Annotated in this window: 54 protein-coding genes and 1 tRNA gene (2 of these 55 cut by a window edge); 29 read left to right on the forward strand and 26 right to left on the reverse strand. The window is 66.8% G+C overall.

Going from position 1 to position 55955, the window contains the following annotated elements; genetic code table 11:
• On the forward strand, positions 1-380 hold the final stretch of the coding sequence (locus FM069_RS08240; RefSeq protein ID WP_143487822.1) for a SpoVR family protein. The gene continues 1201 nt to the left of window position 1, outside the view; only the last 380 of its 1581 coding nucleotides appear in the window; the start codon falls outside the window, past its left edge; the stop codon is at positions 378-380.
• A gap of 83 nt (positions 381-463) precedes the next feature.
• Positions 464-1627: a multifunctional CCA addition/repair protein gene (locus tag FM069_RS08245; protein ID WP_143488056.1), complete on the forward strand. Its 1164-nt coding sequence runs from the start codon at positions 464-466 to the stop codon at positions 1625-1627.
• Here the strand turns inward: FM069_RS08245 and folK are convergent.
• Together folK and folB are read right to left on the reverse strand one after the other, a co-directional pair.
• Entirely contained in the window at positions 1611-2156 is a 546-nt protein-coding gene (gene folK, locus FM069_RS08250; protein ID WP_143487823.1) for a 2-amino-4-hydroxy-6-hydroxymethyldihydropteridine diphosphokinase, read from the reverse strand. The genes FM069_RS08245 and folK overlap by 17 nt on opposite strands.
• Positions 2147-2500, reverse strand: coding sequence for a dihydroneopterin aldolase (folB, locus tag FM069_RS08255; protein WP_143487824.1), 354 nt, complete (start codon positions 2498-2500; stop codon positions 2147-2149). The genes folK and folB overlap by 10 nt, the downstream gene beginning before the upstream one ends.
• 110 nt (positions 2501-2610) lie before the next feature.
• On the opposite strand from folB, the gene plsY reads away from it, so the two are divergent.
• Positions 2611-3180, forward strand: coding sequence for a glycerol-3-phosphate 1-O-acyltransferase PlsY (gene plsY, locus FM069_RS08260; protein ID WP_143487825.1), 570 nt, complete (start codon positions 2611-2613; stop codon positions 3178-3180).
• Between the two features lie 29 nt (positions 3181-3209).
• Here the strand turns inward: plsY and tsaD are convergent, their stop codons facing one another.
• The gene (gene tsaD, locus FM069_RS08265) at positions 3210-4235 is read right to left on the reverse strand and encodes a tRNA (adenosine(37)-N6)-threonylcarbamoyltransferase complex transferase subunit TsaD (protein ID WP_143487826.1); all 1026 of its coding nucleotides are present in this window, start codon (positions 4233-4235) and stop codon (positions 3210-3212) included.
• A gap of 198 nt (positions 4236-4433) precedes the next feature.
• Between tsaD and rpsU the strand changes: the two genes are divergently transcribed.
• The 5 genes from rpsU to FM069_RS08290 all read left to right on the forward strand — a co-directional run bounded on the left by rpsU (position 4434) and on the right by FM069_RS08290 (position 12558).
• The gene (rpsU, locus tag FM069_RS08270) at positions 4434-4649 is read left to right on the forward strand and encodes a 30S ribosomal protein S21 (RefSeq protein ID WP_021702507.1); all 216 of its coding nucleotides are present in this window, start codon (positions 4434-4436) and stop codon (positions 4647-4649) included.
• 132 nt (positions 4650-4781) lie between these two features.
• A complete protein-coding gene (gene dnaG / locus FM069_RS08275; RefSeq protein WP_143487827.1) occupies positions 4782-6710 on the forward strand; it encodes a DNA primase in 1929 nt (642 codons plus the stop codon).
• 79 nt (positions 6711-6789) lie between these two features.
• Positions 6790-8634 carry an RNA polymerase sigma factor RpoD gene (rpoD, locus tag FM069_RS08280; RefSeq protein WP_143487828.1) on the forward strand — a complete coding sequence of 615 codons (1845 nt, stop codon included), beginning with the start codon at positions 6790-6792 and terminating at the stop codon, positions 8632-8634.
• Positions 8635-8742: 108 nt separating this feature from the next.
• On the forward strand, positions 8743-12465 hold the full coding sequence (locus FM069_RS08285; protein WP_143487829.1) for a bifunctional diguanylate cyclase/phosphodiesterase: 3723 nt from the start codon (positions 8743-8745) through the stop codon (positions 12463-12465).
• Positions 12466-12481: 16 nt separating this feature from the next.
• Positions 12482-12558 (forward strand) — tRNA-Ile (locus FM069_RS08290).
• 50 nt (positions 12559-12608) lie between these two features.
• Here FM069_RS08290 and FM069_RS22270 read toward each other — a convergent pair.
• Positions 12609-12926 (reverse strand): IS3 family transposase, encoded by a 318-nt coding sequence (locus tag FM069_RS22270; RefSeq protein WP_407681567.1) that lies wholly within the window; start codon positions 12924-12926, stop codon positions 12609-12611.
• 110 nt (positions 12927-13036) lie between these two features.
• The gene (locus FM069_RS08300) at positions 13037-13267 is read right to left on the reverse strand and encodes a transposase (RefSeq protein WP_143487831.1); all 231 of its coding nucleotides are present in this window, start codon (positions 13265-13267) and stop codon (positions 13037-13039) included.
• 393 nt (positions 13268-13660) lie between these two features.
• Here FM069_RS08300 and FM069_RS08305 point away from each other — a divergent pair, with 393 nt between their 5' ends.
• From FM069_RS08305 to FM069_RS08315, 3 genes are read left to right on the forward strand one after another with little or no spacing between them, the layout of a single operon-like run.
• The gene (locus FM069_RS08305; protein ID WP_233282006.1) at positions 13661-14416 is read left to right on the forward strand and encodes a sce7726 family protein; all 756 of its coding nucleotides are present in this window, start codon (positions 13661-13663) and stop codon (positions 14414-14416) included.
• A gap of 5 nt (positions 14417-14421) precedes the next feature.
• Positions 14422-15354: a sce7725 family protein gene (locus FM069_RS08310; RefSeq protein ID WP_143487832.1), complete on the forward strand. Its 933-nt coding sequence runs from the start codon at positions 14422-14424 to the stop codon at positions 15352-15354.
• A gap of 7 nt (positions 15355-15361) precedes the next feature.
• Positions 15362-16387: an RES family NAD+ phosphorylase gene (locus FM069_RS08315; RefSeq protein ID WP_143487833.1), complete on the forward strand. Its 1026-nt coding sequence runs from the start codon at positions 15362-15364 to the stop codon at positions 16385-16387.
• A 20-nt stretch (positions 16388-16407) separates the two neighbouring features.
• Here the strand turns inward: FM069_RS08315 and FM069_RS08320 are convergent, their stop codons facing one another.
• Both FM069_RS08320 and FM069_RS08325 read right to left on the reverse strand, forming a co-directional pair.
• The gene (locus tag FM069_RS08320) at positions 16408-17034 is read right to left on the reverse strand and encodes a hypothetical protein (protein WP_143487834.1); all 627 of its coding nucleotides are present in this window, start codon (positions 17032-17034) and stop codon (positions 16408-16410) included.
• A gap of 30 nt (positions 17035-17064) precedes the next feature.
• Positions 17065-18894 carry a retron Ec67 family RNA-directed DNA polymerase/endonuclease gene (locus FM069_RS08325; RefSeq protein ID WP_143487835.1) on the reverse strand — a complete coding sequence of 610 codons (1830 nt, stop codon included), beginning with the start codon at positions 18892-18894 and terminating at the stop codon, positions 17065-17067.
• Between the two features lie 617 nt (positions 18895-19511).
• Here FM069_RS08325 and FM069_RS08330 point away from each other — a divergent pair.
• Positions 19512-19889 (forward strand): restriction endonuclease, encoded by a 378-nt coding sequence (locus FM069_RS08330; RefSeq protein WP_407681568.1) that lies wholly within the window; start codon positions 19512-19514, stop codon positions 19887-19889.
• A 198-nt stretch (positions 19890-20087) separates the two neighbouring features.
• Positions 20088-21176, forward strand: a complete 1089-nt coding sequence (locus FM069_RS08335; protein WP_178106693.1) for an acyltransferase family protein — start codon at positions 20088-20090, stop codon at positions 21174-21176.
• 140 nt (positions 21177-21316) lie between these two features.
• On the opposite strand, the gene FM069_RS08340 is transcribed toward FM069_RS08335, so the two are convergent.
• The 5 genes from FM069_RS08340 to FM069_RS08360 all read right to left on the reverse strand — a co-directional run bounded on the left by FM069_RS08340 (position 21317) and on the right by FM069_RS08360 (position 24573).
• On the reverse strand, positions 21317-21514 hold the full coding sequence (locus FM069_RS08340; protein WP_143487837.1) for a hypothetical protein: 198 nt from the start codon (positions 21512-21514) through the stop codon (positions 21317-21319).
• Positions 21515-21797: 283 nt separating this feature from the next.
• Positions 21798-22505 (reverse strand): type 1 glutamine amidotransferase, encoded by a 708-nt coding sequence (locus tag FM069_RS08345; protein WP_143487838.1) that lies wholly within the window; start codon positions 22503-22505, stop codon positions 21798-21800.
• Position 22506: 1 nt separating this feature from the next.
• A complete protein-coding gene (locus FM069_RS08350) occupies positions 22507-23646 on the reverse strand; it encodes an aspartate aminotransferase family protein (protein ID WP_143487839.1) in 1140 nt (379 codons plus the stop codon).
• Entirely contained in the window at positions 23639-23878 is a 240-nt protein-coding gene (locus tag FM069_RS08355; protein WP_143487840.1) for a hypothetical protein, read from the reverse strand. The genes FM069_RS08350 and FM069_RS08355 overlap by 8 nt, the downstream gene beginning before the upstream one ends.
• Entirely contained in the window at positions 23875-24573 is a 699-nt protein-coding gene (locus FM069_RS08360) for an MOSC domain-containing protein (protein WP_143487841.1), read from the reverse strand. The genes FM069_RS08355 and FM069_RS08360 overlap by 4 nt, the downstream gene beginning before the upstream one ends.
• A gap of 138 nt (positions 24574-24711) precedes the next feature.
• On the opposite strand from FM069_RS08360, the gene FM069_RS08365 reads away from it, so the two are divergent.
• Positions 24712-25623 (forward strand): LysR family transcriptional regulator, encoded by a 912-nt coding sequence (locus FM069_RS08365; protein ID WP_143487842.1) that lies wholly within the window; start codon positions 24712-24714, stop codon positions 25621-25623.
• 422 nt (positions 25624-26045) lie between these two features.
• On the opposite strand, the gene FM069_RS08370 is transcribed toward FM069_RS08365, so the two are convergent.
• The 10 genes from FM069_RS08370 to bioB all read right to left on the reverse strand — a co-directional run bounded on the left by FM069_RS08370 (position 26046) and on the right by bioB (position 37015).
• Positions 26046-27824, reverse strand: coding sequence for an acyl-CoA dehydrogenase C-terminal domain-containing protein (locus FM069_RS08370; protein ID WP_143487843.1), 1779 nt, complete (start codon positions 27822-27824; stop codon positions 26046-26048).
• A 212-nt stretch (positions 27825-28036) separates the two neighbouring features.
• Positions 28037-29320, reverse strand: a complete 1284-nt coding sequence (locus FM069_RS08375; RefSeq protein ID WP_143487844.1) for a GGDEF domain-containing protein — start codon at positions 29318-29320, stop codon at positions 28037-28039.
• A gap of 139 nt (positions 29321-29459) precedes the next feature.
• Entirely contained in the window at positions 29460-31265 is a 1806-nt protein-coding gene (locus FM069_RS08380) for a phenylacyl-CoA dehydrogenase (protein WP_143487845.1), read from the reverse strand.
• 163 nt (positions 31266-31428) lie between these two features.
• A complete protein-coding gene (locus FM069_RS08385; protein ID WP_143487846.1) occupies positions 31429-32055 on the reverse strand; it encodes a putative metalloprotease CJM1_0395 family protein in 627 nt (208 codons plus the stop codon).
• Positions 32056-32110: 55 nt separating this feature from the next.
• Entirely contained in the window at positions 32111-32371 is a 261-nt protein-coding gene (locus FM069_RS08390; protein WP_143487847.1) for a flagellar basal body rod C-terminal domain-containing protein, read from the reverse strand.
• 101 nt (positions 32372-32472) lie between these two features.
• A complete protein-coding gene (gene bioD, locus FM069_RS08395; protein WP_143487848.1) occupies positions 32473-33141 on the reverse strand; it encodes a dethiobiotin synthase in 669 nt (222 codons plus the stop codon).
• A complete protein-coding gene (gene bioC / locus FM069_RS08400) occupies positions 33141-33938 on the reverse strand; it encodes a malonyl-ACP O-methyltransferase BioC (RefSeq protein ID WP_143487849.1) in 798 nt (265 codons plus the stop codon). Before bioC ends, bioD begins: the two co-directional genes overlap by 1 nt.
• Positions 33931-34671 carry an alpha/beta fold hydrolase gene (locus tag FM069_RS08405; RefSeq protein WP_143487850.1) on the reverse strand — a complete coding sequence of 247 codons (741 nt, stop codon included), beginning with the start codon at positions 34669-34671 and terminating at the stop codon, positions 33931-33933. The genes bioC and FM069_RS08405 overlap by 8 nt, the downstream gene beginning before the upstream one ends.
• Positions 34664-35851: an 8-amino-7-oxononanoate synthase gene (bioF, locus tag FM069_RS08410; RefSeq protein ID WP_143487851.1), complete on the reverse strand. Its 1188-nt coding sequence runs from the start codon at positions 35849-35851 to the stop codon at positions 34664-34666. Before bioF ends, FM069_RS08405 begins: the two co-directional genes overlap by 8 nt.
• Before the next feature lie 105 nt (positions 35852-35956).
• Positions 35957-37015, reverse strand: a complete 1059-nt coding sequence (gene bioB, locus FM069_RS08415; RefSeq protein WP_143487852.1) for a biotin synthase BioB — start codon at positions 37013-37015, stop codon at positions 35957-35959.
• A gap of 219 nt (positions 37016-37234) precedes the next feature.
• Between bioB and FM069_RS08420 the strand changes: the two genes are divergently transcribed.
• From FM069_RS08420 to rarD, 5 genes are all read left to right on the forward strand, one after another.
• Positions 37235-37528, forward strand: a complete 294-nt coding sequence (locus FM069_RS08420; RefSeq protein ID WP_143487853.1) for a hypothetical protein — start codon at positions 37235-37237, stop codon at positions 37526-37528.
• A gap of 91 nt (positions 37529-37619) precedes the next feature.
• Positions 37620-38375 carry a ComF family protein gene (locus FM069_RS08425; protein ID WP_143487854.1) on the forward strand — a complete coding sequence of 252 codons (756 nt, stop codon included), beginning with the start codon at positions 37620-37622 and terminating at the stop codon, positions 38373-38375.
• Between the two features lie 63 nt (positions 38376-38438).
• A complete protein-coding gene (locus FM069_RS08430; RefSeq protein ID WP_143487855.1) occupies positions 38439-39194 on the forward strand; it encodes a TOBE domain-containing protein in 756 nt (251 codons plus the stop codon).
• A gap of 182 nt (positions 39195-39376) precedes the next feature.
• Positions 39377-40351, forward strand: a complete 975-nt coding sequence (locus FM069_RS08435; RefSeq protein WP_143487856.1) for a serine/threonine protein kinase — start codon at positions 39377-39379, stop codon at positions 40349-40351.
• A 202-nt stretch (positions 40352-40553) separates the two neighbouring features.
• On the forward strand, positions 40554-41438 hold the full coding sequence (gene rarD, locus FM069_RS08440) for an EamA family transporter RarD (RefSeq protein ID WP_143487857.1): 885 nt from the start codon (positions 40554-40556) through the stop codon (positions 41436-41438).
• A gap of 213 nt (positions 41439-41651) precedes the next feature.
• On the opposite strand, the gene FM069_RS08445 is transcribed toward rarD, so the two are convergent.
• Positions 41652-42176 (reverse strand): glycine cleavage system protein R, encoded by a 525-nt coding sequence (locus tag FM069_RS08445; RefSeq protein WP_143487858.1) that lies wholly within the window; start codon positions 42174-42176, stop codon positions 41652-41654.
• A 111-nt stretch (positions 42177-42287) separates the two neighbouring features.
• Positions 42288-42788, reverse strand: a complete 501-nt coding sequence (locus FM069_RS08450; protein WP_143487859.1) for a GNAT family N-acetyltransferase — start codon at positions 42786-42788, stop codon at positions 42288-42290.
• Between the two features lie 321 nt (positions 42789-43109).
• Here FM069_RS08450 and FM069_RS08455 point away from each other — a divergent pair, with 321 nt between their 5' ends.
• A complete protein-coding gene (locus FM069_RS08455; protein ID WP_143487860.1) occupies positions 43110-45287 on the forward strand; it encodes a malate synthase G in 2178 nt (725 codons plus the stop codon).
• Positions 45288-45341: 54 nt separating this feature from the next.
• Here FM069_RS08455 and FM069_RS08460 read toward each other — a convergent pair whose 3' ends face one another.
• Positions 45342-45851 (reverse strand): response regulator, encoded by a 510-nt coding sequence (locus tag FM069_RS08460; protein WP_143487861.1) that lies wholly within the window; start codon positions 45849-45851, stop codon positions 45342-45344.
• A gap of 213 nt (positions 45852-46064) precedes the next feature.
• On the opposite strand from FM069_RS08460, the gene FM069_RS08465 reads away from it, so the two are divergent.
• The 9 genes from FM069_RS08465 (at position 46065) to FM069_RS08505 (ending at position 55852) form a co-directional block, all read left to right on the forward strand.
• Complete coding sequence (locus FM069_RS08465) at positions 46065-48011, forward strand: putative nucleotidyltransferase substrate binding domain-containing protein (RefSeq protein ID WP_143488058.1); 1947 nt, start codon at positions 46065-46067, stop codon at positions 48009-48011.
• Positions 48008-48724: a 3'-5' exonuclease gene (locus FM069_RS08470; RefSeq protein ID WP_143487862.1), complete on the forward strand. Its 717-nt coding sequence runs from the start codon at positions 48008-48010 to the stop codon at positions 48722-48724. Before FM069_RS08465 ends, FM069_RS08470 begins: the two co-directional genes overlap by 4 nt.
• A gap of 135 nt (positions 48725-48859) precedes the next feature.
• Entirely contained in the window at positions 48860-49378 is a 519-nt protein-coding gene (locus FM069_RS08475; RefSeq protein WP_233282007.1) for an RNA polymerase sigma factor, read from the forward strand.
• Positions 49375-50334, forward strand: coding sequence for a FecR domain-containing protein (locus FM069_RS08480; protein WP_233282008.1), 960 nt, complete (start codon positions 49375-49377; stop codon positions 50332-50334). Before FM069_RS08475 ends, FM069_RS08480 begins: the two co-directional genes overlap by 4 nt.
• 113 nt (positions 50335-50447) lie before the next feature.
• Positions 50448-52856, forward strand: coding sequence for a TonB-dependent receptor (locus FM069_RS08485; protein ID WP_143487864.1), 2409 nt, complete (start codon positions 50448-50450; stop codon positions 52854-52856).
• A gap of 40 nt (positions 52857-52896) precedes the next feature.
• Positions 52897-54000, forward strand: coding sequence for a PepSY-associated TM helix domain-containing protein (locus tag FM069_RS08490; RefSeq protein ID WP_143487865.1), 1104 nt, complete (start codon positions 52897-52899; stop codon positions 53998-54000).
• A complete protein-coding gene (locus FM069_RS08495) occupies positions 53997-54185 on the forward strand; it encodes a hypothetical protein (protein ID WP_143487866.1) in 189 nt (62 codons plus the stop codon). Before FM069_RS08490 ends, FM069_RS08495 begins: the two co-directional genes overlap by 4 nt.
• A gap of 62 nt (positions 54186-54247) precedes the next feature.
• Positions 54248-55201, forward strand: coding sequence for a Vgb family protein (locus FM069_RS08500; protein ID WP_143487867.1), 954 nt, complete (start codon positions 54248-54250; stop codon positions 55199-55201).
• A 27-nt stretch (positions 55202-55228) separates the two neighbouring features.
• Positions 55229-55852, forward strand: a complete 624-nt coding sequence (locus FM069_RS08505) for a glutathione S-transferase (protein ID WP_143487868.1) — start codon at positions 55229-55231, stop codon at positions 55850-55852.
• 4 nt (positions 55853-55856) lie between these two features.
• Here FM069_RS08505 and FM069_RS22040 read toward each other — a convergent pair whose 3' ends face one another.
• Positions 55857-55955, reverse strand: the 3' portion of a protein-coding gene (locus FM069_RS22040; protein ID WP_267904179.1) for a hypothetical protein. Its footprint extends 27 nt past the window's final position; only the last 99 of its 126 coding nucleotides appear in the window; its start codon lies beyond the right edge, outside the window; its stop codon occupies positions 55857-55859.

A 55955-nucleotide genomic window follows, 5' to 3' on the forward strand; every position in this document is an offset into this window, starting at 1 on the left:
TGTTCAGCATCCTCGACGACGACCAGAAGGACGAGCTGCTGGTGCCGGCGATCCACGACGAGGACGGCTACCGCACCATCCGCGAATTGCTGGCCGCCCAGTACAACCTCGGTAACCGCGAGCCCAACGTGCAGATCTGGAACGTGGACCGGCGCGGCGACCGGTCCCTGACCCTGCGTCACCAGCAGCACGACCGCAAACCCCTGGGGGAATCCACCGAGGAAGTGCTCAAGCACCTGCACCGGCTGTGGGGCTTCGACATCCACCTGGAGGTGGCTCAGGGCGACCAGGTGATCGGCGCCCACCACGTACCGCCACGGGGCGAACGCACCGAGGACGGCGAGTACCCGCGGCTCGACCTGGTGATGCCGCCCATCTGAGCCGTGCCCGGCCCCACACACCGGTACGCCTCGCGCGTACCGGTGTGCAGCCGGTATCCTTCCCGCCCATGGAAGAGAATCGACTGAACGTCTACAAGGTGGGCGGCGCCGTGCGCGACCGCCTGCTCGGCCGCCCCGTCACCGAGGTGGACTGGGTGGTGGTGGGAAGCACCGCGGAGCAGATGCTGGCCCTGGGCTTCCGCCCGGTGGGCGCGGACTTTCCGGTATTCCTCCACCCGCGCACGGGCGAGGAATACGCCCTGGCCCGCACCGAGCGCAAGAGCGGCCGCGGCTACGGCGGCTTCGTCTTCCACGCGTCCCCCGACGTGACCCTAGAAGAGGACCTGACCCGCCGCGACCTCACCATCAACGCCATTGCCGAGGACGCCGAGGGTCGCCTCATCGACCCCCACGGGGGCCAGGACGACCTGCGCGGACGCTGGCTGCGCCACGTCTCCCCCGCCTTCGCCGAGGACCCATTGCGGGTGCTGCGGGTGGCGCGCTTCGCCGCCCGCTACGCGCCCCTGGGCTTCCGCATCGCCGACGAAACCCTGGCGCTGATGCGACGGATCGCCGACTCCGGCGAACTGGAGGCCCTGACTCCGGAGCGGACCTGGAAGGAGGTGTCCCGGGCCCTGCTGGAACCGCGCCCCGACGTGTTCATCGAGACCCTGCGGCGCTGCGGCGCGCTGGCGGCCTGGTTGCCCGAGGTGGATACACTGTTCGACACAGCGCGCGGCGAGCGCCTGCTGGCGGTGTTGCGCCGCTGCGCCGAGGGCGAGCAGCCCTTGACGGTGCGTTGGGCCTGCCTCCTGCAGGCCCTGGGCGAGGACGACCCGGTCGAGGGCCTGCGCCAGGTGCAGGCCATCAACCTGCGCGGCAAGGTGCCGAGGGACTGTCAGGAACTGGCGCTGCTGACGGTGGAATTCCACTCCGCCGGGCGCCGGGCTCAGGCCTTGGAACCCACGGCGCTGCTGGACCTGCTGCAGCGCTTCGACATCTACCGACGCCCGCAGCGCTTCGCGGAATTCCTCGCCGCCTGCGCGCTGATCGCCGATGAAACCCAGGATGTGCCGGCCGCCATCGCCTACCTGCGGAGCGCCGCCGACGCCGCGCGGGCGGTGCAGGCGCAGCCGCTGGTGGCGCGTGGGTTTACCGGGGCAGCGCTGGGAGAGGCTCTGCGGGAGGCACGGCTGGCGGCGCTGACGCGCCACCGGGACGAGGCCGCCCCTAGGCCGTCGGCGTGACGGTAGCGGCGCGCAGCAGCGGTTCAGGGGTCAGCGCGGTTCCGCGCCAGTGGAACGGCACCGGCCACAGGCGCTGGTCGATCCGCGCTTCATGCCAGAGGTCGGCGAACGGCCGCTTCGCCCCCGGGTGCTCCTGGGCCGGCGCCAGCAGCGCCAGGGGCCAGAGGACGAAGGCATTCTTCAGGATCTCCGCCCGAGGCAGCACCAGCCCGTCGAACACCCCCACCTGATCGCCGTACAGCAGCACGTCGATGTCCAGGGGCAGGCCCTTGCGATTCGGCGCATAGCGGCCGTTGTCAGCTTCGATGCCCTTGAGGCGCCGATCCAGTTCCGCCAGGGGCAGGTCGGTCAGCGCCCTCACCGCCAGGTTGAAGAAGGGACCGCTCCTGATGCCCACCGGCTCGCTCTCGAACACCGGGGAGCAATGCATCTCGTGGAGGAAACCGGCCAGGGCATCGAGCCCCGCAGTGAGGTGGACCTCGCGCTCACTGTTGCTGCCGAGGCCGAGGAAGACCGGTATCAGCGACATCCGCGCTCGATCTCCACGCCGACACCGCGGGCGGCAGGCACCGCGCCGGGCTTGGTCACCTTCAGCCACAGCCAGGTGATGCCATAGTCGTCCATCAGCGTCGACGCCAGCCGTTCGGCGAACGTCTCCACCAGGTGGAAGCGCGAGGCTCCGGCGAAGGCCTGGATGCGCTGGGAAACCTGGGCGTAGTCCAGGGCCTTGTCCAGGTCGTCCTGCGCGGCCGGGGCCCGGTTGCCCCAGGCGAAGCGCAGGTCCAGGCTCAGGCACTGGCGAATGTCGCGCTCCCAGTCGTAGGCACCGATCACAGTGTCGACTTCCAGCCCCTCGATGAAAACGATGTCCACGTCGCTCGTGTCTCCGGCCCGGCGCCGCTGCCCGGCCGCCATGGAACGGTTTACAGGGGCAGGCCGACCAAGCCTAAAATCGGGGCTCCCTCGCCCCGGAAATGGATACCATGTTCTGGCTGCTGGCGATCCTCGCCTACCTGCTCGGCTCGCTGTCCTTCGCCATCCTGCTGAGCCGGCTGTTCGGCACCGCCGACCCGCGCGCCCAGGGCTCCGGCAATCCCGGCGCCACCAACATGCTGCGCCTGGCGGGCCGCCGGCTGGCGATCCTGACCCTGCTTGGCGATCTGCTCAAGGGCCTGCTGCCGGTGCTGGTTGCCGCCGCGCTGGGGCTAGAGCCCCAGCGTCAGGCCTGGATCGGCCTGGCTGCGGTGCTCGGTCACCTCTACCCGGTCTACTTCCGCTTCCACGGAGGCAAGGGTGTCGCCACCGCGGCGGGCATGCTCCTGGGCCTGTATCCGCCAGCCGCGCTGCTGGCGGCGGCGGCCTGGTTGCTGACCTTCCTGCTCACCCGCACCAGCTCGCTGGCCGCGCTGATCGCCACGCCGCTGACCCTGCCCTTGCTGGCCTGGCAGCGGCCGGAGGCGCTGCTGCCCATGAGCGTGCTGACAGCCCTGATCGTCTGGCGGCACCGCGGCAATCTACGCGACCTGTTCGCCGGACGCGAACGGCATTTCTGAATCCTCGCCATGAGACGCGCTCATTCGCCTCAGACGGCGGGCAGCTGCTCCATGGGCCAGCGGGCCTGGACCGCGATCGCCGGGCCGTCCTGCTGGCCGGCCAGCAGGCGCTGGCAACCGGCGTAGGCGATCATCGCGCCGTTGTCGGTGCAAAAGCGTGGCCGCGCATAGAACACCTCGCCCCGCAGCTCGCCGAGCATGCGCTCCAGGGCCTGCCGCAGCGCCTGGTTGGCGCTGACTCCACCGGCGATCACCAGGCGTTTCAGGCCTGTCTGGCGCAGGGCGCGGCGGCACTTCAGCACCAGCGTGTCCACCACCGCCCGCTCGAAGGCCAGGGCGATGTCGCAGCGGGTCTCCTCGCTGTCGTCGCCGGCCTCGCGGCAGCGCTGCCAGGTGTTGAGGGTGAAGGTCTTGAGGCCGCTGAAACTGAAGTCCAGGCCGGGGCGGTCGGTCATCGGCCGCGGGAAGACGAAGCGGTCTGCCACGCCCGACTGGGCCAGGCGGGCAATCTCCGGCCCGCCGGGATAACCCAGGCCGAGCAGCTTGGCGGTCTTGTCGAAGGCCTCGCCCGCCGCATCGTCCAGGGACTCCCCGAGCAACTGGTAGCGGCCAATGCCTTCCACCCGCACCAGTTGGGTGTGGCCGCCGGACACCAGCAGGGCGACGAAGGGGAACTGCGGCGGCCGCTCTTCCAGCATCGGCGCCAGCAGGTGGCCCTCCATGTGATGCACGCCCAGGGCCGGGATGCCCCAGGCGAACGCCAGGGCCTGGGCGCAGGAGGCGCCCACCAGCAGCGCGCCCACCAGGCCGGGGCCGGCGGTATAGGCGATGGCATCGATCTGCCCGGCGCCCACGCCGGCGTCCGCCAGCACCTGGCGGGTCAGCGGCAGCAGTCGCTTGACGTGATCCCGGGACGCCAGCTCGGGGACGACCCCACCGTAGGCCCGGTGCAGGTCGATCTGGCTGAACAAGGCGTCGGCCAGCAGGCCGCGCTCGCTGTCGTACAAGGCGACGCCGGTTTCGTCGCAGGAAGTTTCCAGGCCCAGCACTCGCATAAGGGGTTCGGATTCGGCCAGTCAATCGAAGGCGCGCATCATAAGCGTGCCCCCTTGACCGGACCAGCGCTTTTCGACTGAAGGCTTTGCATTTCGGGGACCGGAGCGTTAATATCCGCAACCCTTGAAAACCGACGTTCTCCACTCTGATTGCCTGGAGACGTTCGCCACCCGGTAATTAGTGAAGGTACGACCTGGATGCCAGCCGTCAAAGTTAAAGAGAACGAACCCTTCGACGTAGCCCTGCGTCGCTTCAAACGCTCCTGCGAAAAAGCCGGTGTCCTGGCCGAAGTCCGCAGCCGCGAGTTCTACGAGAAGCCGACCACCGAGCGCAAGCGCAAGGCCGCTGCCGCCGTCAAGCGTCACGCCAAGAAGGTTCAGCGCGAACAGCGCCGTCGCGAGCGCCTGTACTGAGTTACACGGCGTACCGCTGACACCGCTACCGCCCGGCTCATGCCGGGCGTTGCTTTTTCCGGCCCCCTGAAACCCGAGACGACGGCGCTTGCACTTCCGCCTCCGCGTCTCCCGGCAGTACCCTGATGCCCCATGGCCGGACTGATCCCGCAATCCTTCATCGATGACCTGCTGAACCGCACCGACATCGTCGAGGTGGTGGGTTCGCGCATCCAGCTCAAGCGCGCCGGGAAGAACTACAGCGCGCTCTGCCCGTTCCACAAGGAAAAGACCCCCTCCTTCAGCGTCAGCGCGGACAAGCAGTTCTACTACTGCTTCGGCTGCGGCGCCGGCGGCAACGCGCTCGGCTTCATCATGGACCACGACCACCTGGACTTTCCCCAGGCGGTCGAGGAACTGGCCAAGCGCGCCGGCCTGGACGTGCCCCGGGAAGACCGAGGCCGCCCCGGCGCACCTCGCCAGCCCACCGATTCACCGCTCTACCCGCTGCTCGCTGCCGCCGCCGATTACTACCGGCAGGCCCTGAAAAGCCACCCGAGTCGCCGGGCCGCGGTGGACTACCTCAAGGGCCGCGGACTGACCGGCGAGATTGCCCGCGACTTCGGCCTCGGCTTCGCACCGCCGGGCTGGGACCACCTGCTCAAGCACCTGGGCGGCGACGCCCTGCAGCAGAAGACCCTGATCGACGCCGGCCTGCTGATCGAGAACACCGAGACCGGCAAGCGCTACGACCGCTTCCGCGACCGGGTAATGTTCCCCATCCGCGACACCCGCGGCCGGGTGATCGCCTTCGGCGGGCGGGTCCTGGGGGACGACAAGCCGAAATACCTGAATTCACCGGAAACCCCGGTCTTCCATAAGGGCCAGGAGCTGTATGGCCTCTATGAGGCGCGCATGCACAACCGCGACCTGGACGAGGTCATGGTGGTGGAGGGCTACATGGACGTCATCGCCCTGGCCCAGCAAGGCTTGCGCAACGCGGTAGCGACCCTGGGCACCTCCACCTCCGAGGAGCACGTCAAGCGCCTGTTCCGCCTGGTGCCGAGCCTGCTGTTCTGCTTCGATGGCGACCAGGCCGGGCGCAAGGCCGCCTGGCGCGCCCTGGAAGCCGCGCTTCCGAGCCTGCAGGATGGCCGTCGGGCCCGCTTCCTGTTCCTGCCCGAGGGCGAGGACCCGGACAGCCTGGTACGCGCGGAAGGCACCGATGCGTTCCGCGCGCGCATCAGCCAGCAGGCGATGCCCCTGGCGGATTATTTTTTCCAGCAGCTGACCCAGGAGGCGGACCCGTCTTCCCTGGAAGGCAAGGCGCACCTGGCGATGCTGGCCAACCCGCTGATCGAGCGGGTGCCGGGCGCGAATCTGCGCCAGCTCATGCGCCAACACCTGCAGGTCCTCACCGGCCTGTCCGGCGAAGCCTTGAGCCAGTTCGCCACGCCCGCCCCGCGCCAGCCGGACGCCCCGCCCGCGACGGACGACGGCTACTACGACGCCCTGGTCGACTACGCATCGCCCCCCGATGCCGGAGGCTTCACGGAATCGCCGTCCTGGAAAAGCGGTTCGGACAAGCCCTGGAAGAAAAAGAAGGGCAGGGACTGGGCGCAGAAGGATGCCCCACCTCGCGCGCCCCGCAGCGCGGTGTCGGTGGAGTCACCGAACCTGAGCGCCCTTCGCACCCTGCTGCACCACCCTCAACTGGCGCAGAAGGTGGAAAATGCCAGCCGGTTCGCTGCGGAAAACGACCCGTACGCACAACTCATGGTGTCACTGCTGGAAGCGCTGCAGAAGAACCCGACGCTGCGTTCGCTGCAGCTGATCGCCCGCTGGCACGGCACCGAACAGGGCCGCCTGCTGCGGCTCCTGGCGGAGAAGGAATGGCTGATTTCCAGCGATAACCTTGAACAACAGTTTTTCGACACTATAACTAGGTTGGCGGCTCGCCAGCGCGAGCGCAGCCTCGAACATCTCCTGCGCAAGGCTCGCCAGAGCGAGCTCAATGCCGAGGAAAAAGAGCAATTGCGCGACCTTCTCAGTCGCGGTACTCCCCCCATCGTCCCGACCTAAACTGGCGCGTGACGTCAATGCTCGGCTATAATGCTCAGCTTGTTTTCAGCCCGCCAAGACCTTCAGTGGATAGGGTGTTATGTCCGGAAAAGCGCAACAGTCTCGCCTTAAAGAGTTGATCAGCCGTGGTCGTGAGCAGGGTTACCTGACTTACGCCGAGGTCAACGACCACCTGCCGGAGGATATTTCCGATCCGGAACAGGTGGAAGACATCATCCGCATGATCAATGACATGGGGATCAACGTATTCGAGAGCGCCCCGGACGCGGACGCCCTGCTGCTGGCCGAGGCGGACACGGACGAAGCCGCCGCCGAAGAGGCCGCGGCCGCCCTCGCCGCCGTCGAGACCGATATCGGCCGCACCACCGACCCGGTGCGCATGTACATGCGCGAAATGGGCACCGTGGAGCTGCTGACCCGCGAAGGCGAGATCGAGATCGCCAAACGCATCGAGGAAGGCATCCGCGAAGTCATGGGCGCCATTGCCCACTTCCCCGGCACCGTGGACGGCATCCTCTCCGAATACCACCGCGTCACCACCGAAGGCGGTCGCCTGTCCGACGTGCTCAGCGGCTACATCGACCCGGATGACGGCTCCGTTCCCGCCGAAGTCGAGCCGGTCGAACCGAAAGTCGAGAGCGACGCGACCAAGGACGAAAAGGACGAGGAAGAAGAGGAAGGCGACAGCGAGGAAGAGGAAGAAGGTGACGGCGGCCCCGATCCGGAGGAAGCCCTGCGCCGCTTCACCGCCGTCTCCGAGCAGCTCGAAAAGGCCAAGAAGGCTCTGAAGAAACATGGCCGTTCCAGCCAGCAGGCCATCGACGAGCTGCAGGGTCTGGCCGAGCTGTTCATGCCCATCAAGCTGGTGCCCAAGCAGTTCGACGTCCTGGTGGAGCGCGTTCGTGGCGCCCTCGAGCGCGTTCGCGCCCAGGAACGCGCCATCATGCAGCTGTGCGTCCGCGACGCCCGCATGCCCCGTGCCGATTTCCTGCGCCTGTTCCCGGGCAACGAGATCGAACTGGATTGGAGCGCCGAGCTGGCCAACGGCAAGGCCAAGTACGCCGAGGCCATCGGCCGGCTGCGCGACGACATCCAGCGCAACCAGCAGAAGCTGATCGACCTGCAGAAGGAAGTCGACCTCACCATCAGTGAGATCAAGGACATCAACCGCCGCATGTCCATCGGCGAAGCCAAGGCCCGCCGGGCGAAGAAAGAGATGGTCGAGGCGAACCTGCGCCTGGTGATCTCCATCGCCAAGAAGTACACCAACCGCGGCCTGCAATTCCTCGACCTGATCCAGGAAGGCAACATCGGCCTGATGAAGGCGGTGGACAAGTTCGAATACCGCCGCGGCTACAAGTTCTCCACCTACGCCACCTGGTGGATCCGCCAGGCGATCACCCGCTCGATCGCCGACCAGGCGCGCACCATCCGTATTCCGGTGCACATGATCGAGACGATCAACAAGCTCAACCGGATTTCCCGGCAGATGCTCCAGGAGATGGGTCGCGAACCCACGCCGGAAGAGCTGGGCGAGCGCATGGAGATGCCCGAGGACAAGATTCGCAAGGTGCTGAAGATCGCCAAGGAACCGATCTCCATGGAGACGCCCATCGGCGACGACGAGGATTCGCACCTGGGCGACTTCATCGAGGACAGCACCATGCAGTCCCCGATCGACGTGGCCACCGTGGAAAGCCTCAAGGAAGCGACCCGCGAAGTCCTGGCCGGGCTCACCGCCCGGGAAGCCAAGGTGCTGCGCATGCGCTTCGGCATCGACATGAATACCGACCACACCCTGGAAGAGGTCGGCAAGCAGTTCGACGTGACCCGTGAGCGTATCCGCCAGATCGAAGCCAAGGCGCTGCGCAAACTGCGGCATCCGTCCCGAAGCGAGCATTTGCGCTCTTTCCTTGACGAGTGACAACGAAACCCCCGGTCCGACCGGGGGTTTTGCTGTGCGGCACTATCGACGACGCCATTCCGCCGTCTACACTCGCACCCACACCCTCCCCTTTATGACGAGATCGTCATGGTGCGTTTTCCGGCCATTCTCATGTTGTGTCTGGCGGCCTGGACCCTGCCCGTGCGCGGGCTGGAACTGTCTTCGGCGGAACGGAACTGGCTCGACACCCACCCGGACCTGCGCATCGGCATCGACCCGTCCTGGCCGCCGTTCGAATTCCGCGACGACCAGGACGCCTACCAGGGGCTGGCGGCCGACTACGTCGAGCTGATCCAGCGGGAACTGGGCGTGACCCTCCACCCCCAGCAGCCCGGCAACTGGCGCGAGACGCTGGACCAAGCGCGACGCGGCGAACTCGACCTCCTGCCGGGGATCATGTCCACGCCGGAACGCCAGCGCTACCTGGCCTTTACCCGGGCCTACCTGGACTTCCCCATCGTCATCCTCGCCCATGAAGGCGGGCCGCACCCGGGGGATCTGAAAGCCCTCTATGGCCTGAAAGTGGCAGTGGTGGCGGACTACGCGCCCCACGAACTGCTGCGCAATAGCCATCCCGACCTCAACCTGGTACCGCTGCCCAGCGTGTCGGCCGCCTTGCAGGCCCTGGCCACCCATCGGGTCGATGCCTTCGTCGGCGACCTCGCCTCCAGCGTCTGGAGCCTGCGTAGCCTCAAGCTGGAAGGCGTCTACATCAGCGGCGACACGCCCTACCGCTACCAGTTGTCCATGGCCGCCCCCAAGGATCGCCAGCCCCTGATCGACCTGCTGGACCGGCTGTTCGCCCAGCTCGACCCGACCCAGGTCCAGGCCATCCAGGAACGCTGGGTAGGCGGTGTCATCGACCGTCGCTCCACCTGGCGCCCGCTGCTGGTCTACGGGTTGCCCGCCCTGCTGGTGCTGCTGGCGGTGCTCGCGGCGATCCTGCGCATCAACCGGCGCCTGCACGCGGAAATGACCAGCCGCGCCGCCCTGGAGGCTGCGCTGCGCTGCAGCGAGCAGCACTACCGCGGGTTGGTGGAAAGTCTCAACGCGGTGGCCTGGGAACGCCAGCTGGACGACCGCTTCACCTATGTTTCGCCCCATGCCGAGCGGTTGCTGGGCCATTCCCTGGAGGCCTGGCTGCGCCCCGGCTTCTGGGAACAGGCGCTGCACCCCGACGATGCCGAGCGCACGCTGCGTTACGCCCTGGCCGAGCGCCGGGCGGGCCGCGATTTCAGCTTCGACTATCGCATGCTCACCGCCGACGGCCGGGTGGTGTGGGTGCGGGACATCGTCACCCCGACCCGCCACGGCGACACCACCACCCTGCGCGGCCTGATGATCGACATCAGCGAGACCAAGTACACCGAGCAGGCCCTGCGCCTGTCGGAGCAGAAATTCTCCTCGGTGTTCCAGTACGGCCCGGACATCATGCTCATCGCTCGCCGCGAGGATGGCCGGCTGCTGGCAGTGAACCACGCCTTCGAACGGGAGACCGGAATTCCCGCCCAGGATGCCCTGGGCCGCACCGCCTCCGAGCTGGTGCTGTGGGACCGCGGGCAGATCGCCCCACTGCTGCGCCGGCTGCAGCGCGAGGATCTGCAGAACGTGGAAATGCCGTTCCACCGGCGCAACGGCGAGTCGTTCAGCGGCCTGCTGTCCACCCGCCGTATCCAGCTGGGCGAGCTGCCGGCCCTGGTGGTCGCGGTGCGCGACATCAGCCCGCTGAAGGAAGCCCGGCAGCGGCTGCAGGTATCCGAGGACAAGTTCGCCCGCGCCTTCCATGCCTCGCCGGACGGCCTGTTGATGAGCCGCCTGAGCGACGGCACGCTGGTCGAGGCCAACGAGGGCTTCCGCCGCATCACCGGCATCGCCGCCGACGAAGCCCTCTCCTGTTCTACCCTGGACCTGGATATCTGGGTCGACCCCGCCGACCGCGAGCGCCTGGTGCGGCAGATCCAGGCCGAGGGTCGGGTGCAGACCTTCACCGCGCCGATCCGCCACCGCAGCGGCGAGGTCCGCCTGTGCGAACTGGCGGCTCAGTCCCTGCCCATCGGCGACGAGCAGTACCTCCTCACCATCGCCCGGGACGTCACCGAACGGCACCAGATGCAGGAACGCCTGAAGCAGGCGGCGACCGTGTTCCAGAGCACCGCCGAGGGGGTGATGATCACCGACACCCGGCAACGCATCAGCGCCGTGAACCCGGCCTTCACCGAGATCACCGGCTTCCGGGAGGACGAGGTGCTGGGCCAGTCGCCCGCCCTGCTCGCATCCGGCCGCCACGACCAGGCGTTCTACCAGGCCATGTGGGGCCAGCTCACCAGCGTCGGCCACTGGCAGGGAGAAATCTGGAATCGCCGCAAGGATGGCGAGGTCTTCCCGGAATGGCTGACCATCAACGCCGTGCGCGACGACCAGGGCGTGATGACCCACTACGTGGGGGTGTTCGCCGACATCTCGCCCCTCAAGCAGGCTGAAGCGCGCCTCGACCACCAGGCCCACCACGACCCGCTCACCGGGCTGCCCAACCGCCTGCTGTTCGAGGAGCGCCTGAGCGCCGTACTGGAGGCCGAGGGCGACGCCCAGGGCGCGGTGCTGTTCCTCGACCTGGACCGCTTCAAGCACATCAACGACAGCCTCGGCCACCCGGTGGGCGACGCCCTGCTGCAAGGCATCGCCGCACGCCTCTGCGCCCAGTTGGGCGACAACGAGACCCTGGCGCGCCTGGGGGGCGACGAGTTCATCATCCTGCTGCCCGACGTCACCCCGCCCCACGACGCCCTGCGCACCGCCACCGCCCTGCTGACCTGCTTCCGCGCCCCGTTCGACGTGGAACAGCACGAGTTCTTCGTCAGCGCCAGCATCGGCATCAGCCTGTTCCCCGAGCACGGGCAGGACGTGGCGACCCTGGTGAAGAACGCCGACGCGGCCATGTATAAGGCCAAGGCCAAGGGCCGCAACCGCGTCGAGTACTACACCCGGGAACTGACCTTCCGCGCCACCGAACGCATGGCCCTGGAGAACGAACTGCGCCGCGCCCTGGAACGGGACGAGCTGCGCCTCTACTACCAGCCCAAGCTGTGCCTCTCCAACCACTGCCTGATCGGCGCCGAGGCCCTGGTGCGCTGGCATCACCCGTTGCTGGGGGAAATCCCGCCGGACCGCTTCATCCCCATGGCCGAGGACAGCGGCCTGATTCTCGGCCTGGGCGACTGGGTGCTCCAGGAAGCCTGCCGGCAAATGCACGAGTGGCAAGAACGCCACGCCCCCTTCGGGCCCCTGTCGGTCAACCTGGCCGGCGCCCAGCTGCACCAGCCGCACCTGGTGGAGCGCATCGAGCACCTGCTCAAGGGCTGCGGCCTGGAGTCCCAACGCCTGCAGCTGGAAATCACCGAAGGCTTCATCATGAGCCAGGCCGAGGAGGCCCTGGACATCCTCCACGCCATCAAGCGCCTCGGCGTGCAACTGGCCATCGACGACTTCGGCACCGGCTATTCCTCCCTGAGCTACCTCAAGCGCCTGCCCCTGGACACCCTGAAGATCGACCAGTCCTTCGTTCGCGGTCTGCCCCACGACCCCCACGACATCGCCATCACCCGCGCCATCATCGCCCTTGCCCACAGCCTGCAGCTCACGGTGATCGCCGAAGGCGTCGAGACCCAGGTCCAGGAAACCTTCCTCGCCGAACTCGGCTGCCAGCACATCCAGGGCTACTTCATCAGCCGCCCCCTGCCCGCCGACGCCTTTGCCCACCGCTTCCTCACCCCTCGACACGCGATTGGCACCCCGCGGACCACGCCGGTATAATCCGCCGGCCTTCTGGGGGCCTATAGCTCAGTCGGTTAGAGCAGAGGACTCATAATCCTTTGGTCCACGGTTCGAGTCCGTGTGGGCCCACCACCTTCAAAGCCGCGCACTGTGCGGCTTTTTCGTTTCTGCACGAAAAGCCGCTAGAGCAATCCTATAGTCCCAATGTACAAATTCAGTACAGTGCCGGTACAGCGGCAGGCCTTGAGAGCAGCGTGAAGATGGCCACAATCGTCAAAACGGACGCAGGAACATGGAAGGCCCTGGTGCGGAAAACCACACACCAGCCCTATGGCCGTCAACTCAGCCTTGATGCGGCGGTGGCCATAGATTCCATTCACCTCGTGGTGGATGACGCGGATCTCCTTGCTCAGACGCCGATTCTCCTTCTCTCTCGCCGAAGGTGGTCGCTGTTGCCAGGCATAGGAACCGCTGCGCGGCACCCGCAAAAACCGGCACATTGGTACTACGGGGTAACGACCAGCCCACGCCTCGATGGCGCGAAACCTCACTTCGTGGGCTGCGAGAAGATGGCGAGCGCCTTTTTTAATACGCCGCGCTCCATGGTGACCTAAGCCAGTTGTTGGCGTAGTTGACGCAGCTCCGCGCTCTCACCACGCTGCTTGCCATTGCCCGGAAAGGCATCGTCACCTTGATGTTCGTACTGACACTTCCGTTTGCCCAGCAGGCTTTCAGCGATGCCGAGCGTCTCGGCAACATGACGAAGCGGCGTGCCGACAAGCACCAGATCTACCGCCTCGCGTTTGAAGGATTCGGGAGAACGCCGTCTGTTCTGGGTCATGAGCACTCCTTGCGGTGGGCATTATCCACAAGTCAGTGTCCACTCAGCCCGGGACAGACTATACAGCCTGGCATAATGTGAGGCTGAGCCGGGCGCTAAAGCGCAAGATCTATGGAGACGCAGTCTCTGCCGCATTGCCGAAAGGTAGCTTCAGATCAACGGATAGCTGCCTCTTCGCGGCATTAAGAAATGCCCTGCTACGAACGAATGGTCTAGAATTGCAAACCGCTTTCGACCTCTAGATTGGCGGCCTGCGGAGGAATCGTGTCACCGAATGCATCCCAACTTTCAGCGCTTTCAAGGCTGTTTTCTCCTGGTGTTTTCCGTGAAATATCGCGGAGTGGGCAGTCAGCGCTGTTTGCTCGTCTATTCTCACAAACGGGGATAGTCAAGATGGGAAGTCAAACCGTAGCTGATGCTTTCGACGCGGCTTTTGCAATTCTTCGGCGTGAAGGTCACCGAGACGAGTATGTCTACCGCGCGGCTCTGACACAAAATATTTTACTAGGCACCCATTCCCTCAACAGTTCGAGCATGTTGACGGAATTTCGTACAGGCGCGTGTAAAGCTGATTTAGCGATTCTAAATGGGACCGCAACCGTTTATGAAATAAAATCGGAGCGGGACTCTCTAGCGCGGCTTGAAAACCAGATTCTCAACTATAAAAAAGTCTTCGCAAAAATATATGTTATAGCTGGCGAAGCGCATATAAATAGCGTCCTAGAAAACACACCACTCGAAGTTGGTGTTATGTGCCTCAACCGCCGAAGTCAAATTTCAAAAATTAGAGAGTCAATAGACAACTCTAGCGACGTTTGTCCTGTAGCTATATTCGAGTCGTTACGCGCTGATGAAGCTCGCTCCATATTAAACGACTCGGGCATCACAGTTCCTGACGTACCTAATACCGTGTTACGAAGCGTCATGCGTGAAAGCTTCTCCCAGCTGGCACCTCAAGAGGCACATGGCGCCATGGTAAAAACGCTAAAACGGACACGTAGCCTTGCGCCTCTCAGCAGCTTTATTAAGAGACTGCCTATGTCGTTGAGGCCTATAGCTCTCTCGGTACAAATCCATAACCCAGACCAACAACAACGTTTGCTCGATGCATTAAGACTTCCTATCATTAACGCCATGGATTGGACATAATCTGAATGTATTATCCATATTTTCGTGGAAAGCAGTACGAATTAATTTCTGTTCGTGATAATTCGACGCTATTAGCAGCATCGAATTTCGTTCCCATAATTGAGCCTGTTAGAGAAGCGCTAAGCGGGCTCGATAAGGCGATGACAGCGGTGTGTGATGCTAATGGTAAAGCCATCGTTATTGTGAATCCATATTATGGGGACCATAGAGAAAACGGCGCGGGGATAACAGAGTTCGTTCGTGGATATGTCAATACGCCCTCCATCGGCGCAGGCGTTCTACTTCGGCAAGATATGACCATCGGCGAAGCAATGGAGCTTTGCGAGCGTCATAGCCAGCACCAGTTAAATTTCGTTCATGCCGGATTCACACATGGTAAAGAGTTGGCACAAGAACTGGGAGAGCGGCTATCCGCAACACGTCAGATTTTTAATGAAGGGTTTTGTCCGAAAACATACAGAAAGCACTTCATTGGAAGTGAGCGAGTTCTTTTGCGAGATGGATTCAAAAGAAGAAGAAACAGGGATTATCCACCGGTAGAGCTTTTCTCTGATCTAAATGTCACTTTTGAAGAGGAAGGGATGAATGGGTTCGGCGATTTCTCCATTGTCGGCGACGATTATTCTGAATCAGGTGGTCCAGCATATGCCGTCGCAATTCACCTAACATTCATCGATCCAGATCAAGATGATGCGATTTTCATTTATCACTTCGTATCTGAAAGTCAAGACACACCAACCGACCCTGCCGGAAAGTTCGCCGAAGCTCTTGAAAAACTAATGTCAAAGCTAGACTCCGGCACATCAAATTTATACGAGACACACGCGATCCAAGAACTTCGTTCGCTTCATGCTAAGAGACACTTCCCAGGACTGGGATATCTTAAAAAAATCTCACTGAATCACCACATCGAGACTCTTGCCCAATTTTTCAGCTGAGAAAATCATGCCCACTCATTGCTGCCCTGAATGTTTTGGTGATCGCGGCTTAAAACAGAGCATCATTCCGCTAATTTCTACTACGGTTGGAACATGCAGCTTTTGCGACAGTACCGAGCAAAATTTAGTAGAACCGAAAGCTCTTGCTGACTGGTTCCAACTGTTAATTAGCATTTATGAACCGGACCCTCACGGCAAGACTTTAGTTGAGTGGATGAAGGGAGACTGGCAGCTTTTCTCCCATGTAAGAATGGATATCGCTCACGCCAAAGAATTACTTGGTGAAATTCTGGATGATGGCGATATCGTCCGCAAAAATTTTTCTCCATCTGAGAAGTATAAAAGTGAAGTTCTTGTCAGATGGGAAACCCTTCGCGACGAGCTAATGTATAAAAATCGTTATTTTTTAGACGAGCCGCTAGATACGGATCGTCTAAAAGAGCTGCTAGGTCATCTCCCAGCGGATGACTTGCCGGTGCTGTGGTACCGGGCTCGCATTCGAAATGGTGAAGCCAACTATGAAATTAAGGATATGGGCCCACCCCCAAATCGTCTAGCATCGCACGGGCGTGCGAATCCACCGGGAATCCCATATTTATATGTCGGATCCCAGCCAGACACCGCAGCGTCAGAGGTTCGGCCCCACACAGGTGAAATTGCTTGCGTCGCGGAGTTCTCGATAGCACAACCTCTTAGGGCTGTTGACCTCCGGAACCCAAGAAAACTTGTATCTCCATTTCTGCTAGGTGATGCTGGCGCTATCGGTCAACTGCGCGCAGACATTCCGTTTCTTGAACGGTTAGGGGATGAATTGACCAGACCGGTTCTCCCTCAAGGAGCTGCGATTGACTATGTACCCAGTCAATACCTTTGTGAATTCATCAAGAAGAGCGGATATGATGGGGTTATATACCGAAGCTCCGTAAGTGATGGAATGAACTTGGCTCTTTTCAACCCAGCAAAAGCAACAGGCGGAACGGTAAGTTTATATAAGATCCATCGTGTATTCGTAGACGTGAAGAAGGAGCCCTAGCGCCTATACCTTTCATCTATTCAAAAGTCGGCGATTAGAAAATATACAGGCTTATATCCGACTTTAAAGTAATAGGGGTGATAATCAATACCCTGCACAGCCAAACCGATAGCTTTAATGGCCTCAGCCAAAATATTCAAATTAACCTCTCTCATCACTGACTCGGCATCCTGCATTACTTGTGCAAGGTCAGAATTCAAAAAGGCTTCTTCGGATGTCTTATCCCAAGAAAAATTATCTACCACTACTAATGAGTCCGCATCAGAAGGGTAAACGCTATGCAAATCGACCCAAAGAAATCTATCGCAACAACCTAATTCAATTAAGTTTCTCGCCAGCGGACAACCAGCGATCATCGGAATTCCAAAATCGCGAGCTACTTTAGAGGCAATAACTATTTCCCGGTTAATCTTTATGTAAATCGAATTGTCTAAACCTGCCCTTATCTTGGGACGTCGAGCATAAAGACCTAGTATCTTAAAGCCACCAGCCCCAGGTAATTCTCTCGAAAACCTGGATAGCTCCCTAGTCATCCACGGATAAATAGGCGTAACGTAAGAGTGTTTACTCTTAAGATGCCTGACCAGCTCAGGAACAATAGTGTATTCGGCAGTCCTTTCACAAATATAGCTCACTGGCTCACGCATAATCTCCCCCACGACATGAGCTAAATGCTGTCATTTAGTAGACTCGTAATGCTCGAGGACTTTAACAATCCTATCTAAAAGCGGACAAAACCCGGAAAAATCTATACTACCCTTCTTAGCTAAAACGACTTTTTTCGCAAAAACCTCCTTTCCATATTCCTTATCAACATCTATTTCTTTTGTCGGATTGAATTTTTTACCAGAAACAACCTCATCTAACGTTGAGCGGGTAAAAAGATCCTCGATAGCTGTACTTTTAGCTGCTCCTAGCGGGGTCAAAACAACATACAAATTATAGAAAACATGAATAAATTCAGAATTTCTAAAACTGGATTTTTTCGATCCGACCGGATGAGCAACGACCTCTTTCATCTTAGAGCCTTTCAGCAAAGCCTCTACAGAGTTAAAACCAGTGTCGTTATCAAAAACCAAAATCACGGGATTAGACGGTTTAGGCGCCTTATAGAAAGAATAATTTTTCTCATATGACTCAATGAAGTCTTTTAAATAGGATGCGCCACCGTACAATTGAAGCAAAAACCTGGTTCGCTCACTATACTTGAAAAAGGAAATCAGCAGATGGTACGGCGCATTAACTGTTTTTGCCTTGGCGAGACGCGGATATGCCGCAACAAGCCTGTTTACTGCTGACTTAAGATATAAGTTATCCGTCTTCCCCTCGCAAAGCACTAAAGGCTTTTCATTGGCATAAAAATAACGATAATACAAAAACCTACTAAAAGTTCGCTCTCGCCCACTCAGAAGCTTACGAGTATTTAACTTGTGGTTCTCTAAAGCATACTCTGGATTCAAAGGTTTTTTTTGGCGCAAACGGTTATAATAATCTACTTGATCAATAAAGTTCAGGCGCCCTTCCAACTCGAGAACATTGCCATCCTTAACTTTACCGTCTTCTTTAACTAGAAACCTACCCGACTTAAACAGCAGGTGGCATTGAGACTTTACCAACCGCCAATACTCACTCTTCACATTTGGCTTTTTGTTGACAACTAAACCAGTGACATCCTGGCGAGAGTCATGATATTGAATTCTAGTCTTCTTCTCATTCAGCTTGAAATCCGCTCGACCAAATTCCGCCTTCAGATCGTCTCCATAGCTATAAATTCCAGCTATTTCTTTAACAATATTAGAGGGGAACAACCGCTCTCTAGTAGAGAACGTAATATCATCAGCATAACGCGAATAAGTGCACGAGCTTTTCTTTGCAAGGGCTGCTAATCGTATATCTAAACCATGTGTAATCAAGTTTGTTATTACGGGCGAGCAGGGACTCCCCTGTGGCAGCTTATTATCGTAGCAGGCAATTTGCGCAATAACTTTTGCAATCCCAGGGTCCAATTTGAAATTATTGTTTGAGATAAAGAACCCGCGCACTCGTCCAAAATTAAAGCTATCAAAAAAATCCTTGATATCTACATTCAATACATTTTTCTTATTTAAATGCAGTAGCGCATTCGTAATGATAGAACGCTTACGAACGAAGCCATGAGATAGAGTGGATGTAAATACATACTCCACATGCTTTGACCGCTTACCTCCTGCCTCTTTCTCAGTCTTCGCGAATCGCCCCTTAGGGGCACGCGGCGGTTTTGCCTTATTTATCTCTTCAATACAATCTTGCAGAAGCTCGGACAGAGATGACTGGACAAGCTTGAGCCGCTCAGAGGGTGCATTAATGGTTCGCACGCCTCCGCTTTTTTTAGGGATGTCAAAACTGGAATACTGTGTGGCCGGTTTCAATACATACAAAAGATACGTGAGCGCGGAAGCTTTAACCCCTAGAAGTAATGCAAGTTGAGGCTTCGTCCGAACCGCCCGCAGAGCATCAATTTTTTTCATATGCACACAAGGTGAAGAGAAGAGGTGGCTTATGGGCACTCCTTCGCAAACTTGAGGGACCGTCGAGAGTCGACAAGTCTCATAGGGCAGTCCATTCGGACATTGTTTTCACTGATCGCGATCCGCGATCCAAAATCTGCCCATAAGCCAGCCCCGACGCTATCAAAATGACACCATTCGTTCAACCCAGATTTCAGGGTGCTCATTAGACTTATTACTTCACCTGCATAGGCGCGTCTCCACAGCCACTAGCTTCCCCTCTGAGGCGTGCCGTACGCCAGAATGGCTAACCGAAATTCTGGCTGCTTATGGGGCCCGCAATGATGGTTGTTTCCACGGTCCCAAGAGCATCCCACACCAACAAAAAGTACAATCGCAGCACAGCGCCTAGCTTTGGTCAGTTTCCTCAAATTACGGTAAGCGCCAGCAACCACGCTACTTCCAGCTAACTGTACTTACGCTCAGCTACGCACGGTTTCACTAGGCTTGCAGCGTTTCTGGGCAACTCATAATCCTTTGGTCCACGGTTCGAGTTCGTGTGGGCCCCATCTTCAAAGCCACGCACTGCGCGGCTTTCTGGGTTGCGACACCAAGCGCTCAAGGAGCTTCGCGAAGCGGTGGCCGGCGAGCTGCTGGAAAGCCTGCTGCACATTTCGCCGACCCGGTTCGAGGTCATCGTGCTGGATGTACTGCACCGTCTGGGCTACGGCGCCAGCCGCAATGACCTGCAGCGGGTCGGCGGCACGGGGGACGCGGGTATCGACGGCATCATCTCGCTGGACAAGCTGGGCCTGGAGAAGGTGTACGTGCAAGCCAAGCGCTGGCAGAACACCGTTGGCCGCCCGGAGTTGCAGGCGTTCTATGGAGCGCTGGCGGGGCAGAAGGCCAAGCGTGGCGTGTTCATCACGACCTCGGATTCACCGCTCACGCCGTCGCCTTCGCCAGTTCGGTCGAGGGCATCGTCCTGGTGGATGGCGCGCGCCTCGTGCACCTGATGATGGATCACGAAGTGGGCGTGACGGCCCGGCTGCTGAAGGTCCCGACCCTGGATACCGACTACTTCAACGAGGACTAGCCGCACCACCGGGTACGGACAGGAAAGCGGCATGCCGTGACCTGCGTCCCGATTCGGTGGCATCCCGGTGCTACCATTCGTCCCTTTTCCGGAAAGTTCCCTGAAAAGGATGCGGCGCGTGAAATATTTATGGCTTCAGGTGGCTCGGGGTGTGGCGGCGTTGGGGGTGCTGTTCTTCCATGTTTCCACGTGCTGGCAGGAGATCGCCTGGATGGCGCCGGTGGTGGCAGCCGCACACTGGGGGTTCTTCGGCGTCGATATCTTCTTCGTGTTGAGCGGGTTCGTGATCGCGGCGTCCATTACCCGCAAGCAGGGGCAGGCCGACGCACTGCAGTTTCTCGCCCTGCGCTTCGCCCGCATCTACCTGGGCTATTGGCCGGCGCTGCTGTTGTTCGTGGCGGTGGCCTGGTACGTGAATGGGGTCTCGCTCCCCCTGGAGAAGGCCTGGCAGAGCGTGTTCCTGCTGTCGGGCAAGATCGAGAACCACTGGCTGGCGATCGCCTGGTCGTTGTTCTTCGAGTTGTATTTCTATGCCCTGGCGGCGTTGCTGATCGCGCGGGTATCGCCGGAGAAACGGGCGCTGGCCATCAGCGTGGCGATGGCGGTGATCGCGGCCTGGAACGCGGGCTGGCTGGTGCTGAATGCGGAGACGGTGCAGGCCGGCCTGCAACCCAGGCGCGACGTGCTGTCCGGGCTGGTGCTGGAGTTCCTCATGGGCTGCCTGCTGTATGAACTGCGCCACCTGTGTTCCTTCAGCGCCCTGAAAATCCTCAATCTGTCGAGCCTGGTCGTGGTGACGTTCGCCGTCGGCACGTTCAGCCACTGGTTCGACAAGATCGAGGTGCTGCGGGTGGGCAGTTTCGGGCTGTCGGCCGCTGCGCTCATCGCGGTTGCCCTGTGCCTGGAGGACTCGCCCTACCGACCATGGCGCTGGCTGGTGTTGACCGGGGACAGTTCCTACGCCCTCTACCTCACCCACATCGTGGTGATCAGCCTGGCGGTGACCGCCAGCACGTCGCTGTTCATCGGCACGCGGTTGTACACCCTCAACCTGCTGCTGATCCCCTTGTACGCCTGGTTGTTCGCGGCGGCCTGGTACCGCTGGCTGGAGCATCCGCTCTACGAGGCCGCCAAGGGGCGCCTCTCCGCGCTCTTCGCCCCCCACGGGTCCGACGGGTTGGTGTCACGGGACACGCGGGGGTCGTGATCGCTCGAAGGCGCTGAAATGCGCCCGCTCACCAGAGCGGTCGGTCGCGCGGCAGAACAACCTGGGAAGGCTGCCGTCACCTCGCCTGGTGAACGGCGCATCCGCCAGCGGACCGGTCAGGCCGGCCCGCCGGGGCGGGGTCAGCGGTGGGCGGTGCGGGCGCGACCGCTGCGTGGGGTTTCGCGGATGTGCAGCCGGCAGGCCAGGCGCTCGATCACCTGGAGGGTGACGGCTTCGGGACGGGCGGTACGCCGGGTGGCCGGCGCGTCCGGGTCTTCGGCTTCGAGTTGCAGGTGGGGATCGTATACGTCCAGGCAGATCGCCTTGAAAGTGCCCATGGCATTTCTCCTCGCCGGTGTAACCGGCACAGAACGGTAGCAGGTGCGCAAACAGTGCGTGGCAAGGACCGGAAGGTCGTAAACGGTATTGTTCTGGGCGGGACGGCGAATTCCGCGCGATTGGAACGTCAGACTTTCCGCCCGGGACGGGCAGGCGTCAATGGACGGGATGTCGCAGGACGACCGACGGAAGCGCGCGGCAGAGCGGCCCCGCGGCCTGGGGCAAGGCGGGGAAAAAATCCGCCGTCCCTGGCGGTCGCGAGTCCGCGAAAACGGTAAGCGGTCAGGTCAGGCTGGCGTGGGGGCCGGTGAGGTAGTCCAGCAGGCGGAACAGGGTCGGCGCCATGGCGCTGCACTGGGGGAAGCCGTCGCGGATGCCGGCGCGGTCCTGAACGGCGCCCGGGCGCTGCAGGTCATCCGGGCAGGCGTCCAGCAGCGCGTCCAGGCTCTCCGGTGTGCTCTCCAGGTGGCACTGCAGGGCCACCGCCCGCTCGTGCCAGACGAAGCCCTGGTTCTCGCAGGCGGCCGAGCGGAACAGCGGAATGGCATGGGCCGGTCGCTCGAAGGTTTCGCCGTGCCAATGCATCGCCATCAACCGCTGCGGCAGCATTCGCCCCAGGGGCGACGCCTCGCTGTCGGCGTGTTTCTCCAGCGGCCACCAGCCGATCTCCGCCTGGGGATTGGCCATCACCCGCGCGCCGAGGGCCTCGGCCAGCAACTGGCCGCCGAGGCAGATGCCCAGCACGCGCTTGCGGCTCATCAGCGCCTGGTGGATCAGGCGCTTCTCCGCAGACATCCACGGATGCCCGGTCTCGTCGTGGACGCTCATGGGCCCGCCCAGGACGATCAGCAGGTCGAAGTCGTCGAGGGCCGGCAGCGTCGGGTCCTCGTAGAGCGGGTGGATACGCGCCTGGACCGGGCGCAGTTCGAGCCACTGGGCGATGCGCCCGGGACCTTCGAATGGAACGTGCTGGAGAATCGCGGCACGCATGTCAGACCTCCTCTGCCGCCAGGACCCGGCAGCGCGCGAACGCGCGGGCCAGGCGCTTGAGCATTTCATCGATGTTGCCGTGGCTGATGGTCAGCGCCGGCGTGAAGCGCAGGCAATTGGCCTGGGCGGGGGGCAACAGCAGGCCTTCGTCGAGGCCGGCGGCCACCACCGCGGGCGCCGACTGGCGGATCAGCGGCAGCCCCAGGAGCAACCCCTGGCCGCGCAGCGGGCCATGCCCCTGGCGGCGGGCGACCCGCGCCAGGCCGTCCCGCAGGTGATCGCTGGCACGCCGGACGCGGACCAGGAAATCCGGCTCCAGCACGCTGTCCAGCACCGCCTGGCCGGCAGCGCTGACCAAGGCGCCACCCTGGGGCTCGTTGCAATCGCCTGGTTCAAGGCAGCAGGCATTGCCCCGGGCCAGCAGCGCCGCCAGGGGCAGGCCGCCCCCCAGCCCGCTGCCCAGCAGCAGGACGTCGGCGCGCACGCCGTACAGCTCCTCCGCCAGCAAGGCGCCGCAGCGGCCGATGCCGGTACGGGTCTCGTCGAGGATCAGCAACACACCGTGCGCCTGGCACAGCCGGGCGGCGCCCTGGAGGTAATCGAGGGTGGCCGGGACCAGGTCCACCGCATCCACCGGCGCCAGCACCAGCGCCACGCGGTCGGGGCGAATGGCCGCCTCCAGGGCGTCCAGGTCGTTGTAGGGGAGCTGGACGAGGCCCGGCTCGGGGAGGGCATGCCCCCTCGGAGCGCTGCCGGCCAGCAGGATGCCCGCGGCGCCGTCCCGGTGCAGGCGACCCCATTTACGGGCCAGGGCGAGTGCCCCGCGCAGGGCCTCGGCGCCGTCCACGCAGAGCTGCACCTGCTCGCTGGCGGTGGCCTGGCAGAGGCGCGCCGCCAGGTCCAGGGTGGCACGGGTGTGCAGCGCGGGCCCCGGCTGGATCAGCCGCTCCGCCTGGTGGCGCAGGGCGTCCACCAGCACCGACGGGCTATGACCCAGGCTGTTGCTGCCCCGGCCCTGGCTGAAATCCAGGTAGGCGCGCCCGTCGGTATCCCAGAGCCAGGAGCCTTGCCCGCGGGCGAAGACCGGCTGCGGCCGCTCCAGGGTGGGCATCAGGCGCCGGCTGGCGAGGGGATCACGCATGGTCGGGCACCTGCTCGTGGCGGTATTCGATGCCCAGCAGGCGTAGCCCGTCCGGGCCCTGTTCGAGAATCCGGCGCAGCTCGCGGCGGCGTTCGATACGCAAGGCGAAGCCTTCCTCGCCGGGGAACCGCCGACGCAGTTCGCGGCAGACGTCCACGTAGCGGGCGCAGTCGACGCTCAGCTCGGCGAGCAGCTGGCCCTCTCGTAGCAGGGCGATGCGGTAGTCGCTCATGCCCGTTTGCCCTCCAGCGGGAGCCCGCTCAGGCGCGCCGACCAGTCCTCCACCTGGTGGCTGGCCAGGCGCCGCGCGGCGATGTCGCGCCAGCGGGCGGACAGCGCGGGGCAGTCGAGCAGCAGGCGCAGGCCGGCCCGGTCCAGGGGGTCGTGGTAGAACTGCTGCATCGCGCGGGCGACGGTCAGGCCCGGATAGCTGCGTTGGACGAGTTCGATTCCGTCGTCGACGCTGACGAACCCCGGCTGCAGCACCCGGTAGAACCAGCCGCAGCGACCACTGTCCTGCACCTGCTGGGGCAGCTCGGGCAGGGTCCAGCGGCGGCTCAGGCGGTAGCAAGGGGAACGCGGCTGGCTGACCTGCAGGAGTGCACCGCCCCAGTGGAACAGGTCGCCGATGCAGACGTTCCGTTCGGTGAGACCGGTGGTGGAGAGGTTCTCGCCGAAGGCCGGCGTCGGCCAGGCCAGGTGGGGGTAACGCTGCCGCCAGTAGGCGTAGTGCTCGGCCGGGTAGTGGTGCACGGCCCGCTCCGGGCCGCCGTGGAAACGCGGGTCACCCTGCTCGTCGCTCCCCAGCCCCTGGGGCCATAGCCACAGCCGCTGTGTCACCGGCTTCTTGTCGATCGCGCTGCACAGACCGCCACCCAGTTCTTCGGCTTTGCCTATGAAAACCCCCGCTACCCGCACCGCGTCCATCGTGCCTCTACCCCGCTATAGGCTCTCTCGATGGGCGCTAGCCTAGGCAGGCGCAGGACGCCTGGCCATTTCGATTTTCCAGCTTTTTCCATAAGCACGGCTTATCATTTTCCGCTTCGAGAGCTCGAGGCCGTTCCCATGGATTTCCGCCAGCTTCGCTATTTCGTCGCCCTTTACGAGGAGGGCCACGTGGGCCGTGCGGCGGAGCGCCTGTGCCTGTCCCAGCCGGCGCTGTCCCAGCAGATCCGCCAGCTGGAGCAGAAGCTGGACGTCAACCTGTTCCAGCGCACCGGCAAGAAACTGTTGCCGACCCTCGCCGCCCAAACCCTCTACAGCCATGCCTTGGTCCTGCTGGATGGCCTGGAGCGGGCCCAGGAGGCCATGCGCGCGTTCCGTGGCCAGAGCCCGCGGCACCTGGCGGTGGGAGTCCTGCAGACGGTGAACGCCAGCATCGTGCCGTTGCTGCTGGAGCGCCTGCGCCAGGCGCAGCCCCAGTTGATCGTGCGGATCTACGAGCTGTCGGGGATCGAGATCGAGCGGCGGCTGCTCACCGGCAACCTGGACGTGGGCATCGGCTTCCTGCCGCCGCGCCAGCCCGGCCTGCACAGCCTGCCGCTGTACGAGGACGAACTGCAGCTGGTGATCGCACCGCAGCATCCGCTGAAGGAATTCAAGAAGGTCTCCCTGGCCCAGGCGGCGGAGCTGCCCATGCTGTTGCTGGGCGAGGAGTTCCGCGTCCGCCAGATCTGGCAGGAGCAGCTGGCGCTGCTGGGGCGGCGGCCCCAGGTGCGGGCCGAGCTGAACCACATGGCAGGCATCCTCGACAGCCTGCCCCACAGCGACCTGGCCACCGTGCTGCCCGGGCGGGCCCGGCAGCTGCACGCCAACCAGGGCCTGCTGTGGAAGCCGTTGAGCGAGCCCCGGGTACCGCTCAAGGTCGGCCTGGTGTTCCGCGATGCCCAGCGCCAGCAAGCCACCCTGGAACTGCTGCGCTCGCTGCTGGACGGCCTCAGCGCACCGGCGCGGGAGGCCGGCTGGCCCCTCGCGTAATGGAAGCTCGCAGCGTTTTTTCCGGCACAAAAAGAAAACCCCGCCGAAGCGGGGTTTTGCAGACTGTGTCCTGACCATCCGTGATCGAACCACCATCCTGGCGGCTATCCTGAGGTTCTTCCTTGTTTTTAGTGCGCTTCCTGCGCGGCGTCCTATGGGTGGAGAGATTACCCATGCCGTCTGGAGGGCGGTAGCAGACAACGACAGCACGCTTCGTAAGCATTTGCTTACAAATCGGGAAACGTGACGGCGTCGCGGTTTTCCTGTGAGCGGGTCGACTGGCACGCCAACAGAGTGTCCGGACTTTTCGCAGGCACCCATAAACGGCACGGGACTACACGTCTCGCTCCGATGGCTTACAGGCCGGCGGCGCCAGCGTTGGAACAGGAAACGCGCCGCCCCGGACGGGCGGCGCGTGCGGCTCAGAATTGAGCGGCGTCCAGCAGGTACAGGGAGTCGCTGCCGGCCTTGACCGAGGCGGTCAGGGAGTGGATGCGCGGCAGCAGGCGCGCGAAGTAGAAACGCGCGGTGCCCAGCTTGGTGGCGTAGAACGCATCCTCGCCGTCCTTGCCCGAGGCCGTCCTGGCCATCAGCGCCCACATGAAGGCGTAGGCGGTGTAGCCGAACACGTGCAGGTACTCCACCGACGCGGCGCCGATCTCGTTGGGGTTGGTCCTGGCCCGCTCCAGCACCCAGGCGGTGAGGTCGTCCAGGTTGGCCAGGGCCGCTTTCAGCGGTTCGATGAATTCGCCCTGCTCGCGGCCTGCGCTTTCGATGAACGCTTTCACCTCGTTGGAGAAGCGCTCGTAGAAACGCCCGGCGCTGCCCACCACCTTGCGGCCCATCAGGTCGAGGGCCTGGATGCCGTTGGTGCCTTCGTAGATCTGGGTGATCCGGCAGTCGCGGACCAGTTGCTCCTGCCCCCACTCGCGGATGTAGCCGTGGCCGCCGAAGACCTGCTGGCCGTGGATCGTGGTCTCCAGGCCCATGTCGGTGAGGAACGCCTTGGCCACGGGGGTCAGTAGCGCCACCTTGTCTTCCGCCGCCAGGCGGGTGTCCGGGTCATCGCTGAACTTGGCGGTGTCCAGCTGCAGCGCGACGTAGGTGGAGAACGCGCGGCCACCCTCGTTCAGCGCCTTCATGGTCAGCAGCATGCGGCGCACGTCCGGGTGGACGATGATCGGGTCGGCCACCTTGTCCTTGGCCTCGGGGCCGCTGGGGGAACGGCTCTGCAAGCGCTCGCGGGCGTACTCGACGGCGCTCTGGTAGGAGCGCTCGCCAGTGGACAGGCCTTGGATGCCGACCCCCAGGCGCTCGTAGTTCATCATGGTGAACATGGCGGCGAGGCCCTTGTTGACCTCACCCACCAGCCAGCCGGTGGCGCCGTCGAAGTTCATCACGCAGGTGGCCGAGGCCTTGATGCCCATCTTGTGCTCGATGGAGCCACAGGACAGCGCGTTGCGCGCGCCCAGGGAACCGTCGGCCTCCACCATCACCTTGGGCACCAGGAACAGCGAGATGCCTTTCGGACCGGGCGGCGCGTCCGGCAGCTTGGCCAGCACCAGGTGGATGATGTTCTCGGTGAGGTCGTGCTCGCCGCCGGTGATGAAGATCTTCGTGCCGCTCACCTTATAGCTGCCGTCGGCCTGGGGCTCGGCGCGGGTGCGGATGATCCCCAGGTCGGTGCCGGCGTGGGGCTCGGTGAGGCACATGGAGCCGGCCCAGACGCCGCCGTACATGTTCGGGAGGTAGCGCTGGCGCAGCTCGTCGGAGCCGTGGACGTTGATCGCCAGGCAGGCGCCGGCGGTGAGCATCGGGTAGAGGCCGAAGGACAGGTTGGCCGAGTTGACCATCTCTTCCACCTGGGCCGAGATCGCCTTGGGCATGCCCATACCGCCGTGCAGCGGGTCGCCCCCGACGCCGATCCATCCACCCTCGGCGTAGGTCGCGTAGGCCTCCTGGAAACCGGCCGGGGTGTGCACCACGCCGTCTTCCCAGCGGCAGCCTTCCTCGTCGCCGCTGCGGTTGAGCGCCGCCACGGTGCGCGCGGTGACCTTGCCGGCTTCCTCGAGGATGGCGTCGGCGGTGTCCGCGTCCACCACATCAGCCAGGGCAGGCAGGCCGGCCCAGAGGCGCGGCGCCTCGAAGACTTCATTGAGGACGAAGCGCATGTCGCGCAGGGGGGCTTTGTAATCGGCCATGGAACAATCCTCGTGCGATTCATCGGTGAGCCGGACGGCCCTACCCTAAAGGTCCGAGTTTACCCGAACAACTTTTAAGACACATAGGGTCTCGTTGTGACCATATATATTTTTTGGTCACGAAACCATTCTGCGAAGCCGCCGCGAACCCGCCTGCGGCGAATGCTTTCATACGGTGGATGCCGAAGGCGCCCTGCCACCGGCCGATCCGATCAACCCGCCCTTCGCGCCACCCGGACCGCACCACGATAACGCGGGCCGTGGACCGAGATCCGGTTGCGACCGGCACCCTTCGCGGCGTAGAGCGCCTTGTCCGCCGCCTTGATCACGTCCGCAGGCAACGGCTGCTCCTCGGTGCGGAAGGCCACGCCGATGCTCACGGTGACGGCGATGCCCTGCCCCGCCAGCCCGGTACGCGAAGCGCGCCCCTGTTCGTCGTCCTTGGGCCGAGTGTGGCGGTCGCGTACCTGCAGGCGGTACTCCTCCACCGTCTGGCGCAGCGTTTCCAGCGGCGCCCGGCAGGCCTCCAGGTCGCGGCCGGCAAAGACCAGGGTGAATTCCTCGCCACCGTATCGATAGGCCTTGCCGCCCCCGCCCACCCGCCGCAGATGAGCGGCGACCATGCGCAGCACCTGGTCGCCAACATCGTGGCCATAGCGGTCGTTGAGGCGCTTGAAGTGGTCCACGTCCACCATGGCCAGCACGTAGTGCCTGCCCAGGCGCTGCAGCCGTTCGTTCAGGGCGCGCCGCCCGGGCAGGCCCGTGAGCTCGTCGCGGTAGGCCATCTGGTAAGCCTCATGGACCACGGCGACAGTGAGCGCCAGCATCGCCAGGCTGCTCATGGTGTTCAACACATGGGGCAGCACGAAGACGCGCGGCAGCATCCACCACAGGGCCAGCAGGCCCAGGGCCTGGGCAGCGTGCAGCGGGCGCGGCTGGCGCAGGTAGACCGCCAGCAGCAGGCCGGCCGCCATCAGGAACAATGGGTAGGCCAGCTGCACCAGATTGCCTTGGAGGGCGGGCCAGAACACCGTGCTCATGCCGCCCAGCAGCGCGTCCGGCCAGGCGCGGGCCAGCAGGTCGGCGAGCCCCAGCACCGCCAGTAGCACGGCGGACCGCGCCAGCAGGTCGCCCAGCGGGTGGGTGCGCTCGCGCCAGCAGCCATACACCCCGTACAGCAACGGCAGCAGCAGGCTACCCAGGTGGAACACCAGCGGCGCGTCGTCCCGCAGGGTGCCGTTGCCCTGGTAGTGGTCCACCTGGGTGTCCAGCTGGTAGTACAGCAGGTACACCACCAGCAGCAGGAACAGTTGGCGCAGCCGGCCGTAGACGCCGCAGAGGGCGCCGCCCAGCAACAGCAGCAGGGTCGGCAGCACGTTGAACAGCGAGACGAAGAAGCTGCTCATGTCCGCGAGGGACCCGGCCACCGCCCCGGCGCCGAGGATCAGCGCAGGAGGCAGGAAATGGCTGAGGCGATGGGGCGGCGGAGTCCGCACGAAAGCACCTGGGAAGCGGAAACGGAACGGACCATGATGTCATCGTGCTTCCGCCTTGGCATCAGCCGTCCGGCACATGACCTGTTCCGCGGGCATGAAAAAGCCCGCCAAGGCGGGCTCTTTCAATACACGCGACGGATCAGTAGCCGAGGGCGAAGTCTTCTTCGGCCATGTCCATCAGGTTGGATGCCCCGGAGAGCATGGAGGCGACGTGGGCGCGGGTACGCGGCAGGATGCGCGCATAGTAGAAGCGCGCGGTCTGCAGCTTGGCCTTGTAGAAGGCTTCGTCGCCGGCACCGGCGGCCAGTTTCTCCGCGGCGACGCGAGCCATGTCGGCCCAGAAGTACGCCAGGCAGACGTAGCCGGAGTACATCAGGTAGTCCACCGAGGCGGCCCCGACTTCCTCGCGGTCCTTCATGGCAGCCATGCCGACCTTCATGGTCAGCTCGCCCCACTCCTTGTTCAGTTGGGCCAGCGGGGCGACGAAGTCCTTCAGGGACTCGTTGCCTTCCTGGGCCTGGCAGAACTTGTGGACCACCTTGGTGAAGCCCTTGAGCGCTTCACCCTGGGTCATCAGCACCTTGCGGCCCAGCAGGTCGAGGGCCTGCACGCCGGTGGTGCCTTCGTACAGGCAGGAGATGCGGCTGTCGCGGACGTTCTGCTCCATGCCGTGCTCGGCGATGAAGCCGTGGCCGCCATAGATCTGCACGCCGTGGTTGGCGGCTTCGAAGCCCACTTCGGTCATGAACGCCTTGGCGATCGGGGTGAGGAACGCCAGCATTGCGTCGGCGGCCTTCTTCTGCTCCTCGTCCTCGCTGCGCTGGACGATGTCCACCTGCTTGGCCGCGTAGTAGAGCATCGCCCGGTTGCCTTCGGCGAACGCCTTCATGGTCAGCAGCATGCGGCGCACGTCGGGGTGCACGATGATCGGGTCGGCGGCCTTCTCCGGTGCCTTCGGACCGGTCAGGGAACGCATCTGCAGACGCTCGCGGGCGTAGGCGATGCCGCCCTGGAAGCCGATCTCCGCGTGGGCCAGGCCCTGCAGGGCGGTGCCCAGGCGCGCGGTGTTCATGAAAGTGAACATGCAGTTCAGGCCCTTGTTCGGTGGGCCGATCAGGAAGCCGGTGGCGCCGTCGAAGTTCATCACGCAGGTGGCGTTGCCGTGGATGCCCATCTTGTGTTCGAGGGAGCCGCAGCTGACCGCGTTGCGCTCGCCCACGCCGCCGTCGGCGGTGGGAAGGAACTTCGGCACGATGAACAGGGAGATGCCCTTGGTGCCCTGGGGAGCATCGGGCAGGCGGGCCAGCACGATGTGGACGATGTTGTCGGCCATGTCGTGTTCGCCGGCCGAGATGAAGATCTTGGTGCCGGTGACCTGGTAGCTGCCGTCGGCCTGGGGCTCGGCCTTGGTGCGCAGGATGCCCAGGTCGGTGCCGCAGTGGGGCTCGGTCAGGCACATGGTGCCGGTCCATTCGCCGGACACCAGCTTGGTCAGGTAGGTGGACTGCTGCTCGGGCGTGCCGTGGGCGTGCAGGGTGTTCATGGCGCCGTGGGACAGGCCGGGGTACATGCCCCAGGACCAGTTGGCCTGGCCGACCATTTCGCTGACCGCGATGCCGAGGGATTCCGGCAGGCCCTGGCCGCCGTGCTCGACGTCATGGGCGAGGCTGGGCCAGCCGCCTTCGACGAACTGCTTGTAGGCTTCCTTGAAGCCGGTGGGGGTCTTCACGCCCTCCGGGCTCCAGGTGCAGCCTTCCTGATCGCCGACCCGGTTCAGCGGCGCGATCACCTGCTCGCAGAACTTGGCGCCTTCCTCGAGGATGGCGTTGACCATGTCCGGCGTGGCGTCCTGGCAACCCGGGATGCTCTGGTAGTGCGCGTCGTAACCGAGCAGCTCGTCGCGGACGAAACGGATGTCGCGCAAGGGGGCCTTGTAATCAGGCATAGCGGTAAACCTCTGCGGTGGGTTCCTGGATAGGTGACCGGTGCACCGGTCGTCTACGGCTCAAGCACTGCCGCGAGACGCAAGCGGGCGCCCCAGCGGTCAAACAGGTGTTTGAAACTTACGTTTACCCGCATGCCCTTGTCAAGCTCCCGCCCATCGGTCGTCAGGCGCTCAGGTGCAACGACGATCCGGAATCGGCGCCGCCATCGACCACCTGCCGGTAGGCCGCCACTTGCGCCGCGGGGGCGTCATGGCGGGTGGCGTCCGCCTCCTCGCGGCGCTGCTTCGCCAGGTCGCTGCGGGCCTGGGCCGCCTGGGCGCTGGCGCGGGCGGCGACGCTGAGGTCTTGAGCGGAGGGATCGGCCGGCGCCAGGGCGGCGGCCTGGACGATCTGCATCTGCTGCAGGGTGGTCTCGGGGTCGTCCGACGACGTGCCCACCTGGATGCTCACCTCGCCGCCGACGGCGTAGCGCTTGCCATCAGGGCCGCGCTGGAAGGTGTAGGACGGCGCCCCGGCATAGGCGCCGCCCGCGGCGCCATGGGCCTGCTCGTGGGCGCGCACTGCCCGGTCGCGATTGGCCAGTTCCTGGATGCGTTGCTGGTCCTCGGCCTGCTGGCGCTCGTCGTCGTCATCGGCGGAGCGCCGGTTACCGGCGGCGTCGGAGGATGCGGTGACCGGCGCCTGGCTGGCGCGGGCGAGGTCGGGGGTGGTGTCAGGGGATACGGCGCGCGCCGGCAACGCATACGGCGCCGAAGCGAGGGGAGAGGTCAGCGCGCCGCCGATCTGCATGGAAGAACTCCCTCGCGTGGAAACGAAGGCGCCGCCGATGAACGGCGGCGTGAGGTCAGGCGCGGATGTCGATCAGGGTGCCGAGTACGTCGTCGGCGGTCTTCAGTACGCGGGCGCCGGCTTCCGCTTCCAGCTTGCCCGTGGTCAGGCTGACCATGGCGTCCGGCAAGTCCACATTCGACCGCGCTTGGGCGTCGGACTGCCGCGAGCGGGCCAGGCTGGAACCGGCGATGTCGACAGAGGCCTGGTCGATGCGCCGCTGCCCGGACTGGACGGTATTCAGGCCCGAATAGAAAGCGCTTCCCGAGATTTGCATAGGGCGCTCCTCATGCTGAAAAGGGATGGACACCCCCATTGAAGCAGAAAAAGCGCAAAAAATGTACAGCCAACGCACGCGTGCCGATGCACGGCCTTTATTCAGGGCCGGCGCAGGTGTGCTGCCACCGCCGCGGGCGTCGGGTCGGCCAGATGCGGCACTTGCCCCAGGCAGGGTGCCGGCAGGCGCTCGGCCAGGGTCGCCAGGTTGTCCTCCAGGCGCGCCGTGGCGGGGTCGACCAGGTTGGCGACCCAGCCCGCCAGGGGCAGCCCGTCCCGCAGGATCGCCTCGGCACTCAGCAGCGCATGGTTGATGCAGCCCAGGCGCACGCCGACTACCAGAATCACCGGCAGCCCCAGGGCCACGGCCAAGTCCGCCAGGGTCTCCCGCCCGCCCAGGGGCACGCGCCAGCCGCCGGCGCCCTCCACCAGGGTGAAGTCCGCATGCCGGGCGAGGATGCGCCGGACCGGGCCGGCCAGGGCCGCCACGCTCAGCTCGACCCCCGCTTCCCGGGCCGCCAGGTGCGGGGCGATAGCCGGTGCTAAAGCCAGGGGGTTGACCTCCTCGTAGCGCAGCGCCAGGGAGCATTCCCCCAGCAGCGCCAGGGCATCGGCGTTGCGCAGGCCGTCGGGGCCGGGCTCGCAGCCGGACGCCACCGGCTTGGCCGCGGCGGTGCTCAGGCCCGCCCGCCGTGCCCCGTGCAGCAGGCCGGCGGACATGGTGGTCTTGCCCACCTCGGTATCGGTGCCGGTGACGAAGAAAGCAGGCATCAGGACTCCTTGCGCAGCAGGCCATAGACCACCTGGTAGGTGGCGGGCAGGCCCTCGGCGACCCGCCGGCGTTCGTAGGCCGCCGCCAGCGCCCGCAGCCGGGCACGCCCGGTGAGGCCGCCGGGCCGACCGGGGTTGAGGTTATGGGCACCCAGGGCCTTGAGCTCGCCGGTCAGCTGGCGCAGGTCGGCGAAGTGCAGCACTGCAGGGCGCTGTTCCAGCAGTAGCGGTTGCAGACCGCTGGCCTGGCAGAGCTGGCGATAGCGCTCGAAAGGGCGGAAGCGATTGACGTGGACGAAGCCGTCCACGTCGGCCCAGCTGTCCCGCAGCTCCTGCAAGGTGCCGCTGCACAGGCTGGTGAAGGCCAGCAGGCCACCGGGCCGCAGCACGCGCCGGGCCTCGGCCAGCACGCTGGCGAAGTCGGCGCACCATTGCAGCGCCAGGCTGCTGAATACCAAGTCGAGGCTGGCCGGCGCCAGAGGCAGCCGCTCGGCGTCGCCGGCGAGGAAGTGCCGGGCGCCGCCCTGGGGGCGGGCATGGCGCAGCATGCCTTCGGCGATGTCCAGGGCCAGGCCCTCGGCCGCCGGATAGCGCCGCGCCAGGGCGCGGGAAAAGTGGCCGGTGCCGCTGCCCAGGTCGAGCCAGCGCGTCGGCGCCAGCGTGGGCAGTTGGGCCAGCAGCCGCTCGCCCACGGCCCGCTGGAGCCCCGCCACGGCGTCGTAGCTGGCCGCCGCCCGGGAGAACGAGGCGGCCACCTGGCGTTTGTCGGGCAGCACCGGAGAGGTCGAATCAGGCATGCGGGCGATCCCCTTTGCCGGCCTCGTCGAGGAACGCCAGCAGGCTATCCGCCACCTCCGTCGGACACTCCAGGGGCCAGGCGTGGCCGACCCCGGGGACGCAGCGCACGGTGCCGCCCCCGGGCAAGCCGGCCAGGGCCTCGGCGGCCGCGGCCGGCACCAGGGCGTCGTCCTCGGCGAACAGGTGTAGGCGCGGACCGGGGTAGCGCTGCAACGCCTCGCGCCCATCCAGGTCGGCCAGCAGCGCCAGGCCCGCGTTCAGGACCGCCATCGGGAGGTCGGGGCGTTCCGCTTGCAGGCGTCGGCTGATACCGCGCGGATCGGCAGCGCCCTGGGCGACCAGGGAGACGAAGCGCCGCAGGGTCGCCGGGGCGTCCTCTTGGCAAGCGCTACGGAAGGCGTCGAAGGTGGCGGCGGGCATGGCCGCCGGCCAGTCGGCCCGGGCGCGGAAGCAGGGGGCGCTGGCGATGCCGATCATGCCGGGGCAATCGGCGCCGCGCCGCGCCGCCAGGTGCAGCGCCAGCATGCCGCCGAGGGACCAGCCGGCCAGCCAGGCGCCGGCGGGTACGACGGCATCCAGGCGGTCCAGCCAGGCCTGGGGCGCCGGCCCGTCGGGCAGCGCGACCACCTGAACCACGAGGGACGGCGCCGCCGCGCGAAGGGCATCGGCCAGGGGCGCCAGGGCGGCCGGGCCCAGCGCCCAGCCCGGCAGCAGGACCAGGGTTTCAGCCATGGACGGTCTCCGTGCCGGCGTCGCCGAGTTCACGCCAGGCAGCCGCCAGGGCCTCCAGCAGGCGGTCCACCTGGGCCTCGCTGTGGGCGGCGCTGAGAGTAACCCGCAGGCGTGCGCTGCCGGCCGGCACCGTGGGCGGGCGGATCGCCCCCACCAGCAGGCCGCGGGCCCGCAGCAGGGCGGACAGGCGCAGGGCGCGGGCGCTGTCGCCGACGCGGACCGGCTGGATCGGCGTCGGGCTGTCCATCAGGTCCAGGCCGATCGCCGCGGCGCCCTGGCGGAAGCGCGCGATCAGGCGGTTCAGGTGTTCCCGCCGCCAGCCCTCGCTGCGCAGCAGCGCCAGGCTCTTCAGGCTGGCGCACGCCACCGCCGGCGGCTGGCTGGTGGTGTAGATGTAGGGGCGGGCGAACTGGATCAGGGTCTCGATCAGCGCTTCGCTGCCGGCGACGAAGGCGCCGGCCGTGCCGAAGGCCTTGCCGAGGGTTCCCACCAGCACCGGCACGTCATCCATCCCCAGCCCGAAGTGCTCGACGATCCCGCCGCCCTGGGCGCCCAGCACGCCGACGCCATGGGCGTCGTCCACCATCACCCAGGCCCCGCGGGCGCGGGCGGTGGCGCACAGGGCCGGCAGCTCGGCCAGGTCGCCGTCCATGCTGAACACGCCGTCGCTCACCACCAGGGTGTTGCCGCTGGCCTTGTCCAGGCGGGTGGCGAGGCTGGCCGCGTCGTTGTGCAGGTAGCGGGAGAAGCGCGCCCCGGACAGCAGGCCGCCGTCCAGCAAAGAGGCGTGGTTCAGGCGGTCCTGCAGGACGCTGTCGCCCTGGCCGACCAGCGCCGTGATGGCCGCCAGGTTGGCCATGTAGCCGGTGGAGAACAGCAGCGCCCGTGGCCGGCCGGTGAAGGCCGCCAGGGCCTCTTCCAGGGCGTGGTGCGGCTCGCCATGGCCGATCACCAGGTGCGACGCCCCCCCGCCAGCGCCCCAGCGGGCGGCGCCGGCCTGCAGTGCCTCGATTACCTCGGGGTGGTTGGCCAGGCCCAGGTAATCGTTGGAGGAGAACGCCAGCAGGCGCTCGCCGTCCACCGTCACCTCGGGCCCCTGGGGCGACGCCAAGAGCGGGCGCTGGCGATAGAGGTGCGCCGCACGGCGTTCGGCGAGGCGGGCGGAAAGGTCGAAGGTCATCGGGTCAGGTACCGGCAGGGGCAGGAGCACCGCACGCGGCCCCGCCACCCTACGCGTCGCGGCGGACGCCGGGTGGCGGGCGCGTCAGTCATCCGCCACGAGGCGTCAGGCAGAGGCAGCGTCGTAGAACAGCGCGGAATCCCGCTGCTCCACCAGGGCCTGCTCGATGGCCGCCTGGTGCACCTCGTCGTCGTGCTCCTCGCGGGCTTCGGGCTGGATGCCCAGGCGGGCGAACAGTTGCATGTCCTTGTCGGCCTGGGGGTTGGTGGTGGTCAGCAGCTTCTCGCCATAGAAGATGGAGTTGGCGCCGGCCATGAAGGCCAGGGCCTGCATCTGCTCGTTCATCTGCTCGCGGCCGGCGGACAGCCGCACGTGGGACTTCGGCATCAGGATGCGCGCCACCGCCAGGGTGCGGATGAAGTCGAAGGGGTCCACGTCCTCCGCCTCGGCCAGGGGCGTGCCCTTGACCTTCACCAGCATGTTGATGGGTACCGATTCCGGGTGCTCCGGCAGGTTGGCCAGCTGGATCAGCAGCCCGGCACGGTCGTCCAGGGACTCGCCCATGCCGAGGATGCCGCCGGAACAGATCTTCATGCCGGCGTCGCGCACGTAGGCCAGGGTCTGCAGGCGCTCGCCATAGGTGCGGGTGGTGATGATGTTGCCGTAGAACTCCGGCGAGGTGTCCAGGTTGTGGTTGTAGTAGTCGAGCCCGGCCTCGGCCAGGGCCTGGGTCTGCTCCTGGTCCAGGCGGCCCAGGGTCATGCAGGTCTCGAGGCCCAGGCGCTTGACGCCCTTCACCATCTCCAGCACGTAGGGCATGTCCTTGGCGGACGGATGCTTCCAGGCCGCGCCCATGCAGAAGCGGGTGGAGCCGATGGCCTTGGCCTGGGCGGCGGCCTCCAGGACCTTCTGCACCTCCATCAGCTTTTCCTTGTCCAGCCCGGTGTCGTAGTGGCCGGACTGCGGGCAGTACTTGCAGTCCTCCGGGCAGGCGCCGGTCTTGATGGACAGCAGGGTGGAGACCTGCACGCGATTGGGGTCGAAATGGGCGCGGTGCACGGTCTGCGCCTGGAACAGCAGGTCGTTGAACGGCTGCTGGAACAGCGCGCGGACGTCCGCGAGCGTCCAGTCGTGACGGGTTTCCAGGTGGGCGGTGGCGCTCATGGAGGGTCCTCGGCGCGCTCGGGCGGCGCTCTTGTGGAAGGGGTGTCTCGGGCGAAAGTCCGGATCAGGCTTCCGGCAATCATTGGGAACCCCTCGGACGCTGTCAACCCGAACCAGGACACAGGTCGACAACTGCTCACGGATTGAACATCGCGCCAGAAACGAACCTCGCCCGCCCCGCGCCACTCCAAGATGCATCCCTCATACGAGACCTCCCCCATGCATGCAGAGGCGTTCTTCGACTGGCTGGGCCATACCGTCGGCCAGGCGATCCGGTTCATCGTCGACCTGTTGTCCGGCGTGCTCGGAACCATCTGGGCGGCCATGGACGATTTCCTCCACGGCATGGCCCGGGCCATCGGCATGGACGTGTCGATCTTCAGCTTCATCCTGCTGGCGCTGGGCCTGCTGTTGCTGTTCGCCGGCATCCGCGCCCTCATGCGCCGCTCCATCATCGGCGGGATCATCTGGATCTTCCTCGGGCTCATCGTCATGAGCTGGCTGATCCACTAGCGCCCCCGCCGGCGTCCGCCTGCCGAGCGGCTAGACTGGCGCACTCCGGGACATCGGTCCCGCAGCACCCCGGCCCAGGGAGGGGCCGACGATGTCCGACACGTTCGTAGCGAGTCTCCGTGCACACCTGCACTGGCCGCCCACCTGGCTGCACCTGCGCGCCGCCTGCACCCTGTGCGGCCTGGGCGCCGACCCGTCCGCCGCCGCGCCGATCTGCCCCGGCTGCCTGCTGGACCTGCCGTGGCTGCAGGCACGCTGCGAGACCTGTGCACTGCCCCTGCCGGTGAGCGGCCAGGTCTGCGGCGCCTGCCTGCGCCGGCCGCCGTCCTTCGAGCGGGTCGAGGTGCCCTGGCGCTACGGCTTCCCGGTGGACAGCCTGGTCACCGGTTTCAAGCATCGCGCCCGCTGGCCCCAGGGGCGAATGCTCGCCGACCTGCTGGCCGAACACCTGCGCCACGCCTTCGCCGAGGGCCTGCCCAGGCCCGAGCTGCTGCTTCCGGTGCCCCTCGCCCGGGCGCGGCTGCGGGCCCGGGGCTTCAACCAAGCCGGCCTGCTCGCCGGCTGGCTGGCCGCCGACCTGGGCCTGGCCCAGCGCCACGACTGGCTACGGCGGGACCGCGACACCCCTGCCCAGCAGGCCCTGGATGCCGCTAGCCGCCAGCGCAACCTGCGCCAGGCCTTCGCCCTGGAGCCCCGCGCGACGCCCGCCGGCCGCCACTTGGCCCTGGTGGACGACGTGCTCACCACCGGCGCCACCGCCGAGGCCCTGGCACGCCTGCTGCGTCGCGCCGGGGCCGCCCGGGTGGACGTCTACTGCCTGGCGCGCACGCCGAAGCCCGGCGACTGACCGCATTGACCCGCCGGGAGCGATCGCCCATGGTGGGGCATCGACCGCCACCCGCTCGCCGCCATGTCCCTGCCTGACGCCCTCGCCCACCAGTTGCTGCGCCAGCCGCGGCGCTTCGCCCTGCTGGAGCGGATCGCCGCCGACGGTTCCATCAGCCGCGCGGCCCGGGCGGTGGGCCTGAGCTACAAGGCGGCCTGGGACGCGGTGGACGCGCTGAACAACCTGGCCGACCGCCCGCTGGTGGCGCGCAGCGTCGGCGGGCGGGGCGGGGGTGGCGCGCAGTTGACCGAGGAGGGCCAGCGGGTGCTGGCGCTCTACCAGCGCCTGGAGCGGGCCCGGGCCCTGCTGCTGGGCGGCGAGGATGACCTGCAACTGCTCGGCCGCCTGCTGCTGCGCACCAGCGCACGCAACCAGTTGAGCGGCCGGGTGCTGGTCATCGAGACCGAGGGCCACAACGACCGGGTGACCCTCGCCCTGAACGGCGGCGAGCGCATCCAGGCGCAGATCACCCATGCCAGCACCGAGGCCCTGGAACTGCGGGAAGGCGTGGCGGCGGTGGCCCTGATCAAGGCCGGTTGGCTCGACGTGCAGGCGCCCTCGGCGCCGGTCGCGCCCGGCGACAATCGCCTGGACGGGCAGGTGGAGCAGGTGCTGCCGGCGGACGAAGGGCCCGCCGAAGTGCGCATCCTGCTGCCGGGTGGCCAGGTGCTGTGCGCCCTGGCCACGGCGGAGCGCCTGCAGACCCTGGCGCTGGCCCCCGGCTCACCGGTCTCGGTCCGGGTGGCCGCCAGCCAGGTGCTGCTGGGGACCGCACTCTAGGCGTGCCCGCGACCGGTATGTGCATCGGCATTGCGCCCTCACGCCCCTCACCGGCACCGGCACCGGCGAAGCATCGAAAACCGCGGACCGTAATGAGTCCCCACTCCCGCCTCGGGTCGGCCCGCGCGCCGCCAGGGGCGGGCCGCGCTACACTGGGCGCCCCGTGTTGCCGGAATCGTCGCATGTCCCATCCCTTCGCCGAACTCACCCCCGACCTGGTCCTGGATGCCGTGGAGAGCCTCGGCTACCTCAGTGACGCCCGGGTGCTGGCGCTCAACAGCTACGAGAACCGCGTCTACCAGGTGGGCATCGAGGACGAGCAGCCCCTGATCGCCAAGTTCTATCGCCCGGCCCGCTGGAGCGACGAGGCGATCCGCGAGGAGCACGCCTTCGCCGCCGAACTGGCGGAGCGGGACGTGCCGGTGGTGGCGCCCCTGACGAGGGACGGCGAGACGCTGTTCAGCCACGCCGGCTTCCGCTTCGCGCTGTTCCCGCGCCGCGGCGGGCGGGCACCGGAGCCGGGCAACCTGGAGCACCTGTACCGTCTGGGGCAGCTACTGGGCCGCCTGCACGGGGTCGGCGCGATGCACCCGTTCGCCCACCGCGAGGCGCTGACCGTGGAGCACTTCGGCCATGCATCCCTGGCCACCCTGCTGGAGGGGGGCTTCGTCCCCGCCGCGCTGCTGCCGGCCTACGAGTCGGTGGCCCGCGACCTGCTGGCGCGGCTCGACCGGCTGTTCGCCGACACGCGCTACACGCCGATCCGCCTCCACGGCGACTGCCACCCTGGCAACCTGCTGTGCCGCGACGACGCCTTCCATATCGTCGACCTGGACGACTGCCGCATGGGTCCGGCGCTGCAGGACCTGTGGATGATGCTGGCCGGCGACCGCCAGGAACGCCTGGGCCAACTCGCCGAACTGGTGGAGGGCTACCAGGAATTCCACGACTTCGACGCCCGCCAGCTGCCGCTGCTGGAGGGGCTGCGCGCCCTGCGCCTGCTGCACTACAGCGCCTGGCTGGCGCGGCGCTGGGACGACCCGGCGTTCCCCCGCAGCTTTTCCTGGTTCGGCAGCGAACGCTACTGGGGCGAGCAGGTGCTGATCCTGCGGGAGCAGTGCGCGGCCCTCGACGAGGAACCGCTGCGCCTGTACTGAGCCGGCCCGGCGCGCCGCGTGCCGGTCCCGGTTTTCCGGTCTAGGCCTTCGCGATCACGTTACCGCGAGCCGGCACTACCTGTTCGGCCATCCCCGTCAGGCCGGCACGGTCCGGCGCGACGCAATCCCGCCCGCGCCCGGTCGAAGACTTTCCCCGCAGCGCCTAGAATGGCCGGCTCCCCCGTAGTACCCAAGGACTCCCATGCGCACCGCGAACCCGCGTCTCGGCTATTGCCTCGGTCTCATCGCCTACACCCTCTGGGGCCTGTTCCCGCTGTACTTCAAGGTCATCCAGGCGGTGCCCGCCATCGAGATCGTGGTCCATCGGGTGCTCTGGGCCGCGCTGTTCGGCAGCCTGCTGCTGGGCGTGTGGAAACACCCCGGCTGGTGGCGCGAGCTGCGCGAGAACCCGCGGCGCCTGGCGGTGCTGACCCTGAGCGGCGCGCTGATCGCCACCAACTGGCTGGTGTACGTCTGGGCGGTGAACAACGGGCGCATGCTGGAAACCAGCCTGGGCTACTACATCAACCCGCTGGTCAACGTGCTGCTGGGGCTGATGCTGCTGGGCGAACGCCTGCGTCGCCTGCAATGGCTGGCGGTGGGCCTCGCCTGCCTCGGGGTGGCCCAGCAGATCTGGCACGCCGGCAGCCTGCCCTGGGTGTCCCTGATGCTGGCGCTGACCTTCGGTTTCTACGGCCTGATCCGCAAGAAAGCGCCGGTGGCGGCGCTACCGGGGTTGGTGGTGGAGACCTGGCTGCTGGTACCCGCGGCCATCGCCTGGCTGGTGCTGAACCCGGCCGCCCAGAGCGAGCAGGCCAGCTTCTGGAGCACCTCCCAGGCGCTCTGGCTGATCGCCGCGGGGCCGATCACCCTGTGCCCGCTGATCTGCTTCAACGCCGCGGCGCGCCACCTGCCCTTCGCCACCCTGGGGTTCCTCCAGTACCTGGCGCCGACCCTGGTGCTGCTGCTGGCGGTTTTCGTCTACGACGAGCATTTCGACCCCAGCCGCCTGCTGGCCTTCGCCTGCATCTGGGCCGGGCTGGCGGTCTACAGCGTCGACGCCTGGCTGACCCTGCGGCGCAACTGAGCGAAAAATCACCGCGCGCTTGGAGCCCGCGTGCCATGCGGCGCCGGGCCGATCATCCCGGGGTTATCCACAACGCCATCCCCAGAAGGCGTGCATAACCCCTTGCCGCTGTTCGTTTTTCGGTCGACCCGCGGCAGGCCCCGGCCGCTCCGGGCCCGGCCCGCACGCCCCCAGCTTATCCACAGCGCTGTCCACGCGTGCCGGGGATAACCGTCAGCGCGGCGCCTCGGGGTTCAGGCGCAGTTCCACCATCAGCTCATCGGCCAGGGACTCCAGGTGCGCCTGCAAGGCTTCCAAGGACGCGCCGGCGGGTACCGCCAGCGACGCCTGGGCGTGGAACAGCGGCTCGCCGCTCATGGGCGCCGGCAGCACCTCGGTGTGCAGCCGCTCCAGGTTCACGCCCTGTTCGGCCAGGGCCCGGGTGATGTCGCGGACGATCCCTGGCCGGTCGTTGCCCACCAGATCCAGCTCGATGGCGCGCCCCGCAGCGCCGGGCTCCTGCCCGCCGCCGGCGAACTGCACGCGAATGCCCTGCTCTTCCAGCCCCTGCAGGCCCTGCACCAGGTCGTCGTAGCGGTCGGCGGGCACGGCGATGCGCAGGATGCCGGCGAACTGCCCGGCCATCCGTGCCATGCGGCTGTCCAGCCAGTTGCCGCCGTGGCGGGCGATGCACTGGGCGATGCGCTCCACCAGGCCCGGCTGGTCGGCGGCGATGACGGTGAGTACCAGGTGATCCATGGAAACCTCCTCGGGTTGAATCGGCGAACGGCCTGAAAGGTGGGACCCGGCCGCGGCCCGAACGTCACGGCGCGCGATGCCCCGCCGGAGAACGGTGCCGGCCGGGAGGGCTCAGGAGGCGGGGGTAGACAGGGGCGCGCTGTCCAGGGTCCGCGCCGGCGGACGCCCGCCGGCCAGGCTCAGCCAGTAGGTGTAGAACACGTCGTCGCGCACGTAGCCCAGGCGCTCGTACAGCGCCTGGCCGACCCGGTTGGTCTTCGCCGTTTCCAGCTGGATGCCGCAGGCGCCGTGGTCCTCGGCGAAGGTGCGGGCGGCCTCCATCAGCGCGGCGCCGACGCCGCGCCGGCGCGCCGCCTTGCGCACGAACAGGTCGCTGAGCAGCCAGGCCGGTTCCAGCAGCAGCGAGGCGTGGTAGGGGTAGAGCTGGACGAAACCGAGGGCGGCGTTCCCGTCCCTGGCCAGCAGCAGGTGCGAATCGCCCCGGGCCAGGCGCTCCGCCAGGAAGGCCCGGATGTGAGCAAGAGGCCGCGCCACTTCATAGAACTCCAGGTAAGCGGCGAACAGGCTCGCCAAATCGTCGAGGTCGCGTTCGGTGGCGGGCAGGATGGTCATCGGGATAGGCTCCGGGGCGGCAATCGCTGGAGTATAGGCAAGCGCCGCCGTCGCGCCTGCGGCCCAAGGTCGCGACCGGCATTGGACAATGCCGGGCCATATGTATACCTTCAGAACACCAAAAAGAGACAATATTTATTTAATTTGTATACAAATCAACGTGACTGGAACGTAGCACCGGGTCGTATCGCGACACGCCCGCCGCTGATGTTCTCGCGGAAATTCATGTAGTATGCCGCGTTCCGGACTACAAGATCCGTCGCCGGCTCGCTCGCGACCGCACGCGTGCGAGCCGAAACAGTGAGCAGAGTGAGGCAAGCAATGACTGAACGCGTTCGTGTCGGTGGCCTGCAGGTCGCCAAAGTCCTGTACGACTTCGTCAACAACGAAGCCATTCCCGGTACCGGCCTTTCCGCCGACGCCTTCTGGAAGGGGGCCGAGCAGGTGATCGCCGACCTCGCACCGAAGAACGCTGCCCTGCTCGCCAAGCGTGACGCCCTGCAGGCCCGCATCGACGAGTGGCACCGCGCCCGCGCCGGCCAGGCCCACGACGCCGCTGCCTACAAGGCCTTCCTCCAGGAAATCGGCTACCTGCTGCCGGAGGTGGAGGACTTCCACGCCACCACCCAGAACGTTGACCAGGAAATCGCCCACATGGCCGGCCCGCAGTTGGTGGTGCCGGTGATGAACGCGCGCTTCGCCCTGAACGCCGCCAATGCCCGCTGGGGCTCGCTGTACGACGCGCTGTACGGTACCGACGCGATTCCCGAGGACGGCGGCGCGGAGAAGGGCAAGGGCTACAACCAGGTTCGCGGCGACAAGGTGATCGCCTTCGCCCGCGCCTTCCTCGACGAGGCCGCGCCGCTGGCCAACGGCTCCCACCGTGACGCCCGCGCCTACGTGGTCTACGGCGACAAGCTGGTGGTGAATCTCGCTGACGGCAACGAAACCGGCCTGAAGGAAGCCGCCCAGTTCGCCGGCTTCCAGGGCGACGCCGCGGCGCCCAAGGCCATCCTGCTCACCCACAACGGCCTGCACTTCGAGATCCAGATCGACCCCGACAGCCCCATCGGCCGTACCGACGCCGCCGGCGTGAAGGACGTGCTGATGGAGTCCGCGCTGACCACCATCATGGACTGCGAGGATTCGGTGGCGGCGGTGGACGCCGACGACAAGGTGGTGGTGTACCGCAACTGGCTGGGCCTGATGAAGGGCGATCTGGCCGAGCAGGTCACCAAGAACGGCAAGACCTTCACCCGGGTGATGTACGCCGACCGCAACTACACCGCAGCCGACGGCGGCGCCCTGACCCTGCACGGCCGCTCCCTGCTGTTCATTCGCAACGTTGGCCACCTGATGACCAACGACGCGATCCTCGACGGCCAGGGCAACGAGGTGCCGGAAGGCATCCAGGACGGCCTGTTCACCAGCCTGGTCGCCCTCCACGACCTCAAGGGCGACACCAGCCGTCGCAACAGCCGCACCGGCAGCGTGTACATCGTCAAGCCGAAGATGCACGGCCCCGAGGAAGTAGCGTTCACCGACGAGCTGTTCGGCCGCGTCGAGGACGTCCTCGGCCTGCCGCGCCATACCCTCAAGGTGGGCATCATGGACGAGGAGCGCCGCACCACGGTGAACCTCAAGGCCTGCATCCGCGCCGCCCGGGACCGCGTGGTGTTCATCAACACCGGCTTCCTCGACCGCACCGGCGACGAGATCCACACCTCCATGGAGGCCGGCGCCGTGGTGCGCAAGGCAGCCATGAAGAGCGAGAAGTGGATCGGCGCCTACGAGAACAACAACGTCGATGTCGGCCTGGCCACCGGCCTGCAAGGCAAGGCGCAGATCGGCAAGGGCATGTGGGCGATGCCCGACCTGATGGCGGCCATGCTGGAGCAGAAGGTTGGCCACCCGCTGTCCGGCGCCAACACCGCCTGGGTCCCCTCGCCCACCGCGGCCACCCTGCACGCCCTGCACTACCACAAGGTGGACGTGTTCGCCCGCCAGGCGGAGCTGGCCAGCCGCACCCCGGCGTCCCTGGACGACATCCTCACCCTGCCCCTGGCGCCCCGCACCGACTGGAGCGCCGAGGAGATCAAGCACGAGATCGACAACAACGCCCAGGGCATCCTCGGCTACGTGGTGCGCTGGATCGACCAGGGCGTCGGTTGCTCCAAGGTCCCCGACATCAATGACGTCGGCCTGATGGAAGACCGCGCCACCCTGCGCATCTCCAGCCAGTTGCTGGCCAACTGGCTGCACCACGGGGTGATCACCCGCGAGCAGGTGGAGGAAAGCCTCAAGCGCATGGCCGCGGTGGTGGACCGGCAGAACGCCAACGACCCCGCCTACCGCCCCATGGCGCCGGACTTCGACGCCAGCGTGGCGTTCCAGGCGGCCCTGGAACTGGTGGTGGAAGGCACCCGCCAGCCCAACGGCTACACCGAGCCAGTGCTGCACCGCCGTCGTCGGGAGTTCAAGGCCAAGCACGGCCGCTGAGTCGCCCGCCTGACGAAAAAGCCGCCCTCGGGCGGCTTTTTTCATGGCGTCGGTTCAGGCGCTGACGAGGGTCATGCGCTCCCGGCGGGCGTCTTCCCCGGGCCTCCCCCGCCTCCGCGGCGGCTTCTTCGGCGGCGCCCCGATCTCGTTGCGGATCAGGGTCACCAGCACCGAGGGGTCCACCGGTTGCAGGAGGAAATCCAGCACCTTCAGGTGCAGGGCATCGATGGCGTCCTGCACGTCGGCATCCGCCGAGAGGATGATCGCCGGCAGGGTGGCCCGCGCCGACTGCCGCACCTGGCGGACCAGGGCCAGGCTGTCGTGGGTGGGCAGCGCGGTGACCAGCAGGCCGAGGCCGGGACGCTCCAGCAGCAACGCCAGCGCCTGCTCGCCGTCGGCGACGGTGGCGCAGGCGATGCCCTGGTCCAGCAGGCGCGTAGCCAGGACGTCGCGCGCGGCACCGTCGGCGTCCACCAGCAGCACGCCGGGGTGGCCATGGGGGATGCGCACGATCTCGTCCAGAGCGAGAAGCTCTTCTTCGCTGAGCAGATCGCCATAACTCATGAACCGGTGCCCTCGTCGCGGACTGCACGGACCGCGCTCCGGCAGCCGACCGGAAGACGCGGGCTATGGCTGTGGGATGGACCACGCTGGGCAGAGTTCCGGGTTGCCGGCGCGGCCTGCCGAACGGTGCGCCCGCCACGGCCTAGACTTACGTCCAATGGGCGCCCGGCGCAGCCACCGCGCAGCATGGGATTCCCCCGAGCGGACATGGACATGAGACGACAGGACGATTTCGCCGAAACGGGCAGGCAGGCGGTGCGGCAGAACATCCGCGGCACCATGGAATTCCTGCAGAAATTCCCGCCCTTCAACCAGATGGAAAGCGCCCACCTGGCGTTCCTGGTGGAGCACTGCGTGCTGCGCTTCTACGGCGCCGGGGACGCCATCCTGCGCCCCGACAGCGGGCCGGTGGAGCACTTCTACATCGTCAAGCAGGGCCGCGTGCACGGTCAGCGCCCCCACACGGCCCGGCGCGGCAGCGAGACCACCTTCGAGATCACCACTGGCGAGTGCTTCCCCCTGGCGGCGCTGCTGGGGGAACGCGCCACCCGCACCGAGCACCTGGCCGCCGAGGATACCTTCTGCCTGCTGCTGGACCGCTCGTCCTTCGTGCGCCTGTTCGGCCTTTCCCCGGTGTTCCGCGACTTCGCCCTGCGCGGCGTGAGCGGCCTGCTGGACCAGGTCAACCAGCAGGTCCAGGCCCGCGCCGCCGAGACCCTGGGCGCCCAGTATTCCCTAGACACCACCCTGGCGGAGCTGGCGGTGCGGGCGCCGGTCACCTGCGAGCCGGCGCTGCCGCTGCGGGACGCGGTGCGCCTGATGCATGACCGCCAGGTGGGCAGCGTGGTGGTGGTGGACCCGACACAGCGACCGCTGGGCATCTTCACCCTGCACGACCTGCGCCGGCTGGTGGCCGACCCGGTCACCGACCCGGCGGTGGCGCTGACCCGGCCGATCGCCGAGCGCATGATCCCCTCGCCCTATGCCCTGCCGCCCACCGCCAGCGCCTTCGACGCCGCCACCGCCATGACCGAGCGACACATCGCCCACGTCTGCCTGGTGCAGGACGAGCGCCTGCTGGGAGTGGTCTCCGAGCGCGACCTGTTCTCCCTGCAGCGGGTCGACTTGGTGCACCTGGCGCGGACCATCCGCCATGCCGGGCGGGTCGAGACCCTGGCGGCGCTGCGCGGCGACATCCGCCAGCTGGTGGACCGCATGCTGGCCCACGGCGCCAGCTCGACCCAGATCACCCACCTCATCACCCTGCTCAACGACCACACCGTGTGCCGGGTCATCGAGCTGGCCCTGGAGGAGCTGGGTGACCCGGGCTTGCCTTTCGCCTGGCTGAGCTTCGGCAGCGAGGGCCGCCGCGAGCAGACCCTGCACACCGACCAGGACAACGGCCTGCTGTTCGAGGCGGAGGGCCCGGTGGAGGCGGCGGAGGGCCGCCGGCGCCTGCTGCCCCTGGCCGAGCGGATCAACCAGGACCTGGCGCGCTGCGGTTTCGCCCTGTGCAAGGGACAGATCATGGCCGGCAACCCGCAGCTGTGCCTGTCGCGCCAGGAGTGGAGCCGGCGCTTCGCCACCTTCGTTCGCGAGGCCACCCCGGAGAACCTGCTGGGCTCGAGCATCTTCTTCGACCTGCGCAGTATCTGGGGCCCGCCCGAGGGGTGCGAGGCGCTGCGCCGCCAGCTGCTGGCGGACGTGGCCGACAACAGCGCCTTCCAGCGCCTGCTGGCGGAGAACGCCCTGCGCCAGCGGCCGCCGGTAGGGCGCTTCCGGGACTTCGTGGTGGCGCGCAAGGGCGCCGAGAAGGACACCCTGGACCTCAAGGTGCAGGGCCTGACCCCCTTCGTCGACGGCGCCCGCCTGCTGGCCCTGGCCAACGGGGTGGACGCCGTGGGCACCCTGGAGCGCCTGCGGGCCCTGGTGGCGCGAGACGTCATCGACGAAAAGGACGGCGCCGCCTACGCCGAGGCCTACCACTTCATCCAGCTCATCCGCATGCAGCAGCACCAGCAGCAGGCGCGCCAGGACCTGCCCTACGGCAACCGCCTGGACCCGGACAGCCTCAACCACCTGGACCGGCGCATCCTCCGCGAATCCTTCCGCCAGGCCCAGCGCCTGCAGGGCAGCCTGGCGCTGCGCTACCAGCTATGACGCCGTTCCCCTGGCTGCCCCGGCGACGCCTGCGTGCGCCCCTCGACCCGGACCTGCTGCAGCGCCGCGCGCGCCTGCCGGCCCCGGCGCCCTTCGCCGCGGCGCCGGCGGCCCGCCAGCGGCTGGTGGTGCTGGACCTGGAAACCAGCGGCCTGGACCTGCACCGCGACCAGGTGCTGTCCATCGGTGCGGTGGCCATCGAGGACGGCGCCGTCGACTTCGCCCAGCAGTTTGAGGCCACCCTGCGCCGCGACGGGCAGCGCGAGCCCGGCGCCAGCGTGCTGATCCATGGCCTCGCTCCGAGTGCCCTGGCCGCCGGGGTGGCGCCAGCGGACGGGCTGCTGGCGTTCATGGAATTCCTCGGCGACAGCCCGCTGCTGGCGTTCCATGCCGGCTTCGACCGGCACATGCTGGCGCGGGCGCTCAAGGACAGCCTCGACCTGCGCCTGGCGCACCCTTTCCTCGACGTGGCCGAGCTGGCGCCGCTGCTGTGCCCGGAAGCCGGCCTGGAGCGCGGCGCCCTGGACGACTGGGTGGCGCGCTTCGGCCTGCAGGTGCAGCAGCGCCACCACGCCAGCGCCGACGCCCTGGTCACCGGCGAGCTGGCGCTGATCCTCTTCCACCGGGCCCGCCGCCAGGGGCTGGACGACCTCGCCGGGCTGGCCGACGCCTGTGCCCGGCGCCGCCGCCGGCAGCAGGCGCCGTCGTTCTGAAGCAGTCACCCCCTTCCCCGCGTTCCGCCTCGGCACGACCGGCCGACTGGCCGTGATTGCAGGCGGCCATGCCTGTCTGAGATGATGCTTGCGAATCATTCTCGTTTTTCAGTGCATTCCTGTCCGGAGGCTGCCGTGTCAGCAGGGGAAACGCTCGATCATCGAGGCGTGGGCGCGCTCTATCGCGACCATCGCCCGTGGCTGCTCGCCTGGCTGCGCAAGAGCCTGCACTGCCCCCAGCGGGCCGAGGACCTCAGCCAGGACACCTTCCTGCGCCTGCTGAACCGGCAGGACCTGGCGACGCCGCGGGAACCCCGGGCCCTGCTCACCACCATCGCCCGTGGCCTGCTGGTGGATCACTTCCGCCGCAGCGCCCTGGAACGCAGCTATCTGGACGAACTGGCGCGGCAGCCAATCGCCGAGCAGCCGGACGTGGAAGAGCAGGCCCTGCTGCTGGAGGCGCTGGCGGAGATCGACCGGCTGCTGGGCAGCCTCTCGGCCCGGGCCCGGGCGGCCTTCCTCTACAACCGCCTGGACGGCCTCGGCCACGCCGAGATCGCCAGCCGCCTGGGGGTCTCGGTGCCACGGGTGCGCCAATACCTGGCCCAGGGCCTGCGCCAGTGCTACGTGGCCCTCTACGGGGAACCGCGGTGAACGCCCTGCCGGTGTCGGCGCGGGTGCTGGACGAGGCCATCGGCTGGCGGCTGTGCCTGGACGCGGGCGATGCCGACGGCCAGGCCCAGGCGGACTTCGCCGCCTGGCACGCGGCCCACCCGGAACACGCCCGGGCCTGGGCGCAACTGGCCGGCCTGGACCGCCAGCTGGCGCCGGCCAGCGCCGCTCCGGCCCGACGCGCGCTGCTGCGGGCGCGGCCGATGGCGCGTCACCTGCGGATCGGCGGCGGCCTGCTCGGGGTGCTGCTGGTGGGCGTGCTGAGCCTGGGCCTGCTGGAGCGCCAGCGGCCCCTGAGCGACTGGCTGGCCGATGAACTCACCCTGGGCGGCGAACAGCGCGAGCTGCGCCTGCCGGACCAGACCCGGGTGCGCCTGAACAGCCGCAGCGCCCTGGACGTGCGCTTCGACGCACAGCAGCGGCGGATCGTCCTGCGCAGCGGCGAGATCCTGGTGGAGACCGCCCATGGCGACGACCGCCCGTTCATCGTCGCCACCGCGGACGGCGACCTGCGGGCCCTGGGCACGCGTTTCCTGGTGCGCCGCGAGGCCGACGGCACGCGCCTGACGGTGCTGCAATCGGCGGTGGCGGCGCGCCCGGCGGCCGGTGGCGACGCGCGCATCGTCACCGCCGACCACCAGGTGCTGATGCACGCCGACCGCCTGGAGGCCAGCCACGCCGCGCCGGTGGGCGCCGACGCCTGGAGCCGCGGCATGCTGGTGGTGGAGAACCGGCGCCTGGGCGACCTGCTGGCGACCCTGGGGGAATACCGCGCCGGCCTCCTCGGCGCCGACCCGGCGGTGGCCGACCTGCGCATCAGCGGCAGCTTCCCGCTGTACGACAGCGACCGCGCCCTGGCCGCGCTGCCGCCGAGCCTGCCGGTGCGCATAGAGCGCCACACCGACTGGTGGGTGCGGGTGCGGCCGGCCCAGCCCTGAGGGCGCGAACGGGGCCGGCGAAAAAAATATCGCCGGCCCCCTATCACTTTCGCGCCGTGCTTCGGCAAGGGAATGACCGAACCATTTCCGTCCGCTCCGGAGTTCCACCGTCCATGTCCATGCCGCTCAGTTCCCTGTTCCGCCCGCGCCTGATGGCCGTCGCCGTTGCCCTGGTCGCCCAGCTGCCGCTCCACGCCCACGCCGAGCGCTACCAGCTGCCAGCGGCGCCCCTGGCCGCCACCCTGAACCGCATCGCCAGCGACGCGGGGATCGCCCTGAGCATCGACCCGGCCCTCACCGCCGGCAAGACCGCGCGCCCGGTCCAAGGCGAGTACGAACCCGCCGGCGCCCTGCGCGCCGCGCTGGCCGGCAGCGGCCTGCAACTGGTGCGCGGCGACGCCGGCAGCTACAGCCTGGCGGCCCTGCCGGCCGAAGGCGATGCCCTGGCACTGCCGGACGTGAACGTCGACGCCCGGGCCAGCGTCGAGGACGGCAGCGAGGAAGCCGGCTACCGCAGCGAGAACGTGAAGAACGTCGGCGCCCTGGGCGGCATGCGCCTGCAGGACACCCCTTACTCGGTGAGCGTGGTGCCCCACGAGTACCTGCAGAACATCCAGGCCACCACCATGGACGACGTGTTCAAGCGCAACCCCTTTACCCAGGTCTACAGCCCCACCGGGGCCGGCTACGCCAGTGCGGTGAGCATTCGCGGCTTCGCCAGCGCCGGCAACCTGAACATCGCCAACGACGGCCTGCGCTTCACCACCGCGGCGGACGGCGGCAACTACCTGGAGGAAATGCAGCAGTTGGAAGTGGTCACCGGCCTCACCGGCTTCCTCTACGGCCCGGCCTCGCCCGGCGGGCTGGTCAACTACGTGCTCAAGCGGCCCACCTACGAGCGCTACAACAGCGTCACCCTGGGCAACGCCGGCGGCGAGAACTATTACCTGCACGGCGACTTCGGCGGCCCCCTCGACGAGGCCAAGCGCTTCGCCTACCGGGTCAACGTGCTGGCCCAGGACGGCGAGACCGCCATCGACCTGCAGAAGCGCCGCCGCGAGATGATCAGCGCGGCCCTGGACTGGAACGTCACCGACGACCTGCTGGTGCAGTTCGACGCGTCCCACAAGAAGACCCGGATGCGCGGCCTGACCAGCTACTGGTACATCCCCGACGGCAGCATGCGCCCGGATGCCTCGTCCCTGGACAACGACCGCCTGTACAGCCAGAAATGGGCCTTCTCCGACGACGAAAACGACCGCGTCGGCACCCGCGCCACCTGGCGCCTGAACGACGTCTTCAGCCTGCGCGGCGCCTTCTCCGCCACCGAGTTCACCTCGGAGTACACCTACACCGGCCCGAGCATCTACACCCCGGGCCGCTACGTGCAGGAGCTGTATGCCTTCGCCCCGGAGGACCACGAGGAGAAGTCCGGCTACCTGTTCCTCGACGCCGCCTTCGACACCGGGCCCCTGGGCCACAAGTTGACCCTGGGCTACCAGGGCAACACCGCGCGCACCAAGCAGCACATCGACAACGTGCCGTACCCCGGCCCGCAGTACCAGTCGGTGGTGGGCAGCATCCCCCTGGACGAGACACCCCAGGTGGACAAGCCGGCCTATTCCATCGGCGACCGCTCCCGGCGCCTGGGCTCCACCAGCGAGTCCAACAACTACCTGATCGGCGACGTCATCACCCTCAACGAGCAGTGGTCGACGATCCTCGGGGTCACCCACACCCAGATCAAGAGCTACAGCAACGACTTCGTCTACGCCACCGCCTTCGGCTACGACGAGACCGCCACCCGTTACGACAAGTCCGAGACCTCCCCCAATGTCTCCCTGGTGTTCAAGCCGCTGCCCTGGCTGACCACCTACGCCACCTACATCGAAGGCCTGCAGGCCGGCGGCAGCGCGCCCAGCACGGCGATCAACCGCGGCGTGGCCCTGGAGCCCCAGGTCAGCGAGCAGTACGAGATCGGCGCCAAGGCGACCGTCGGCGAGACCCTGCTGACCCTGGCGCTGTTCAACATCGAGAAACCCAACAGCTACGTGAACGGCGCCAACCTCTATGTCCAGGACGGGCGCCAGGAGAACAACGGCCTGGAGTTCAGCGTCACCGGCAAGGTGCTGCCGCAGCTGACCCTGATGGGCGGCGTGACCCTGCTGGACCCGCAGATCAAGAAGACCCGCCTGGCTGCCAACGAGGGCAACAAGCCCAACAACACCGCTTCGCAGCTGGCCAAGCTGTACGGCGAGTACGAACTGGGCGCGGTGCCCGGCCTGGCCCTCACCGGCGGCGCCTACTACACCGGCAAGCAGTACGTGGACGAGGCCAACAGCGCCAGCCTGCCTTCCTTCACCGTGTTCGACGCCGGTGCCCGCTATCGCACCCGGGTGGCCGAGAACCAGGTGACCCTGCGGGTCAACGTCAACAACCTCACCGACAAGGCCTACTGGCTGAACAGTTCCTACCTGGGCGAGCCGCGCAGCGTGGCGTTCTCCGCCCAGCTGGAATTCTGAGGCCCAGGGTCCCGGCCGCACGCCGGGGCCCGTTCCGCCGATGAAGGCATCCACCATTCGCCGCTGGTCCGCGGTGCACACCTGGAGCAGCCTGGTGTGCACGCTGTTCCTGCTGATGCTGGCCCTCACCGGGCTGCCGCTGATCTTCCACCACGAGATCGACCACCTGCTGGGAGACGCCCCGCAATTGCGGGACCTGCCGGCGGGCACGCCTTCCCTGGAGCTGCAGGCCCTGGTCCGCGCCGCCGAGGCGCACCGGCCCGGCGAGGTGCTGCAGTACCTGGGCTGGGACGACGACGAGCCCCACGCGGTGCTGGCCATCACCGCCGCCCGGGCCGACACCGAGCCCAACGCCTCCCACACCTTCATGCTCGACGGGTGCACCGGCGAGGTCCTGCCGATGCCGTCGGCCAACGGCGGGCCGATGCTGTTCATCCTGCGCCTGCACGTGGACCTGTTCGCCGGGCTGCCGGGCAAGCTGCTGCTGGCGGCCATGGGCGTGCTGTTCGCCGTCGCCCTGGTGTCCGGCACCGTCCTCTACGCGCCGTTCATGCGCCGCCTGGCGTTCGGCACGGTGCGCGAAACCAAGCCGCGCACGCGCTGGCTGGACCTGCACAACCTGATCGGCATCGTCACCCTGACCTGGGCGCTGGTGGTGGGCATCACCGGGGTGTTCAGCGCCTGCGCCGACCTGCTGATCGACGCCTGGCGCAACGACACCCTGGCGGCCCTGGTGGCGCCCTACCGCGACCTGCCGCCGCCCAGCCGCCACGCCCCGGCCGACCGCCTGCCGGCCATCGCCGGCGAGGCCGCGCCGGGCATGCGCCCGGACTTCATCGCCTTCCCCGGCACGCGCTTCTCCAGCGGCCACCACTACACGGTGTTCATGAAGGGTGGCACGCCCCTCACCTCGCACCTGTGGACGCCGGTGCTGATCGACGCCCGCGACCTGGCAGTGACCGCGGTGGGCCAGCGGCCCTGGTACATGGATGTGCTGTCCATGTCCCAGCCGCTGCACTTCGGCGACTACGGCGGGATGCCGATGAAGGTGCTCTGGGCGCTGCTGGATGTGCTCACCCTGGTGGTGCTGGGCAGCGGCCTGTACCTGTGGTGGGTGCGCCGCGCCGCGCGGAGGGCGGCATGAGCCGCCGCGCCCTGCCCTACCGCCGGGTATTCGCGGTGCCGGCGGCGATCGCCCTGCTCAGCGCCGCGGGGCTCGGCGCCGCCCTGCTGGGAGACGGCCTGTGGGACGCCTGCGCCTGGCTCGGCCTGGGCGTGCCCTGCCTGCTGGGGGGCTGGCCCCTGCTGCGCCGCCGGCCCCGGGGCTGAGAAGGCGAACCGGCACGGCGCCGCGGCAGTCCATAGGCCCATGCCTCTGCGGGAGCCGCCCCATGTTCCGAGCCATCGCCCTGTGCCTGTTCACCCTGCTGGCCAGCCAGCCCCTCCGGGCCGACGAGGTCCGTTACTACCCGTTGCCTGAGGGCAGCCACCCGGGCGCGGTGGCGCCCGGCTCCGACGGCCGGGTCTGGTTCACCCTGCCCGGCCAGGGCGCCCTGGGCCGCCTCGACCCGCAGACCGGCCAGGTCGAGCAAGTGCCCCTGGGCCCCGGCGCCCAGCCCGAGGACGTGCTGGTGACCACCGACGGCGCCGCCTGGGTGGCCGATCGCGGGCTCAACGCCCTGTTGCGGGTCGACCCGCTGCGCCTGGGCGTGGAGATCTTCAAGCTGCCCGCCGAGGCCGCGGACGCCGGCCTCGCGGCCCTGGCGCGGGATCACGACGGGCGCCTGTGGTTCACCGGCACCCGCGGCTGGTACGGGCGCTTCGACCCCGCCCATGGGCAGTTCAAGGTATGGCCGGCCGCCGAGGGCGAAGGGCCCCAGGGGATCACCGTGACCCCGGCCGGGGATGTCTGGTACGCCAACCCGCGGGCCCATGCCCTGGTCCGCGTCAACCCGGCCGCCGGCCTCGCCGAGACCCTGCCGGCCGCCCACCCGCAGCAGTCGCCCCAGCGGGTCTGGAGCGACGCCCAGGGCAAGCTCTGGGTGAGCGCCGCCGACGGCGACAGCCTCGGCCACTACGACCCGCTGGCCCGGGAATGGCGCGAATGGCCGCTGCCCGACGGCGCCACCGCGCGGCCCCATGCGGTGTACGTCGACGAGCAGGACCGCATCTGGCTGAGCGACCGGGCGGGCAACGCGCTGCTGCGCTTCAACCCGTTCGGCCACGACTTCACCCCCTTCGCCAGTGACCGGCCCGGCGCCGATGTGCGACAGTTGCGCGGCCGCGTCGGCGAAGTCTGGGGCGCGGAAACCGGCCACGACCGCCTGGTCGTCATCCGCTACTGAGCGCCGCCACACCCGCCGAGGACTCCCATGAGCCTGACTCTGTTCCACTCCCCCTATTCCCCGTTCGTGCGCAAGGTGCGGGTGCTGTTGCACGAGACCCATCAGCAGGAGCGGGTGACGCTGCAGCCGGTGCAACTGACCCCGGTGGAGCCCAGCGACGACCTCAACCAGCACAACCCGGCCGGGAAGATCCCCGCGCTGCGCCTGGAAGACGGCAGCGTGCTGCACGACAGCCGGGTGATCCTCGACTACCTGGACCAGCAGCACACCGGCGAGCCGCTGATCCCCCGGGAAGGCCCGGCCCGCTGGCGCGCGCTGACCCTCGCCTCCCTGGCCGACGCGGTGATGGACGCCAGCGTGCTGCTGCGCTACGAACAGTTCCTGCGCCCGGAGGACAAGCGCTGGGACGGCTGGCAGAACGCCCAGCTGGAAAAGATCGATCGCGGCCTGGGTTACCTGGAGCGGGACGGCGTCGACGAGCTGGCCAGCCGCTTCGACGTGGCCGCCATCGGCGCCGCCTGCGCCCTGGGCTATCTGGACCTGCGTCATCCGGACTACGCCTGGCGCCCGCGCTTCCCGCGCCTGGCGCACTGGTACGCCCAGGCCAGCCAACGGCCGTCCATGGTGGACAGCGCCCCGCCGCCGGCCTGACCGCTCACCCACCGCGGCTCACCGTCGCCTGCTGCCGCGGCGGCGGGCGCGGCGGGAACAGCCGGGCGATCCGCCACGCCAGGCGGCGCCCCTCCTGGGAATC

Origin of the sequence: Pseudomonas mangiferae (assembly GCF_007109405.1) — a bacterium.
Classification (GTDB): Bacteria; Pseudomonadota; Gammaproteobacteria; order Pseudomonadales; family Pseudomonadaceae; genus Pseudomonas_T; species Pseudomonas_T mangiferae.

Excerpts from the sequence above, each read along its gene's own strand:
- FM069_RS08385 (WP_143487846.1), bottom strand. The coding sequence starts at position 32,055 with ATGCAGATCGGCGGCGCGCTGACCTCTCCCCTCGCTTCGGCGCCGTAT.
- FM069_RS08430 (WP_143487855.1), top strand. The coding sequence starts at position 38,439 with ATGTCCCTGCCTGACGCCCTCGCCCACCAGTTGCTGCGCCAGCCGCGG.
- FM069_RS08310 (WP_143487832.1), top strand. The coding sequence starts at position 14,422 with ATGTATTATCCATATTTTCGTGGAAAGCAGTACGAATTAATTTCTGTT.
- FM069_RS08315 (WP_143487833.1), top strand. The coding sequence starts at position 15,362 with ATGCCCACTCATTGCTGCCCTGAATGTTTTGGTGATCGCGGCTTAAAA.
- rpsU (WP_021702507.1), top strand. The coding sequence starts at position 4,434 with ATGCCAGCCGTCAAAGTTAAAGAGAACGAACCCTTCGACGTAGCCCTG.
- FM069_RS08435 (WP_143487856.1), top strand. The coding sequence starts at position 39,377 with ATGTCCCATCCCTTCGCCGAACTCACCCCCGACCTGGTCCTGGATGCC.
- FM069_RS08360 (WP_143487841.1), bottom strand. The coding sequence starts at position 24,573 with ATGGACGCGGTGCGGGTAGCGGGGGTTTTCATAGGCAAAGCCGAAGAA.
- folK (WP_143487823.1), bottom strand. The coding sequence starts at position 2,156 with ATGTCGCTGATACCGGTCTTCCTCGGCCTCGGCAGCAACAGTGAGCGC.
- rpoD (WP_143487828.1), top strand. The coding sequence starts at position 6,790 with ATGTCCGGAAAAGCGCAACAGTCTCGCCTTAAAGAGTTGATCAGCCGT.
- FM069_RS08450 (WP_143487859.1), bottom strand. The coding sequence starts at position 42,788 with ATGACCATCCTGCCCGCCACCGAACGCGACCTCGACGATTTGGCGAGC.
- FM069_RS08500 (WP_143487867.1), top strand. The coding sequence starts at position 54,248 with ATGTTCCGAGCCATCGCCCTGTGCCTGTTCACCCTGCTGGCCAGCCAG.
- FM069_RS08380 (WP_143487845.1), bottom strand. The coding sequence starts at position 31,265 with ATGCCTGATTACAAGGCCCCCTTGCGCGACATCCGTTTCGTCCGCGAC.
- plsY (WP_143487825.1), top strand. The coding sequence starts at position 2,611 with ATGTTCTGGCTGCTGGCGATCCTCGCCTACCTGCTCGGCTCGCTGTCC.
- bioC (WP_143487849.1), bottom strand. The coding sequence starts at position 33,938 with ATGCCTGATTCGACCTCTCCGGTGCTGCCCGACAAACGCCAGGTGGCC.
- FM069_RS08505 (WP_143487868.1), top strand. The coding sequence starts at position 55,229 with ATGAGCCTGACTCTGTTCCACTCCCCCTATTCCCCGTTCGTGCGCAAG.
- FM069_RS08425 (WP_143487854.1), top strand. The coding sequence starts at position 37,620 with ATGTCCGACACGTTCGTAGCGAGTCTCCGTGCACACCTGCACTGGCCG.
- bioF (WP_143487851.1), bottom strand. The coding sequence starts at position 35,851 with ATGACCTTCGACCTTTCCGCCCGCCTCGCCGAACGCCGTGCGGCGCAC.
- FM069_RS08490 (WP_143487865.1), top strand. The coding sequence starts at position 52,897 with ATGAAGGCATCCACCATTCGCCGCTGGTCCGCGGTGCACACCTGGAGC.
- FM069_RS08420 (WP_143487853.1), top strand. The coding sequence starts at position 37,235 with ATGCATGCAGAGGCGTTCTTCGACTGGCTGGGCCATACCGTCGGCCAG.
- FM069_RS08485 (WP_143487864.1), top strand. The coding sequence starts at position 50,448 with ATGTCCATGCCGCTCAGTTCCCTGTTCCGCCCGCGCCTGATGGCCGTC.
- FM069_RS22270 (WP_407681567.1), bottom strand. The coding sequence starts at position 12,926 with ATGTGCCGGTTTTTGCGGGTGCCGCGCAGCGGTTCCTATGCCTGGCAA.
- FM069_RS08465 (WP_143488058.1), top strand. The coding sequence starts at position 46,065 with ATGAGACGACAGGACGATTTCGCCGAAACGGGCAGGCAGGCGGTGCGG.
- FM069_RS08325 (WP_143487835.1), bottom strand. The coding sequence starts at position 18,894 with ATGAAAAAAATTGATGCTCTGCGGGCGGTTCGGACGAAGCCTCAACTT.
- FM069_RS08445 (WP_143487858.1), bottom strand. The coding sequence starts at position 42,176 with ATGGATCACCTGGTACTCACCGTCATCGCCGCCGACCAGCCGGGCCTG.
- FM069_RS08305 (WP_233282006.1), top strand. The coding sequence starts at position 13,661 with ATGGGAAGTCAAACCGTAGCTGATGCTTTCGACGCGGCTTTTGCAATT.
- FM069_RS08340 (WP_143487837.1), bottom strand. The coding sequence starts at position 21,514 with ATGGGCACTTTCAAGGCGATCTGCCTGGACGTATACGATCCCCACCTG.
- FM069_RS08370 (WP_143487843.1), bottom strand. The coding sequence starts at position 27,824 with ATGGCCGATTACAAAGCCCCCCTGCGCGACATGCGCTTCGTCCTCAAT.
- tsaD (WP_143487826.1), bottom strand. The coding sequence starts at position 4,235 with ATGCGAGTGCTGGGCCTGGAAACTTCCTGCGACGAAACCGGCGTCGCC.
- FM069_RS08285 (WP_143487829.1), top strand. The coding sequence starts at position 8,743 with ATGGTGCGTTTTCCGGCCATTCTCATGTTGTGTCTGGCGGCCTGGACC.
- dnaG (WP_143487827.1), top strand. The coding sequence starts at position 4,782 with ATGGCCGGACTGATCCCGCAATCCTTCATCGATGACCTGCTGAACCGC.
- FM069_RS08405 (WP_143487850.1), bottom strand. The coding sequence starts at position 34,671 with ATGGCTGAAACCCTGGTCCTGCTGCCGGGCTGGGCGCTGGGCCCGGCC.
- rarD (WP_143487857.1), top strand. The coding sequence starts at position 40,554 with ATGCGCACCGCGAACCCGCGTCTCGGCTATTGCCTCGGTCTCATCGCC.
- FM069_RS08355 (WP_143487840.1), bottom strand. The coding sequence starts at position 23,878 with ATGAGCGACTACCGCATCGCCCTGCTACGAGAGGGCCAGCTGCTCGCC.
- FM069_RS08345 (WP_143487838.1), bottom strand. The coding sequence starts at position 22,505 with ATGCGTGCCGCGATTCTCCAGCACGTTCCATTCGAAGGTCCCGGGCGC.
- FM069_RS08460 (WP_143487861.1), bottom strand. The coding sequence starts at position 45,851 with ATGAGTTATGGCGATCTGCTCAGCGAAGAAGAGCTTCTCGCTCTGGAC.
- FM069_RS08495 (WP_143487866.1), top strand. The coding sequence starts at position 53,997 with ATGAGCCGCCGCGCCCTGCCCTACCGCCGGGTATTCGCGGTGCCGGCG.
- bioB (WP_143487852.1), bottom strand. The coding sequence starts at position 37,015 with ATGAGCGCCACCGCCCACCTGGAAACCCGTCACGACTGGACGCTCGCG.
- FM069_RS08350 (WP_143487839.1), bottom strand. The coding sequence starts at position 23,646 with ATGCGTGATCCCCTCGCCAGCCGGCGCCTGATGCCCACCCTGGAGCGG.
- FM069_RS08365 (WP_143487842.1), top strand. The coding sequence starts at position 24,712 with ATGGATTTCCGCCAGCTTCGCTATTTCGTCGCCCTTTACGAGGAGGGC.
- FM069_RS08320 (WP_143487834.1), bottom strand. The coding sequence starts at position 17,034 with ATGCGTGAGCCAGTGAGCTATATTTGTGAAAGGACTGCCGAATACACT.
- FM069_RS08300 (WP_143487831.1), bottom strand. The coding sequence starts at position 13,267 with ATGACCCAGAACAGACGGCGTTCTCCCGAATCCTTCAAACGCGAGGCG.
- FM069_RS08455 (WP_143487860.1), top strand. The coding sequence starts at position 43,110 with ATGACTGAACGCGTTCGTGTCGGTGGCCTGCAGGTCGCCAAAGTCCTG.
- bioD (WP_143487848.1), bottom strand. The coding sequence starts at position 33,141 with ATGCCTGCTTTCTTCGTCACCGGCACCGATACCGAGGTGGGCAAGACC.
- FM069_RS08470 (WP_143487862.1), top strand. The coding sequence starts at position 48,008 with ATGACGCCGTTCCCCTGGCTGCCCCGGCGACGCCTGCGTGCGCCCCTC.
- FM069_RS08390 (WP_143487847.1), bottom strand. The coding sequence starts at position 32,371 with ATGCAAATCTCGGGAAGCGCTTTCTATTCGGGCCTGAATACCGTCCAG.